This is a genomic window from Caballeronia sp. GACF4 (assembly GCF_023631025.1).
Taxonomy (GTDB): Bacteria; Pseudomonadota; Gammaproteobacteria; order Burkholderiales; family Burkholderiaceae; genus Caballeronia.
This window is the reverse complement of record NZ_JALQDW010000003.1, coordinates 1-54146: the sequence shown is the minus strand read 5'-3', so window position 1 is coordinate 54146 and position 54146 is coordinate 1. Positions and strand designations below refer to the sequence as shown.

Sequence of the window (54146 nt, the reverse complement as noted above, 5' to 3'; positions counted from 1 at the left end):
TATTAGGGGGCGGAGCTCTGGGGGATATTCCTAATGGATTTGCGCTGCCTGGCACAGGGCGCGGGGGAAGACTTAGAAAACAACAAAATTCAAGAACTGGTTTATTGGGCGGGCAACGCCCGCCGCCGCGCTTGCCGCGATCGTGTCGGGCGCTATCGCCTGCGTGGGTCTCAGCGGCTGCAATTCCCTCTATAGCGAAGGCGCGACGGCTGGCGCCGGTATCGCCGGTGCGGCTATCGCGGGCAAGGTGACGAGCAACGCGGCGGTCGCCACGGGTATCGGTCTTGGCGCGGTGGCGGCGGCGCGCGCGGGCGTGCAGTACTCGCAGCGCATCGTGCATACGGACACGCAGGACAAGATCGCGTCGGTCGCCGGCCCGCTCGACGTCGGCTCGGTGGCGCCGTGGATCTCGGTGCATTCGGTGCCTATCGAAGACGACGAGAAAGGCCGCGTGACAGTGAGCCGCCAGATCAGCAGCGGTACGCTCGACTGCAAGGAAATCGTCTTCTCCGTCGATCGCGACGCGACCAAGGACCGTCCCGCCGACAGCGCGTTCTACGTGGCATCCGTGTGCCGCGACGGCGACAAGTGGAAGTGGGCATCGGCCGAGCCGGCGACGCCGCGTTGGGGCTCGCTGCAATGACGGAGCGCGTGGCGGTATCCATGACGCTGCGCCTTGGCTGCATCGCGGCTTTCGCGGCGGCGTGCGTCGCGATGAGCGGCTGCGCGTCGATTGGCGCGGCAAGCGGTGCGCTCGCGGGCGTGGCGACGGGCGCGGTGACGACCAATCCGGCTATCGGCCTGGGCGTCGGCATTGCGGTGCAGGCCGCGACCGACGAAGTCGTGAAGCGCGTGACGAAGTCTCTGCATCAGGATCAACAGGTTGCCATTGCGGTGACGGCGGGCATGTCGGACATCGGCGAGACGCGACCCTGGAAGGTCAAGCACACCTTGCCGGTGGAAAATGGCCACGGCCAGGTGCGAGTGCTGCGCGAGGTCAAGAGCGCGCTTGCGAGCTGCAAGGAATTCGCGTTCTCCGTGGCGGATGGCGACGATCCGAGTTCGCATGAAGACTGGTTCATCGCGACGGCGTGTCAGCAAACCGAGGGATGGAAGTGGGCTTCGGCGGAACCGGCGGTCGAGCGGTGGGGAAATCTACAGTAGGCGGGAGACAGCCGAACCGCTTTTTTGCTTAGAGGCTTCGAACAAGAAGCGCGGCGAGTCCGCGCTTTTTTGTTGGCTTCCATTCTGGCGATGGCTTGATGTTGGCGGGCCAGTGCAGTGCGAGCCTGCCGCGCCGTTCGTTGACCGTTGCCGTGCGCCTGCTACTTTCGAAAACGGCGTGACGAGTACTCGCTTCTCCTTGCCTCGACCTTCAGCGTTCTCACTTGCCTCCAGCACGACGTCATGATCAAAGCCCCAAAGAAAAACGCGGCGTCCTGACCGGTCACCGCGCCTTTCCCGCAAAAACCACCGCCTCAAGCCTCCACGTCTTCCAGACTCAGCATCTCCGTTTGATCGTTGTAAGAGAAGATCTCGCCATAACGACCCCAGTCGATGACCGCATCCAGCGTTTCCTGCGCGGCCTTGTCGGAGAGGAAGTCTTCCAGTTCCTGCTCGAAGCGCACGCGCGGCGCGCGATGCCCCGGCCGCTCGTTCAACACCTTCTTGATCCGCGCCGCCAGCGGCACGTGCCGCAGCAGATGCTCGGCGAACATCATCTTGCGTTCCTGCGTGCCGAATTCGGCGAACACGCGCGCCTGCGGCGTCAGGAAAATATCGCCTTCGCGCACGTCGGCGAAACCGAGATGCTGCAGCACTTCGGCTACCGGAAAGAGTTCATCGACCTCCAGATGCAGCGTGCGCGCGATTTCCGGCATGTCCGCGCGACCGTGATACGGCTCCGCCGCGAGCGTTTCGATGAGACCCGCCATCAGATTGGTCGACACCGACGGCAGCCAGCTTCCGAGCTCGAGTCCCTTCTTCTTCGATTCATCCAGTTGCCGCGCGGTCATCTTCGCGTAAATGTCGTCGACGAGACGCCGGAACGCCGGGTCCAGACGATTGCGCGGATGCTTGAACGGCACCTTGATCTCGGCCATTACGCGGCCCGGATTCGACGACAGCACCAGAATGCGGTCGCACATGAACACCGCTTCCTCGATGTTGTGCGTGACGATCAGCACCGACTTGATCGGCATGCGCCCTTGCGTCCACAAGTCGAGCAAGTCGGTACGCAAGTTCTCGGCGGTCAGCACGTCGAGCGCGGAAAATGGCTCGTCCATGAGCAGCAAAGTCGGATCGACGACGAGCGCGCGCGCAAAACCCACGCGCTGCCGCATGCCGCCCGACAATTCGCGCGGATAAGCATTCTCGAAACCGTCCAGCCCGATCAGGTCGATGGCCGCCAACGCCCGTTCGCGCCGCTCGCGCGCCGCCACGCCCTGCGCTTCCAGACCCGCTTCCACGTTTTGCATGACGGTCAGCCACGGGAACAGCGCGAACGTCTGGAACACCATCGCGACGCCCTTCGCCGGTCCGCGCAAGGGCTCGTTCAAATAAGTGACGTCGCCGGCAGTCGGCTCGATCAGTCCGGCGATGATGCGCAACAGCGTCGATTTACCCGAGCCCGAACGTCCGAGCAGACCGACGATCTCGCCTTCGCGCAGCGAGAGGTTGGCGTCGTCGAGCACGAGCAGTTCGCCCTGGGTCTTGTTGAATCCGCGGCTCACGTTCTGCACGCGCAGGATTTCCGCGCCCAGGCGCGGCGGCGTGCCGGGCACGCTGGGCGCCGGCGTGCCCGTCGTGCGCGATGCGCCCGGCGTGTTGGGGTTTTGCGTGTTCTTGGTGTTCTGCATCGGAACTCGTCCTCAATCCAGTCGAAGTCTTGCTTCGGCGTAGGCGTACAGCGGGCGCCACAACAATCGGTTGAACAGCGTGACGAAAAGCGACATCACGGCAATGCCCAGGATGATCTTCGGATAGTCGCCATCCGCAGTGGTCTGCGCGATATACGCGCCGAGCCCGTGCGCGACGACGCTCGTCTTGCCCCACGACACCGCCTCCGCGACGATGCTCGCGTTCCACGCGCCGCCCGATGCCGTGATCGCGCCGGTGATGTAGTACGGGAAGATGCCCGGCAGCATGGCCTTTTTCCACCATTGCCAACCGCGAATCTGGAAGTTGGCCGCGGCCTCGCGGTAATCGTTCGGATACGCCGATGCCCCGGCAATCACGTTGAAGAGGATATACCACTGCGTTCCGAGCACGATCAACGGCGAAAGCCAGATATCCGGGTTCAGATGCCAGCGCACGATGGCGACGACGAACACCGGAAACAGCAGGTTCGCCGGAAACGCCGCGAGAAACTGCGCGACGGGCTGCATCTTCTCGGCGAGCGCGGGGCGCAACCCGATCAGCACGCCGACCGGCACCCACACCACCGACGCAATGCCGATCAGCACGACCACGCGAATCAGCGTGATGAAGCCGAGCACGAACACGTGACCGACATCGCTCCAGCCGACGCCCGTCGACACGAACGAGACCACCTTCCACGTGACGAACGCCGTGACGAGCAGCACCGCCGCGCCCCAGGCGATATCGCCGGTGCGCGTGGACGGCACGGTGGCGCGCAACGGCAGCTTCACGCCTTGCAGCGACGGCAGACGAATCGGGAAGCGCGCGGCCTTCGCGAACAGCCATCCGGCCGGCACCAGCAACCGGTGGATCAGCCGCGTGCGGCGAATCAGATCGAGCAGCCACGATTCCGGCGCGTTGCCCGAGCTCGTGTTCTCCATGCGGAATTTGTCTGCCCACGCGACAAGCGGACGGAACATCAGTTGATCGTAGGCAAGGATAACGACGGTCATCGCCAGAATCACCCAACCGATCGCGGAGAGATTGCGCTCGCCGATCGCCGCGGCCAGATACGCGCCGATACCCGGCAGCACGATGCTCCGATTGCCCACCGTGATGGCCTCGGAGGCGACGACGAAGAACCAGCCGCCCGACATCGACATCATCATGTTCCAGATGAGGCCGGGCATGGAGAACGGCACTTCGAGCTTCCAGAAGCGCTGCCAGTTGGTGAGGTGAAAGCCGCGCGAGACTTCATCCAGATCGCGCGGCACCGTGCGCAGCGACTGGTAGAAGCTGAAGGTCATGTTCCACGCCTGGCTCGTGAAGATGGCGAAAATCGCGGCACACTCCGCGCCGATCACGCGCCCGGGAAAAAGCGCGAGAAAGAACGTGACGGTAAACGAGATGTAGCCGAGCACCGGCACCGATTGCAGGATGTCGAGCACCGGCACCAGCACGACCGACGCGCGCCGGCTCTTCGCCGCGAGCGTGCCATAAACCAGCGTGAAGATGAGCGAGGCGACCATGGCGAGCAGCATGCGCAAGGTCGTGCGCAGCGCGTATTCGGGGAGATTGCCGGGGTCGAGCGAGATCGCCTGCGTCTGCAGGGTGGAAATAGGCGCGAGCGTCTCGTGGAAACCGACAGCGGCAAGCGCGATGATGCAGATGATCATCGGGAACGCGACGAAGTCCCAGCGATTGGGCAAGATCCGCCATACCGACGCGTTCGCCGTGCGGTTCAGATTGAAACCAAATTCCATGCAACGCCCTCCCCGTAAGGCTTTGTTCCAACCGCGCAAGGCGCGGGATAGTGCTCATGACGGCAAGCCGTCGCGCGGGCAAGACGCCTTCGTGATCGATGACTGCCTGATCGTCGACTCTCGTGGAATCCGTCGCGCTACCCGCATGCTCAACGTATCTGCCCGTCCAAAAGCTGACAGACGACACAGAAAACCAGCAAATGGATAACGTCAGGCAGCCGTCACTCTTTAACCAGTGCGTACCGGCTGTGCGGAACCGAGCGACACTACACCAAGTTTCGTGACAGTCACAATCTTTCGGCGCTCAGGCACGTCATTCGTGTGATGTTTCTATTTGCTCTTCGGCGCCACGGAGGCAAAATAAAGGCTTGGCCGCCGTCGCATCCGCATTTTGAATGGTCTGGCTTTCTTTTGACTTAACCTCTGCCCCAAGCCGACGAGCAGGCCGACCAAAACCACGCCGGGAGTGCGTTTGAGCAGCGACGAAGGCAACACATAACGCAAGAACCGAACCGCCCGTGCTTACCCTGTGTTGGGTAGACGCCGTCTGTGGAGACAAGGCGCTTGCTGGGCGGCGAAAAACATCGTCCAATCGTGGCTATCACTAACAATAATGAGCGCCGATGCAATGCACTACGCCGCCCCGAAGCCGAACGCCCGTCTGCCCGGCTGTTCTCGCTTGAATCCGCGCGCGGCGTAAGCCAGCGTAGCCGAGAACGCGATGAACAAGACCCTCCTGCACCGACTGATCGCGCTCCTCGGACTCGCGCTGCTCGGCCTTGCGTGCTGGATCGCGGCCGGCTTGCTGTCGGACCGAATGGTACAGCAGGAAATGACGGGCACGGTGCGCACCGAACGACAAATGGCGGCATCCATCGTCGACAACATGGCGCAGGTCATCGCAAGCGATCTCGCGATGTCGCGCGCCATTCCCGCCACGCTCGCACAGGTCGAGCTCATGCAGCATGCGCTCGCGCAATCGCGGGATTATGCCTCGAACCCCGCGGGCTCGGAAAGCGAACGGCGCGCCGAATGGACCGCGCGCCCCAATCTCGCGAAGGTCAACCGCTTCCTCCACGACGCGCAGGGCTTCTCCGGCCTCGATTCCATCTGGCTCATCAACGATCAGGGCTACTGCATTGCATCGAGCAATTCGGCGGACGACAACAGTTTCATCGGCTACAAGATGAGCGCGCGCGGCTATGTCGCGCGGGCGCTGCTCGGCGGCTTCGTCGAGATGTACGGCGTCGGGCGGCTTTCGGGCGATCCGGGCATCTACATCGCCGCGCCGATCTACGACGACGGCATCCTCGTGGGCGCGGTGATCGCCAAGGTGAGCATCGACCGGTTGCGGCATTGGGTGTCGCGGGCCGGCACCTTCGTCACCGATGAAAACGGCGTCGTGGTGATGGCGCACGACGGCGCGCTCGAGTATCAGGCCATGCCCGATGCGCCCGTCGCCCAAATGACGCCGCGCGAGCGGCTCGAACATTACCGGCGCGAGGACTTTCCGCCGTTGCGCGTCGCGCATGTCGGCGATCAGATGCGCGCGGCCGAGCACTGGCTCGCGCCGACGCTCGCGGAAACCTTTTATGCGACCAACGGCAGCAGCGTGCCCGCGCTTTACGACGAGCGCACCGGGCTGAATTCGGGGCTGTCGGCGCACATCGTCCATCCGCTCACGAGCTGGCCTGAGATCAGCCGCAACCACAGCCGCGACCGCGTGCTGGTGTTCCTGACGATGCTCGGCGTCGTGACACTCGCTATCGTGATCGCCGTCTCGTATTCACGCGAGCGCCGTCTGCATCGCGCGACGCGCGATCTCGCCGAGCAGTTGCAATCGGCCAATACGCTCTTGTCGGCCGAAGCGCGCCACGACGCGCTCACCGGCGCCCTCTCGCGCCGCTACTTTCTCGACACGCTGCGCCACGAAGTGGAACTCGCGCGCTCGGTCGGCACGCCGTTGTCGCTCGCCATCGCGGACCTCGACCACTTCAAGCAGATCAACGACCGTTACGGACACGCGTCCGGCGACCGCGCGCTCGAACACTTCGCCGAAGTGTGCCGCGCGCAGTTGCGTCCGAGCGATGCAGTCGGCCGGCTCGGCGGCGAGGAATTCGGCATCCTGCTGCCGCAGACCGCGCTGGCGGACGCGCAGGCCGTGCTGGAGCGGCTGCGCAAGCGCTTTCATCACGAGCATTGCGCGCATCTTCCCGACGAGGCGGTGTTGTCGGTAAGCATCGGGATTACCGAACTCGCTGCCGACGATGCGCTCGAATGGATTCTCTCTCGCGCCGATCTCGCGCTCTACGAGGCGAAATCGCGTGGTCGCGACCGCAGCGAAGTGCGCCCGGCCGATGCCCCGCCGCCCGCGCGCTATCCCGAGAACTCGCTGATGGGCAAGTAAGCGCGGCATGGCTTGGGAAGGCATCTCGTCGCGCTCGACGGCGGGCAGGTATCATCGACGTTCGATATCGAATGACGCCGCCGTCACGGGAGAAATGCATGAAGGGAAATCTGGTCATCGTGTGCCGCGATCAGGACGCTGAAACGTTCGACCAATTGCTGGCCGAGTACGGCTCGTTCCAGACGCGCCTTTCTTCGACCACGTGGTTTCTGAAGATCGCGCTTGCGCCGGAAGTCATTCAGGAGGAAATTCTCGCTCGGCTTGGCAAGTACACCACGCATTACATCTTCGAGGCTTCGACGGTGACTTACAACACCGTGGATAGTGAAGCGGCCTCGGCGCTGGAAACGTTGTTTGATTGACGTGGGGCATGGATTAATGCCGCCTGGCCTTGAAACGTTGTTCCATTGACGCGGGTTTAGTAAAGACGCCTCCGGACTTTGATTCGGAGGCGATTTTGCTTTCTCGATGCAGGTTCAACGCTTCGGACGTTGAGCATCGTCTGGCCTACTTCGAGCTACACACGAACACGGCCCGACACTGAAACATCGTTCCATAGACATTGGCGCAAAACAAAACGCCTCCGTTTCGATGCGGAGGCGTTTTGTTTTCAGCGCGACGAAAGCCGACGTGCGCGGTTCAAAGAGAAGCACGCTCCTCATGCTGCGCTCCCACGCGCCTTTCGCTCGTCGGCTGCGTGGCGACATCGAACGGGAAGGTCATGACCACCTGCAACCCGCCCGCAGGCTGATTGCCGACCTCGCATTCCCCACCCGCGCGCCGTGCGAGCCGTTCGACGATAGCCAGTCCAAGGCCGCTATGTCCGCTGCCGCCGCGCGCCGGATCGAGCCGCACGAACGGCCGGCTCGCCTTGATGAGATCGTCCGGCGCGATGCCCTTGCCGTGATCCGAGACGGTTAGCACCCAGCCCTTTGCCGCGCGCCGGGTCGCAATGACGATGGGCGCCGCGCCGTAGGCATGCGCGTTATCGAGGAGATTCGACAAGAGCCGGTCGAGCGTTGCCGCGGGCAGCACGAAATTCGGCCCGGCTTCCAGGTCGAGCCGAACCGCTTCCGCGGTCGGCGACACCGCGCGATACGTCCGCGCGATCTTCTCGCACTGCTGATCGACCGAAACGGGCTCGCTGCCATCTGGCCGGTCGTGCGCGAACACCAGGAACTGATCGACGATATGCGCCATGGAATCGACATCGCGCACTACGCCATCACGCACCTTGGCGTCGTCCATCATCTCGGCGCGTAGACGCAAACGCGCGAGCGGTGTCTTCAGATCGTGCGCGACGCCTGCGAGCATCACCGCGCGATCGTTCTCGGTTTGCGAGACTTCACGCACCATCTGATTAAAGCCGTGCGTCAGTTGCCGCAGCTCACGCGGGCCGCGTTCGGGAACGGGCGGCGTCGGCTGACCGCGACCGAAACGCCCGACCGCTTGCGCCAGCGAGCGCAACGGATATTGCAACTGCCATGCGCCGAAGAGCGCGGCGAGCACGGCGGTCGAGAAAATAAGCGCGAGCCACAGCAGCATGCGGTCGCGCGAGCGCGGCGGCCGCAACGGCTGCACCGGCACGACGATCCAGCCGGCGTCCTTCGCGCCATGCACCCACACGCTGGGCGGCGCGCCGGGTTCGTTCAGGCGAACATCGGTGCCATCCGGCAGACGGTCTTTCAGGTCTTCGATGAAATGAGCGAGCGGCGGCGGCGTGTCTTCGTCGGGCGTTCGGGGCACTTCCGGGCTGTTGAGCGGAAAGATGCGCACGCGCGGCGGCAAGGGTTGATCGGGTGTGTTGGCCATGTGCTGACGCACGGCATCGACGAGAAATGCGGTTTCCTCGACGGCAAAACGCGTCTGCACGTTGTCGCGCTCGAAGCGGATGATGGCGAACCAAGCGACATGCGACAGCACCAGCATGCCGATGACGATGACGACCAGCCGCCCGAACAGCGTGTCAATTGCCCGGCGCATTTTGCTCGCCGTCCGGCACGAACACGTAGCCGCGCCCGCGCACCGTCTGAATGAAACGCGGCGCGGATGGATCGCTTTCCAGAATGCGCCGCAGACGCCACACCTGCACGTCGATACCACGGTCGGTGCCGTCGTATTCCGGCCCGTGCAGCAGTTCGAGCAGACGCTCGCGCGTCAGTGTGCGCATAGGGTTGTTGACGAAAATCTTCAGAAGCGCGAATTCGCTGCCGGACAAGGTGATCGGCCTGTCGTCCTGTTGCAGCGTGCGCGACTGGAAGTCGAGCCTGAAGCGCCCGAACGAATACGGCTCGCGCTGTTCCGGCGCGGCCGATGGAATGGTGCGGCGGCGGCGCAGCACGGCTTGCACGCGGGCAAGCAATTCGCGCGGATTGAACGGCTTGCCGAGGTAATCGTCCGCGCCGAGTTCGAGACCGACGATGCGGTCCACGTCGTCCGCGCGCGCGGTCAGCATGATGACGGGGATGTCGTCGCCCGATGCGCGCAGCTTTCTGAGCGCGGTCAGGCCGTCGACGCCCGGCATCATCAAGTCGAGCACGATCAGATCGGGGCGCTCGCGCTCCAGCCGGCGTTCCAGCGAACCGGCGTCGTGCAGCACCGAAACCTCGATGCCCTGCCGGACCAGATAGTCGCGCAGAAGGTCGCGCAGTTCGGCGTCGTCGTCGACGACAAGTATTTGCGTAGTCATGGGCTGAAGTTTAGCGCGTGAGACGTAACCGTTTGCCCGCAAGGATGCCGTAAAGGGTTACGGGGTGTTACCGCGAAAGCATCGCGTAAACCTGCGTAATAAGCAGCGACCGTGTCGTAACACGCCACGCGGCGCAAGCCTCTACGCTGTGTCTCACCGACAAGCGCAAAAGCCTGGACGACCTTCTCGGAAATACCGTCGCAAGCGGCTTCGACGTTTCGGCATCGACAATCAATCAGGGAGTCTCACAATGGGCAAGCAATATCGCATTCTTACTGCCGCCGCCACTGCAATTGCACTGACATTCGGCGCCACGGCTTATGCCGCCACCAGCGACGCGCCTCCCGCGCCGCCGCCCGGCGGTCCCGCCATGATGGGTGGCCCCGGTGGTCCTGGTGGCCCTGGCGGTCATCGCATGGAAGAGCGCATGAAGAAGCAGATGGAGCAGCTTCATAGTCAGCTCAAGCTCAACGCAGATCAGGAAAAGCTCTGGCAGACCGCGCAGGACACCATGAAGCAGAACCGTCAGGCGATGCGCGAGAGCCACCGTCAGATGCACGAGCAGATGAAGTCGCTGGAGCAGCAGCCGATTCTCGACCTGAACGCCATGAACGCGGCGCATCAGAAGATCGAGCAGCAGAACCAGCAGTTGCGCGAAGGCACCACGACCGCATGGCTCAACTTCTATAACTCGCTCAACGATCAGCAGAAGACCACTGTGAGCACGGCGCTCAAGAAGCACTTTGCGAAGATGCGCGAGCACGAGCACAAGATGCACGAACGCTGGGGCAAGCGCGATGGTCAGCACGGCGGCCCGGGCGCCGGCGCGCCGGCTGGCGCTTCGGGTACGACGAAGCCCTGAGTTTCGTGGAGCGATGCCCGCCGTCGTGATACGGACGGCGGGCGCTTATGTTCAAGCTCTGCGTTCGCGCGAGCTGGCAGCATCATGCTGCTCTTAGCTTGAGACGCGGTGTTGCACGTTGAAAAAAAACCGCGAGGCGCTTTGGGCGCTTCGCGGCTTTGCGTTGCATGGATCTTCTGCTCTACGGCTCTCCGGCACTCAACGTCCGCGCGAAGCATCTGCAGCGCCCGATCACCCTTCTTCGACCTCACGCCAGATCGAACAACAGCACTTCCGCGCCTTCACCGCCTTCGACCGTGACTTTCGACACATCCTCGATCTTCGCGGCATCGCCTGCTTTCAGCGCTTCGCCGTTCACCAAAACCGCGCCGCGCGCCACGTGCACGTACACGCGCCGGCCAGCGGGAACATCGAAGTCCACGCGCTCGGCGCCGTCGAAAAGGCCCGCGAAGATGCGCGCATCAGCGCCGATTTTTACGGAGCCTTCATCGCCTTGCGGCGAGGCGATCACACGCAGACGGCCGCGCTTTTCCTCATCGCCGAAACGCTTTTCTTCGTAGCCCGGTGCGTTGCCTTGTGCATCCGGAATGATCCAGATTTGCAGAAAGTGGGCCGTCTCGCTGGGCGAACCGTTGTACTCGCTATGCCGCACGCCCGTTCCCGCACTCATGCGTTGCACGTCGCCCGGGCGGATGGTCGAACCGTTGCCCATGCTGTCGCGGTGCGCCAGCGCGCCTTCCAGCACGTAGCTCACGATCTCCATATCCCGATGCCCGTGCGTCCCGAAACCCTGTCCGCCCGCGACGCGATCTTCGTTGATCACGCGCAACGCGCCGAAGTGGACGTGCTCCGGATCGTGGTAGTCGGCAAAGGAGAAGCTGTGGTACGAGTCGAGCCAGCCGTGGTTGGCGTGACCGCGTTCACTGCTGCGGCGAATCTCGAACATGATGTGTGCTCCCGTTGAATACGTTGAAATGCGATGGACAGAATGTAAGGGTGTCCACCCCGTCAAACAACGGGCACGCGGGCACTACACCGTCTCGCGCATGAGGGTAATCGGATGCCTCCGCTTCTCACCCGCGCATCTTCCGGCTTCGGGTAAAATACCGCGCTTTTCAGGCGGCCCTGTGGCCAGAGCCGGTCGGGAAAGCCCGTGAAGGCGCGTCTTTCGGCGTCCGCCAACGGCGACCGCCAATTTTGGCCACCTAGAATACGCGCACCAAAGGCGTCATCTCCCGGAGCCCGAACCCCGCGCGCGGCGCGCGTCACGTTCGCAGTTTCCGGCACGTCGGGCACCTTTACAAGGAACCACCATGTTGCAAGGCTACGGTCCGCTGATCCTCGCGGGCACCTGGCAGACCGTCAAGCTGGCGGTGTTGTCGCTCGCGTTCGCCTTCGTGATCGGGCTGATCGGCGCGGCGGCGAAGCTGTCGAAGAATCGAATCGCCTCGGGCGTCGGCACCGTCTACACGACCTTGATTCGCGGCGTGCCCGATCTCGTGCTCATGCTGCTGCTCTTCTACAGCATCCAGATCTGGCTGAATCTGCTGACGGATGCCCTCGGTTGGGATCAAATCGATATCGATCCATTCCTGGCCGGCATTCTCGTGCTCGGGTTCATCTACGGCGCGTATTTCACGGAGACGTTTCGCGGCGCGTTTCTCTCGGTGCCGCGCGGCCAGCTCGAAGCGGGTGCGGCTTACGGTATGACGCCCTGGCAGACGTTCACGCGCATCATGTTTCCGCAGATGATGCGCTTCGCCCTGCCCGGCATCGGCAATAACTGGCAGGTGATGGTCAAGGCGACTGCGCTCGTGTCGATCATCGGTCTCGCGGATGTCGTCAAGGCCTCGCAGGACGCCGGCAAGGGCACGATGCGTTTCTTCTTCTTCACGCTGCTCGCCGGCGCGATCTACTTGGCCATCACCACGATCTCCAATTTCGTGCTGATCTGGCTCGAACGGCGCTATTCCATCGGCGTGCGCAAGGCTGACCTCTGATAGAGCCTGTCGGTTAAAAAAGAACGGCGGAATCCATGATCCAAATCATCCAGGAATACTGGAAGAACTACCTCTTCACAGACGGCTACCGCATCACCGGTCTCGCGATCACGATGTGGCTGCTGGTCATCTCCATCGGCCTCGGCTTTTGTCTTTCGATACCGCTGTCGGTTGCGCGCGTCTCGAAGAACAAATTGCTCTCGCGTTCGGTGTGGCTGTATACGTACGTGTTTCGCGGCACGCCGCTCTATGTGCAGTTGCTGCTCTGCTACACGGGCCTATACAGCCTGCAGGTCGTGCGCGATCACATGCTGCTCGCCGACTTTTTCAAGAGCGGCATGAACTGCACGCTGCTCGCCTTCACGCTCAATACCTGCGCGTACACCACGGAAATTTTCGCCGGCGCGATCAAGGCGACGCCCTACGGTGAGATCGAGGCCGCGCGCGCGTATGGCATGTCGTCGTTCACGCTGTATCGGCGAGTGATCTTGCCTTCGGCGCTGCGCCGCGCGCTGCCGTACTACAGCAACGAGGTGATCCTCATGCTGCACGCGACCACCGTCGCGTTCACGGCGACCGTGCCGGACATTCTCAAGATTGCCCGCGATGTGAACTCGGCGACGTATCAGTCGTTCGAGGCGTTCGGCATTGCGGCCCTGCTCTATCTCGTCATTTCGTTCGCGCTCGTGTGGCTCTTTCGCCGCGCCGAGTATCGCTGGCTCGCGTACCTGCGGCCTCAAGGCAAATAAGTGGGCTGTTGAGCCGCAAGGACCCGTTCATGAATTCCAAGATGCACAAGCTTTTCGTCGACGACATCCACAAGCAGTACGGCAGCAATGAAGTGCTCAAAGGCGTTTCCCTCAAGGCGAATGCGGGCGATGTCATCAGCATCATCGGCTCGTCGGGTTCCGGCAAAAGCACGATGCTGCGCTGTATCAACTTCCTTGAACAGCCTAATCAGGGGCGCATTTTCGTCGATGGCGCCGAGCTGCGCACGCTGAAGGACAAGCACGGCGCGCTGAAGGTAGCCGACCAGAATCAGTTGCGCGAAATGCGCTCCAAGCTTTCGATGGTGTTTCAGCACTTCAACCTGTGGTCGCACATGAACGTGCTCGAGAACGTCATGGAAGCGCCGGTGCACGTGCTCGGGCTCACGAAGAAGGAAGCGGAGGATCGCGCGCGGACTTATCTGGAGAAGGTCGGCCTCGCGCCGCGCGTGGAGAAGCAGTATCCGTCGCATTTGTCGGGCGGCCAGCAGCAGCGTGTGGCGATTGCGCGGGCGCTTGCCATGCATCCCGATGTCATGCTCTTCGACGAACCCACTTCCGCGCTCGATCCGGAACTCGTAGGCGAAGTGTTGAAGGTGATGCAGACGCTTGCCGAGGAAGGCCGCACGATGGTCGTCGTAACGCACGAAATGGCTTTCGCGCGCAATGTGTCGAATCACGTGGTGTTTCTGCATCAAGGGCGCATCGAGGAGGAAGGCCAGCCGGATATCGTGTTCGGCAGCCCGAAGAGCGAGCGGCTCAAGCAGTTTCTATCTGGCAGTCTCAAGTAAGTCCTTTCCCCTTCCCTTTCTTTCTAAAAGCGCCCGCGAGGCGCTTTTTTTTCGCCCTCGCCAAGCGGGTCATGCCTTATCGGTAAGCTTTTCTCGCACTAGCGCTGCCGTCCACGTCCGTCAATAGGCGTGAAACCCGACTCCAGACGCGCTCCACAACTGAAGCCTTATGCCACAAGGCTTTGCGGGCGATTTCCCAAGCTATGGGTAGTACACCTACCACATTGGCATTGCGTTTTTGACACAATCCTTTGCAGATCGTCAATTTTCTTTGGCGCTCATGACGTATTTTGATAGATTGCTACTCAAAGTAACAAAACGAACCGCAAAAAAAGTAGTTTTACTTCAAAAGATAAGAAAACGGAGGCAGACGCCCATCGACGGATCGGCGTCGGCATCGCGCACACGAAGCGCGACTCGCCCACGAGGATCATCGCCCTTGCGTGTCCTTCCTCCAAAAACGATTTCCGGTTGGATGCGCTCGCATCGAACCACACGGCAGCACTTGGGTTCCATTTATTGACAGGGTTGGAGGAGATGATGAAGAAAGCTTTGCTCGCGGCAGCAGCACTGCTGACGTTCAGCGCGGTGGCTCAGGCTCAAAGCAGCGTGACGCTGTATGGTCGCCTGGACGCAGGGCTTGAATATATGAACGGCGTGCCGACAGGCACAGGTCCCGGAGGCCAGGCCACCGGTTCCACCCACCGTTTCCGCGCGGAAAGCGGCGACTGGGGCACGAGCTTGTGGGGTATGAAGGGCGTCGAAGATCTGGGTGGCGGCTATCGCGCCGTGTTCCAGTTGGAAGGCAGCTTCAACACCATGACGGGTCAGGGCCCGGGCAACAACGGCATCTTCAATCGCTGGGCAACCGTCGGTGTCGCCAACAACCAGTTCGGTACGCTCTTGCTGGGCCGCGAACTGTTCATCGCGAACGGCGTGTGGGACTTCGATCCGTTCGGCCAGTCGAACTGGTCGTCGGCATCGCTGGTGCGTGGTCGTAACTGGCCGCAATCGAGCAACAACATTTCGTACCAATCGCCGAAGTTCGCGGGCTTTGACTTCTACGGTCAGTACGCGCTGTCGAACGCGACGAACTTCAACGGTAACGGCACGACGCCGCAAGGCCGCGAAGGTGGTGCTTACATCACCTACACGACGCCTCTGTTCCAGATTCGCGGTATGTACGATGAAATCCGCAACCCGGGCAACGGTCTGCTGGGCGGCGCGTACAACGCGGTCAACGGCGGCGCGGCAAACGCGGATCAGAGCAACGGCAACGGCGTCTACGCTTACTCGCGCGAGTACACGGCGATGTTCAACGTGTTCCTCGGTCAGTTCAAGATCCAGGGCGCTTACCAGGCTATCCGCTCGTCCGGCATGACGGGACAGTTGCCCGGCCAGCCGACCACGCTCGACCACGAATGGGGTGGTGTGACGTGGCAAGCCACGCCGGCCGCAGCCCTTATCGCGGCGGTGTATCACGTGAACGGCAACAACGGCGCCGGCAACGCGAACATCTACACGATCGGCGGCTCGTACAACCTGTCCAAGCGCACCTTGCTGGACATCCAGGTGGCAACGGCGCAAAACAGCAAGGCCGCGAATTACGGTCTGAATGCCAACAACTACGGCACGGGAACGGCAACGGACAATCCGCTGCCGGGACACAGCCAGACTGGCGTGTATGCAGGCATCCAGCACTCGTTCTAAGCAACGAGGCTGAACAAAGAAAAAAGCTTCATCGAGTTTTCACGCTGCTGCGAGAGGCGCGTATCGGTGCGGTGCCCGAAAGGGTATCGCACCGTTTTTTATTGGGGCGATGAATGCGCTCGCCTTCGCGACATTAAGTATCAGATTGACAAACAAAACGACAAAAAGCTGGATTCGAAAAAAGTAGTTCTCCTTCAAAATTCAAACATCTGACGATTGATCTTCATGCAACAGGTGAGGATCGGTTGCTCGGTTCTGTAGTTTGAATTCAAAAAGGAGTGTTGGGGGATGATGAAGAAGTCTTTGATCGCGGCTGCCGCCTTGTTGTCATTCAGCGCCGTGAGTTTCGCGCAGAGCAGTGTCACGCTGTTTGGCCGTCTGGACGCGGGCCTCGAATATATGAACGGCGTGCAAAACGCCGCCGGAACGGGATCGGCCAATCGCTTCAGGGCCGAAAGCGGCGACTGGGGCACGAGCCTGTGGGGTATGAAGGGCGCAGAGGATCTCGGCGGCGGCAATCGCGCCGTGTTCCATCTGGAAGGCAGCTTCAACACCATGAACGGGTCGGGTTCGACCGCCGGCATCTTTAATCGCTGGGCGACTGTCGGCGTCGAGAACGATCGATACGGCACCTTCCTGCTCGGCCGCGAACTGTTCATCTCGAACAGCGTGTGGGACTTCGATCCGTTCGGCCAGTCGAACTGGTCGTCGGCATCGTTGGTGCGCAGTCGCAACTGGCCGCAATCGAGCAACAACGTTTCGTATCAGTCGCCGAAGATCGCGGGTTTCGACTTTTACGGCCAGTACGCGCTGTCGAACGCCACTAGCTGGAACGGCAACGGTTCGACGAAGCAGGGACGTGAGGCCGGTGCCGCGATCACCTATACGGCCCCGCTCTTCCAGATTCGCGGTCTGTACGATGAAATCCGCAATCCGGCTAACGGCACGCTTGGCGGAAGTTACGCGGACAGCAACGGCGTCTACTCCTACTCGCGCGAGTACACGGCGATGGTCAACGTGTTCCTCGGCCAGTTCAAGATTCAGGGCGCGTATCAGGCAATCCGTTCGTCGGGCATGACGGGCCAGTTGCCCGGTCAGCCGACCACGCTCGATCACGAATGGGGCGGTGTGACGTGGCAAGCCACGCCAGCCGCGGCGTTGATCGGGGCGGTGTATCACGTGAACGGCAACAACGGTGCGGGCAATGCGACCATGTATTCGCTGGGCGGCTCGTATAGCTTGTCCAAACGCACGTTGCTCGATCTGCAAGTGGCCACCGTGCGCAACAGTAAAACAGCGAACTACGGATTGAATGCCAACGACTTCGGGTCGTCGCCTGGAACGGACAACCCGCTGCCCGGGCGCAGTCAAACTGGCGTGTATGCGGGAATTCAGCACTCGTTTTGAGTGAAAAGCTGAGATGCGGTGCCGTAAAAAAGCATCGCATCGTCCTGGAGAGGCGAGCTAGCCTTACATCGTCTTGTATGTGACACCGCGTTGCGAGCGCTTCGGCTAGCCTCGCGACGCTTTTGAAAATGGAGTTCGCAGCGTCAAGCCGACAAAGCCGCATACGAAAAAGCGCCTCCATGAAAAACACCCCAAAGGCTGGATCGATGTCCAACTTTTGGGGTGCAGTTCATTCTTCGGCGCCTTTTTTCAATCGAACAAGACGCACCCTACTCCCGCGCCGCGCCCGATGCCCCGTGGCTCAACCAATCCAGCACGGCCGCCGCATCGTCCTCACTCGATTCACGCGCCTTCGCCACCGTCTCGCTCAGTGTCGCGCCCGGTTGCGGCGCGGCACGGCGAATAGCCACGCCGACAGCGAGAATATCGATGATCACCAGGTGCAGAATGCGCGAGATCATCGAGAGTTGCGACTCGCGTATCTCGATGTGATCCGTCTCCAGCGCCACCGTCGCGCGCTTGGCGAGCGGCGTGTTGCTCGACGTGATCGCAATGACCGTCGCGCCTTGCTGCATCGCCACTTCCAGCACGCGCAGCAGTTCGGGCGCGCGGCCCGATTTCGACACCGCCACGATCACATCGCCCTTGCCGAGCAATGCAGCCGACGCCGCCTGCATGTACAGATCGCCATAAGCGATAGTCGGGATGCCGAAACGGAAAAACTTGTAGTGCGCGTCCTGCGCGACGATATTCGAATTGCCGAGCCCGTAGAACTCGATACGCCGCGCGCCGTTCAGAATCTCGATTGCGCGCTCCACGTTCTCGAAGTTCAGATGCTCGCGCAGCTGCAAAATGGCCGACACGGTGTTGTCGAGCACCTTCGCGCCGAAATCGGTGGCGGTGTCGCCGAGATGCACCTGGCTGTGGCTCATCGGAATGGTGCCAGTCAGCCCGGTCGCAAGCTTGAGCTTGAAATCCGACAGCCCCTGGCAGCCGAGCGAGCGGCAAAAACGAATCACCGTGGGCTGGCTCACGTCCGCCTTGCGCGCGATATCGATGATCGGATCGCTGATGATCGAACGCGGATGGTTCAGCGCGAGATCCGCCACGCGCCGCTCGGCCGGCGTGAGCGCGTCGCGCATCTGGCGGATGCGCTCGAACACCGCCGACGAACCGCTATTCGCACGATTCGACAACTGCTCGGACAAAATAGCCGAGACGCCGAGAAACGCCGGATATTCCGCCGTGATGATGTAAGTCGGAATGCTCGACAGATACTGCGAGAAACGTCCTTTCGACTCGAAGCGCGCGCGAAACGGCGACTTGTGAAAGAGTTCGCCGAGTTTGAGCACCACGCCGCCGCCAATATAGATGCCGCCGAGCGCGCCCAACGTCACCGCGATATTGCCCGAGAACGTGCCGAGAATGCTGCAAAAGCAGTTGACCGCTTCGAGCGCGAGCGCTTCGCCGGCATGCGCGCGATTCGTGACTTCGGCGCTCGTGAAATCCTCGGCGACATCTATCTCATCGCGCTCCGCGAACGCGCGGTAAATAAGCTCCAGCCCCGGCCCCGCCGACACGCGCTCGAACGAGACATGCGCAAACTTGCGGCGCGCATAGCGCATGACGAGATCTTCGTTCTCGTCGAACGGAGAAAACGTGGCGTGACCGCCTTCGCTGCCGAGCGCGATCCAGCGGTCATCGGCGGGAATGAGGCCCGACACGCCCAAGCCCGTGCCCGGCCCGAGCAGACCGATCACGCTGTTTTGCCGGCGCGAACCGCCGCCGACCTGTTCGCGCTGCGCATCGGTGAGACCGGGCAGCGCCATGGCCAGCGCGGTGAAGTCGTTCACGACGAGCAAGGTATCGAAACCGAGCGCGCGGCGCGTCGCTTCGATCGAAAAGCTCCAGTCGTGATTGGTCATCTTCACGTGATCGCCGTCGACCGGATTGGCGATCGCAATCGCCGCGTGATTCACGCGTGCGACCTTCGTGTCCTTCAGATACTGCTGCATCACTTCCGCGATGCCCGGGTAATCCGCGCCCGGATACACGCGAATCTGCCCGATCTCGCCGGGGCCCGTCTCCAGCGCGAAGCGCGCGTTGGTGCCACCGATGTCGGCGAGCAATCTCGGTCCGTCGGCGTGCTGGTTCGCGGCGGGCGCGGCCTTGCTATGCACACCAGTAGACATCGAGCTTCACTCCTTCTGCGTTGGCCAGGGTCGAGATGGCGTTCTTTTGCGGCGCGGCAAGCGCCGCGTTCAAGACGTCGAGTTTTTTCTGGCCGGAGATGAACAGATACAACTGCTTCACCTGCTTGAGCGCGGACATCGACAGGCTCACGCGCGCGTGCGGCGCCTTGCCCGGATGCACCGCGACGAAGCGGTCCTGCGTCGAAATGGCGAAGTCCCATTCGGGCGCGTCGGCGAAGATGGATGCCGTGTGGCCGTCCTCGCCCATGCCGAGCACGACGACATCGGGCAGATGGCGGCGCGGGTCGGCGTTGAGTTCGGCGACATGCGCTTCGAGCGGCTTCGAGACATCCACGAGCGGCAGAAAATGCGCCGCCGCGGCCGCGTTCTGCAGCACCGTTTCGTGCGCGAAGCGCGAATTGCTGTCGGGATCGGTGTCGGGCACCCAGCGGTCGTCGACGAGCGTCACGTCGATATGCGCCCAGTCGAGCGGCTCGTGCGAAAGCGCCGCGAGAAACGGGCGCGGGCTCGAACCGCCGGAAACGGCGAGCGTTGCGTGAGGGGTTTGCGTGGCCGCGGTTGCCGCGAGCGTTGCCTTCAGCGCGTCGCTGACGGCGTTCGCCAGCGCGTCCGAATGGGCGCGCGGATCGTCGAAAGTGCGAAGCTCGATCACTGCTCCTCCTGCTTGTCTGGTTTGTCGACCGCTCTTTTTCGATGCCCCGAGCGGTTGCTTATAGCTTGCTTATGTTGTTTCGCGCTGCCGCCAGGCGACCGCGCGACGCCATCAATTCTCTTCTTCGAGCCAGCACGTGCCATGTTGCGCCAGCATCGCGCTCGATGCCGCCGGTCCCCACGTGCCAGCCGCGTAAGGCTTTGGCTTGCTCATCGGCTGGGCCCACGCGTTCAGGATCGGTTCGACCCAGCGCCACGCCGCTTCCTGCTCGTCGCGCCGCACGAAGAGCGCGAGGCGACCGTGGATCACATCGAGCAAAAGACGCTGATACGCCTCCATCTGCCCTTCCTTGAAGAACTGATCGAACGCGAGGTCGAGGTGAACGCTCGCGAGATTCATGCCTTCGCCGGGCTGCTTGGCAAGGCAATATAGTCTGATGGTTTCGTTCGGCTGCAAGCGGATGACGAGACGGTTCGCGCCCGCGCGTAAGGCGTTCGCGCCGAGCGCCGAATGCGGCACCGCGCGAAAGTTGACGACGATTTCCGCGACGCGGTCCGCGAGCCGCTTGCCCGTGCGCAGGAAGAACGGCACGCCTGCCCAGCGCCAGTTCTCAATTTCAACTTTCAGCGCGACGAAGGTCTCCGTCGTGCTGTCCGGGCGCACACCCTTTTCCGTTGCATACGCCGGCACGGCAGCACCGCGTATCACGCCCGCGTGATACTGACCGCGCACCGCGACGCGGCTGATGTCGCGTTCATCCACGGGCTTGAGTGCGCGCAGCACACGCAGCTTTTCGTCGCGCACGGAGTCGGAATCCATCGAGTGCGGCGGTTCCATCGTCACGATGGAAAGCAGTTGCAGCAAGTGGTTCTGCACCATGTCGCGCAGCGCGCCGGTGTTGTCGTAGAAGTCGCCGCGCGCCTCCACGCCCAGTTCTTCCGCAATGGTGATCTGAATGCTTTCGACCCATTCGCGCCGCCACAGCGGCTCGAAGAGCGCATTGCCGAAGCGCAGCGCGAGCAGATTCTGCACCGGTTCCTTGCCGAGGTAGTGGTCGATCCGGTAGATCTGCTCTTCCTGGAAGATTTCGCCGACGGCGTCGTTGATTGCGTTCGACGACTCGAGGTCGTAGCCAAGCGGCTTTTCGAGCACGATGCGCGCGTTCTGGTTCAGGCCGACGTCCGCGAGCGCGCGGCAGATCGGCACGAACAGCGACGGTCCGGTGGCCAGATAAAACACGCGCGTGCCTTCGTACTGGGCCATGACATCGCGCAATACGACGAAGTCTTCCGCGCGCCCGAGGTCGAGCTGCACGTATTGAATGCGCTCGAGAAAACTGCGCCACGCGGCTTCGTCCAGACCGTTCTTCGATACATGCGGCTTCACGTGCTCTTCGACCCAGGCGAGATATTCGCCCGGTTCCTGCGCGCCGCGCGCCACCGCGACGATTCTGCCGGCGGGCGCAAGCATGTTCGCGCGATGCGCCTCGAAGAGCGCGGGGAGAATCTTGCGCATCGACAAGTCGCCGGTCCCGCCGAAGAGAACGAAAGTGAAATTCGAGTCGCTTTGCATGAGTCTCCAGGCCGGTCACTGATGTCGGTGAGGAAGCGCACGAAGGCGCCCGTAGTCCGATAAAATTTTTTTTGACACTGAATTGTAGTTTAACTACAATTCAAATCAAGAGGAAATGTCATCCGGGAAAAAAATGGCTTGTCAATCAGAAGATGAGTGTTTTCCCTAGGGCGTCTCTGAGCGCATGTTAACGGACTCCGCGCATCGCTGCTTTCAATGGCCCGAGCGCGTTTTGTCTGTCAGCAAAAATCAAAAGAGGAGACTGTCGTTGCGATTCAACCCACTCGTCTCTTGAGAGCCGTGCGGCCGTCAATCGGTACCGCCGGCTTTCGCGCGTCCTCGTTCACCGCTGCACGCGCGTTCTTCTGCGACACCGCCGATTCCCCGGTCATCCACGTTTTGCCCGTTTTTCCAACCGCGCTTCCTGGCGACATCAGGAGCCAATCGTTTCTTGTTAGGTGTCTGGAGGAGATAAACAATGAAAGTCCGTAAGCTCATGGGCGCGCTGTGCGCCGCAGGTCTTCTGTGCGGCGCGACGGCGTCGGCGGTTCAAGCTGCCGAAGCGGTTTCCGTGCTGCACTGGTGGACGTCGGGCGGCGAATCCAAGGCAGTCGGCGTGCTCAAGGACGACATGACGAAGCAGGGTTACACCTGGAAGGACTTCGCCGTCGCAGGCGGCGCGGGCGCTGCCGCGATGACCGCGCTCAAGACTCAGGTGATCTCGGGCAACGCGCCGTCGGCGGCACAGATCAAGGGTCCGTTGATCCAGGAATGGTCGGAGCAAGGCGTGCTCGTGCCGATCGATTCCATCGCCGGCGACTGGAAGAAGAACCTGCCGCCTGAAATCGACAAGATCATCCACGCAGACGGCCACTATGTCGCCGCGCCCTTCTCGGTGCACCGCGTGAACTGGCTCTACATCAACAAGGCTGCGCTGGACAAGGCGGGCGGCAAGGTGCCGACCACCTGGGCCGAGTTCTTCCAGGTCGCCGACAAGATGAAGGCCGCGGGCATCATGCCGATCGCCATGGGCGGTCAGCCGTGGCAAGACCTGACCTTGTGGGAAGACGTCGTGCTGTCGCAAGGCTCGGACTTCTACAAGAAGGCCATCGTCGATCTGGATCAGAAGACGCTGACCTCGGACAAGATGGTTCAGGTGTTCGACACCGTGCGCAAGATTCAGGGTTACTTCGATAACGGCCGCACCGGCCGCGACTGGAACCTCGCCACGGCCATGGTCATCAACGGCAAGGCGGGCATGCAGTTCATGGGCGACTGGGCGAAGGGCGAATTCGCCGGCGCCAACAAGAAGTCGGGTACGGACTACATCTGCGCCGCGGTGCCGGGCACGGAGAAGGCCTACACCTTCAACGTCGACTCGTTCGTGTTCTTCCAGCAGAAGGGCCAGAAGACCGCGACGCCGGGCCAGCTCGCGCTCGCGAAGACCATCATGACGCCGGAGTTCCAGGAACAGTTCAGCCTGAACAAGGGTTCCATTCCGGTTCGTCTCGGCGTGAACATGGACAAATTCGACGACTGCGCGAAGAAGTCGTACTCGGATGAACAAGCGGCGATCAAGGGTGGCGGCTACGTGCCGTCGCTGGCTCACGGCATGGCTCAGGGCGATGCCACCGCCGGCGCCATCACCGACGTCGTCACGAAGTTCATGAACTCGTCGCAAGACTCGAAGAGCGCGGTGCAAGCGCTTTCGAACGCAGCGAAGACGAAGTAAGCAAGCCGTAACGGCGGCCCGTGGCGCACCTGCGCGCGGGCCGCTTCAAGCATTCGAACGCGCTCAAACGCCATACGAAGCAAAGCCATTGGCTCACGCGCACAAACAAGCGTATCCAAACGCCGGCGCATTACCAGGAGTCGAGTTGTGACTGCCTCCCTAAGCGGTACCGCGGAAAAACGTCCGCATCAGCCTCGCCGCGCGTCCGCGACGGCGGCGCTTGCCGATCGATGGATTCCGAAGCTGGTGCTTGCTCCCAGCATCTTGATCGCGCTGATCTTCGTGTACGGGTTCATCCTCATCACGGGCTATCTGTCGCTCACGAATTCGCGGCTCATGCCGCGCTACGAGTTCTCCGGCCTCGACCGATACCGGCAACTCTTCGACAACGACGTCTGGTGGACGTCCGCCGCCAATCTCGGCTGGTTCGGCATTCCGTTCATCGCAATCTGCGTCGGACTCGGTCTCTTTCTGGCCATCCTGCTCGACCAGAGAATCCGCAACGAAGGCGCGCTGCGCGCGATCTTTCTCTATCCGATGGCGCTCTCGTTCATCGTGACGGGCACGGCGTGGCAGTGGATTCTCAACCCGAGCCTCGGCATCGAGAAAGTGCTGCACGACTGGGGCTGGACGAGCTTTTCGTTCGACTGGCTCGGCAATCCGGACAAGGCGATCTTTTGCGTCGTGATCGCGGCGGTGTGGCAGTCGAGCGGCTTCGTGATGGCGCTTTTCCTCGCCGGCCTGCGCGGCGTGGACAGCGAAATCTTCAAAGCTGCGCAGATGGACGGCGCGGGCTTGCCGACCATCTACCGCAAGATCGTGATTCCGAGCATGCGCCCGGTGTTCTTCTCCGTGCTGCTGATTCTCTGCCACATCACCATCAAGACGTTCGACCTGGTCGTCGCGTTGACGGCGGGCGGTCCTGGCACGTCGTCGTCGCTGCCCGCCATCTTCATGTACACGTTCTCGTTCAATCGCGGCCAGCTCGGCGTAGGCGCCGCTTCGTCGATGATGATGCTCGCCACCGTCGTCGCCGTGCTCGTGCCGCTCATGTATCTGGAATCGAGGAGCACCCGCAATGCAGCATAAGATGACGATCAGCCGCACCGTCATTTATGCGGTGCTGATTCTGTTTGCGCTTTACTTCCTGTTCCCGATCTACGTCATGCTCTCGACGTCCTTCAAGGACCTCGATCAGCTTCGTACCGGCAATCTGCTCACGCCGCCCACGCACTTCACCTTCGCGCCGTGGGTCAAGGCGTGGCAGGAAGCTTGTACCGGCGTGCGTTGTGACGGCATGCAGCCGTTCTTCATGAACTCGGTGCGCATGGTGATTCCGGCCGTGCTGCTCTCGTCGATCATCGGCGCGTTCAACGGCTACGTGCTCACGCACTGGCGTTTCCGTGGCGCGGATGCGTTCTTCACCATGCTGCTCGTGGGCTGCTTCATTCCGTTCCAGGCCATTCTTCTGCCGATGGCGCGGCTGCAAGGCATGCTCGGCCTCTCGAACACGACCTCGGGCCTCGTGCTCGTGCACGTGATCTACGGCATTGCGTTCACGACCATGTTCTTCCGCAACTTCTACGTCAGCATTCCGGCTGAACTGGTGAAGGCGGCGCGCATCGACGGCGCGGGTTTCTTCACCATCTTCACGAAGATCCTGCTGCCGGTGTCGTTGCCCATTTTCATGGTGTGCCTGATCTGGCAATTCACGCAGATCTGGAACGACTTCCTGTTCGGCATCGTGTTTTCGGGCGTCGATTCGATGCCGATCACGGTGGCGCTCAACAACCTCGTGAACACATCCACGGGCGTGAAGGAATACAACGTCGACATGGCGGGCGCGATCATCGCGGCATTGCCGACGATTCTCGTCTACATGATCGCGGGACGCTATTTCGTGCGCGGCCTGACAGCCGGCGCGGTGAAGGGTTGATCGCCATTTGCGCGATCCCTTTCCGGCCAAGACAAACATAGAGGATTCACATGGCAAGCCTTTCCATCCGTGACGTGTACAAGACCTACCCGAACGGGGTGCCGGTTCTCAAGGGCGTCAACATCGACATCGAGGACGGACAGTTCCTGATTCTCGTCGGCGGCTCGGGTTGCGGCAAATCGACCTTGCTCAACATGATCGCGGGTCTCGAAACCGTGACGCGCGGCGACATCATGATCGACGGCAAGACGGTCAACAATCTCTCGCCGAAGGACCGCGACATCGCGATGGTGTTCCAGTCCTACGCGCTCTACCCTTCCATGAGCGTGCGCGAGAACATCTCGTTCGGCCTCAATATCCGCAAGGTGCCGAAGGACGAGCAGAAGAAGATCGTCGACCGCGTGTCGGAGACGCTGCAGATCGGTCATCTGCTCGACCGCAAGCCCGGTCAGTTGTCGGGCGGTCAGCGTCAGCGCGTGGCAATGGGCCGTGCGCTCGCACGCGATCCCGTCATGTTCCTGTTCGACGAGCCGCTGTCCAACCTCGACGCGAAGCTGCGTATCGAGATGCGCTCGGAAATCAAGCTGCTGCATCAGCGTCTGGGCACGACCATCGTCTACGTCACGCACGATCAGATCGAAGCGATGACGCTTGGCGACCGTATCGCGGTGATGAAGGACGGCATCGTGCAGCAGTTCGGCGCGCCGCAGGAAATCTACGACTCGCCCTCGAACCTGTTCGTCGCGGGCTTTATCGGCGCTCCTCCGATGAACTTCATCACCGGCAAACTGGTGGAAGCGGGTTCGGGCGTCGGCCTGCAGATCGACACGGGCGTGACGAAGAAGGTGCTGAACCTGCCGTTCGAAGCGAGCCGTTTGCGCGGCAAGGTCGGCCAGGACGTGATTCTTGGGCTGCGCCCGGAGCGTATCACCGACGCGCGTAACGCCCACAACGCGGACGACGCGCGCATGCAGCCCATCGACGTGCTGGTGGACGTGATCGAGCCGACCGGTCCGGACACGCTGCTCTTCGCGCAAGTGAACGGCAAGCGTATCGTGGCGCGCGTGCACCCGGCGTCGAACCCGCAACCGGCTTCGAACATGACTTTGCTGTTCGATGTGTCGAAGGCTGTGTTGTTCGACCCGCAGACGGAAGACCGGCTGGCCTGAGTTTCAGGCTTCGTCTGCGTTCGTGGAGAGCCGCGCGACATGCGCGGCTTTTTTGTTTTTGCTGATTTTTCAGCCCGATTTCCATGGGCGATGCCAGAAGCAGGCACAATCGGCATATGAAAACCTCTCTGCACCGTACATGAGTCTGCTTTCGTCGCAACCCGCTCTCGCCTGGCCTTCGGGTCAGCAATCCGATCCGTTCATCGGCCTCGAATCGCTCGACGATCCCAAGGTGCAAATCTGGGTCGATGCCCAGAACCGCCGCACCGAAGCCGCATTCGGCAACACGCCCGAGGCGCGCGCCCTCGCCTCGCAGCTCGAAAAGTCCTACACCTCGAAGGACCGCATCGTCACATGCTCGCGCTATGGCGAGTGGGGCTACAACACGTGGCAGGACGAAGCGCATCCGCTTGGCATCGTGCGGCGCACGCCGTGGAGCGCGTGGCTCGCGGGCACGCCCGAGTGGCAGATCATCCTCGACGTCGATGCGCTCGATCTCAATACCGACGAAACCGACGACACGCGCTGGGCGCTCGCCGACTTCGACATGCTCTACCCGACTTACGACCGCGCGCTCGTCAGCTTGTCGCCCGGCGGCTCGGACGCGTGCATGGTCCGCGAGTTCGATATCGAAGCACGCAGCTTTATCGACGATGGCTTCGTGCTGCCGGATGTCGGCAAGCACGACATTTCGTGGATCGATCACGATACCTGCTACGTCGGCTGGGACGACAGCAAGCACAACAAGAAACCCGCGTTGACGACATCGGGTTTTCCGCGCCAGGCGCGTCGCTGGAAGCGCGGCACGCCGCTCGCGGATGCACCCGTGGTGTTCGAGGGCCAGCGTCGCGATGTCTCGGCGGGCGCGGATTACGATCCGCTCGAAAAGCTGCATCTCGCCTCGCGCGCGGTGACGTTCTACGACACACTGCACTTCTGGCTCGATGAAACCGCCAACGCGTGGCGTCAATACGATCTGCCGTCGCACGTCGAAGTCGAGCACTGGAACGGCTGGCTGTTCGTCACGCCGCGCGAAGCGTGGAAGACAGGCGGCGTGCGTCACGAAGGCGGGACCTTGCTCGTCATCCGCCGTGACGCGTTTCTCGAAGGCGCGCGCGATTTCACGGTGCTGTTCAAGCCGTCGGACAGGCGCGTGCTCGCGGGCATCGACTTCACAAAGCATTGGCTGATCGCAAGCCAAATGGACGACGGCACGCCGCGCGTCACGCTCCTCGCGCCGCCCGCCGATTACAAGACGGCGTGGAACGCGCGCGATTTCGCGCTGCCTGAAGCGAGCCAGTCTTACGTCGATTCCATCGACAGCGAACGGGACGACACGGTGCTCATTCACGTCGAGCATTTTCTGATGCCGCCGTCGCTCTACTTCGCGGATCTTGCGAGCGATGCGCCCTGGCAACTGCTCGCACGTTTGCCCGCGCAGTTCGACGCGAGCGGCATGTCGGCGGTGCGTCATCACGCGATCGCGAAAGATGGCGAGCGCATTCCGTACTGGCTGATCGGCCGTGGCGCGGATGTGTCGACCGATGCGCGGCCTTGCCTGCTCTACGGCTATGGCGGCTTCGAAGTCGCGCTCGATCCGCATTACGATTCGACCACTGGCATTGCGTGGCTCGCGCGCGGCGGGCTGTTGGCCATCGCGAACATTCGCGGCGGCGGCGAGTTCGGGCCGCAATGGCATCAGGCGGCGCTGCGCGAAAAGCGGCAAGTCTCGTTCGACGACTTCATCGCGGTGGCTAAAGCGCTGATCGCGAGCGGCGTGACCACGGCCAGGCAGCTCGGCATTCGCGGCGGCAGTAACGGCGGTTTGCTCACCGGCGCGTGCATGGTGCAGCGGCCCGAGCTTTTCGGCGCGGTGCTGTCGGAAGTGCCGCTGCTCGACATGGCGCGTTTTCATTTGCTGCTGCAAGGCGCATCGTGGATCGACGAATACGGCGACCCCGACGATGCCGACGACCTGCGTCATTTGCTGGCGTATTCGCCGTATCAGAACGTAAAGGCGGATGTCGATTATCCGGCGTCGTTGTTCACGTCATCGACGGCGGACGACCGCGTGCATCCCGGTCACGCGCGCAAGATGGCCGCGAAGATGCAGGCGCAAGGGCACGAAAACGTCTGGTATCAGGAAACCGGCGAAGGCGGACACGGCGCGGGCGTGGAGCCGGAAGCCGTGGCGCAGGCGGAAGCGGCGGCATTTACGTTCCTGGCGATGAAGCTTGGGCCGCTCGGGTGACAGGTCGAACCGTTGACGCGAGAACGAAGTCCGAAAACCTCGCCAGGCGGCGAGGTTTTTTAATCGCGCAATGCGCCTCAAACCTTGACCGGCGCGGCATGCGAACGAAGCACCAACGTACGCCCGAGAAAAGTCAGCACGCCGCAAACCCCGATTACGATGCCCATGCCATGCGGCGATACATCGTGGAACAACCCGACCGCAAGACTCGATAGCGCGCCGAGCGCAAGCTGCATCGCACCGAAGACAGCGGCGGCCGCGCCCGCGTTGCGCGGATAGCGGTGCATCAGTTCCGTCGTGCAGTTCGCCGCGAGCAGGCCAACCACGCCGACCACGAAGAACAGACACACGACGATCGACCACAGCCCGCCCCAACCCGTCAGCGAAACGAGCGCGACGGCGAGCGCCGCGATCACGCTGACGAAGGCCGCGCCGGAGATCATCTTCATCGCGCCGAGGCGGCCGACGAGCTTCGTATTCAACACGTTCCCGCCAATGATGCCGACGATATTCAGCCCGAACAGCAGCCCGTAATACTGCGGCTTCACATGGAAATAGTCGATGTAGACGAAGGGCGTCGCCGTGATGTACGCGAACATCGACGCGAACGCCATGCCGCCGCACATCATGTGGCCCCAGGTGACGGGGTCGCGCAACAAGTGCCCGTAAGCCGCGAACGAAGCGCCGAGCGCGGAGCCCGCGCGCTTTTCCTTCGGCCAGGTTTCGGGTACGCGCAGAAAAGCGGTGATGGAGCACGCCACGCCGAAGAGCGTGAGCGCGGCAAAGACCACGCGCCAGCCGCCCAACAGCAGCAATTGCCCGCCGATCAACGGGGCGAGCAGCGGACCAATGGACGTGACGATGGACAGCATCGACAGCACGCGGGCGGCATCGGCGGGCGCGTGGGCATCGCGGGCGATGGCGCGCGCGAGCACGGAAGCCGCGCCCGCACCGAGCGCCTGCAGGAAGCGCACGAAAACGAGGGCGTCGATGGACCACGCCACCGCGCACGCGACGCTCGCAAGCGCGTACAGCGCAATGCCGCCGAGCAACACCGGCCGGCGGCCATAGGCGTCGGAAAGCGGGCCATAGAGCAACATGCCGAACGAGAAGCCGAACATGAAACTCGTGAGCGTGCTTTGCGCGGCGGCAGGCGTCGTGCCGAACGCGGCGGCGAGCGACGGCAGACTCGGCAGATACATGTCGATCGACAAGGGACCGCAGGCGGCGAGCGCGCCGAGCAACAGAATCAGCCGGCCATCGGGCCGGCGGGCAGTGGTGTCAGGCATTGGACTCGGAAAAGACGAAGGTGCAGAGCGGATGCCGCGCGCGTGCTGCATCGGCGCCGGGCGAGGCCATTGTACGCGTCGATCCGCTAAGCTCCGGCTTTAAGCCATCCACTTATTCTCGTCAGACCCATGACCGCGTTTCTCCTGATCTGGAGCCCGAAGAAATGGCCGTGGCCCGAACTGCCCGACTGTGCGCGACGCGTGGCCGCAGGCGAAGCCGTCGCCGACGTCTGGGGCTGCGGCACCGCGCGCGGCCTCTTGCCGGGTGACCGCGTGTTCGTGCATCGCGTGACGCAGCAGCCGAAGGGCGTGTTCGCATCGGGCTACGTGACGCGCGCGCCCTACGAAGTGCCGGATGCGCACTCGAAGCGCGGATACCGTCTGTGCATCGATTTCGTGTACGACTGGCTCGTCGATGCGAACGAGCAAGTCGTCGTCACGCGCGACGAACTGCGCGCGCATCCGCTTTCCGTGCAGACGTGGGACGCGCAGAGTTCCGGCACGATCATCAAGCCGATGGCGGAAGGCGCGCTCGAAAAGCTGTGGACTGCGCGCACCGGGCGACGCGGGCGGCCGAACCCGCTCGAATATGACGACTCCGGTACAATTTGAAGCATGTTTTTCGCACCGGACCGCGCGTCGGCATCAACCGCGCGCCGCGCTCTTGCCGCTTTGAACGGAGCGTCGAGTCCCTTGCGTATTTCGCATCCACAACCGTGCAGGCCTCATCCATGTCCAAGAATCAAGCCCTCTTCGAACGCGCTCAGCAAACCATTCCCGGCGGCGTGAATTCGCCGGTGCGCGCGTTCCGCTCGGTCGGCGGCACGCCGCGCTTCATCGAGCGCGCGGAAGGCCCATACTTCTGGGACGCCGAGGGCAAGCGCTATATCGACTACATCGGCTCGTGGGGCCCGATGATTCTCGGCCACGTGCACCCCGAAGTGCTCGACGCCGTGCAGCGCGTGCTCGCCCACGGCTTCTCCTTCGGCGCGCCGACCGAGGCGGAGATCGAGATCGCCGAGGAAATCTGCAAGCTCGTGCCGTCGGTCGAACAGGTGCGCATGGTGTCGAGCGGCACCGAAGCGACCATGAGCGCGCTGCGTCTCGCGCGCGGCTTCACGGACCGCAGCCGCATCGTCAAGTTCGAGGGTTGCTATCACGGTCACGCGGACAGTTTGCTCGTGAAGGCGGGTTCGGGCCTGCTCACGTTCGGCAATCCGACTTCGGCGGGCGTGCCCGCGGATATCGCGAAGCACACCACCGTGCTCGAGTACAACAATGTCGAGCAACTGAACGAAGCCTTCGCGGCGTTCGGCGCGGAGATCGCCTCGGTGATCGTGGAGCCGGTCGCGGGCAACATGAATCTCGTGCGCGCGACGCCCGAGTTCCTGAACGCACTGCGCGCGCGTTGCGACGAGTACGGCTCGGTCCTGATTTTCGACGAAGTGATGTGCGGCTTTCGCGTCGCGCTCGGCGGCGCGCAGCAGGTCTATGGCATCAAGCCCGACCTGACCTGTCTCGGCAAGGTGATCGGCGGCGGCATGCCGGCCGCGGCCTTCGGCGGACGCCGGGACATCATGGCGCATCTCGCGCCGCTCGGCGGTGTGTATCAGGCAGGCACGCTGTCCGGCAATCCCATCGCGGTCGCGGCCGGGCTCAAGACCTTGCAGCTGATCCAGCGCCCCGGCTTCTACGACGACCTCGCGAAGCAGACGCGCAAGCTCGTCGATGGCCTGAGCGCCGCCGCGCGCGATGCCAAGGTGCCCTTCTCGGCCGACTCCATCGGCGGCATGTTCGGCCTTTACTTCGCCGAGCAGGTGCCGGTGAGCTTTGCCGAAGTCACGCAGGGCGACACGCGGCGCTTCAACACGTTCTTCCACGCCATGCTCGATGCCGGCGTGTACTTCGCGCCATCGGCATTCGAAGCCGGTTTCGTCTCCAGCGCGCACGACGACGCCGTGATCGACGCAACCCTCGAAGCGGCGCGCGGCGCATTCGCGTCGCTCGCGGCTTAAACCTCGGGCGCGGCGACCGCGATGTTTTCGCAAACCGACTTCACGCACATGGAGCGCGCGCTCGCGCTCGCCTCGCGCGGCATGTACACGACGACGCCCAATCCGCGCGTCGGCTGCGTGCTGGTCAAGAACGGCGAAGTAATCGGCACGGGCTTCACGCAGCCGGCCGGTCTGGATCACGCCGAAGTCCGCGCGCTCAAGGACGCGCGATCGCGCGGCAAGGACCCGCGTGGCGCAACCGCTTACGTCACGCTCGAACCGTGCAGCCATTTCGGGCGCACGCCGCCGTGCGCGCAGGCGCTCATCGACGCGCGCGTGGAAAAAGTGATCGCCGCGATGGAAGATCCGAACCCGACCGTCTCCGGGCGCGGTCTCGTGATGTTGCGCGATGCGGGCATCGACGTGCGCTGCGGTCTGCTCGCGCACGAGGCGCACGAGATGAACATCGGCTTCGTGTCGCGCATGACGCGGCGGCGGCCGTGGGTGCGCATGAAAGTGGCCGCGACGCTCGATGGCCGCACGGGTTTGCCCTCGGGCGAAAGCCAGTGGATCACGGGTGAGGACGCGCGTGCCGACGGCCACGCATGGCGCGCACGCGCCTGCGCCATCCTCACGGGCATAGGCACGGTGCGCGAGGACAACCCGCAACTGACCGTGCGCGCGGTCGAAACGCCGCGCCAGCCGCAGCGCGTTCTGATCGACAGCCGTCTGGACGTTCCGCTCGATGCACGCATGCTGGAAGGCCCGCCAGCGTGGATCTTCCATTCGGCCAACGCCGATCCCGCGCGCGTCGCGGCGTTGCGTGCGAAGGGCGCGGAGCTGATCGAACTGCCCAACGAACAGGGCAAGGTCGATCTGCCCGCCGTGCTCATCGCGCTTGCGGATCGCGGCATCAACGAATTGCACGTCGAAGCCGGGCACAAGCTCAATGGCTCGCTATTGCGCGAAGGCTGTGTCGATGAACTGCTGGTGTATCTCGCGCCAAGCCTTCTCGGCAGCGCGCCCGGCATGTTCGACTTCGCGCCGCCCGCCACGCTGGATGCGCGCGCGCATCTCAAGTTTCATCGTATAGACCGGCTCGGCGACGACTTGCGCATTCTTGCGCGTTTCGCCGAGGCAAATGTCACCACCGACGCGTGCTGATCCGCGTGGGTCCGGCCAAGTCAGCTCGTCAAGTTAAAGGAAGCAGTCGATGTTCACAGGAATTGTCAGCGCGGTAGGCCGTATCGACCAAGTCACGCCGCTTGGCGCGGAGCCGGAAGCGGGCGTGCGCCTGACGGTCACGGCAGGCGGGCTCGATCTCGCGGATGTCGAACTGGGCGACAGCATCGCCATTCAGGGCGCGTGCATGACGGTCATCGAAAAGACCGCGAATGCCTTCGATGTCGATGTCTCGCGCGAAAGCCTCAACAAGACGGTCGGACTCGGCCACGCGGGCGACGAAGTGAATCTGGAAAAGGCGTTGCGCGCGCATGACCGGCTGGGCGGTCACTTGGTTTCGGGCCATGTGGATGGCCTTGGCGAAGTGTCGCGCTTCGAACGCGTGGGCGAATCGCACGAATTGCGCGTCGTCGCGCCGAAGGAGATCGGCAAGTACCTGGCCTACAAGGGTTCGGTGACGGTAAATGGCGTGAGCCTCACGGTCAACTCGGTCAGCGACCGCGCCGATGGCTGCGAATTCTCCATCAACCTCATTCCGCATACCGTCGAAGTCACGACGCTCAAAGCGCTCAAGCCGGGCGTGAAGGTCAATTTGGAGATCGACCTGATCGCGCGCTATGTCGAGCGGATGATGAACGCGTCGTGATGCTTTCCGGTCTTGGCGCTTTGGCGCGGCGCGGCTCAGCGCTCGGGGCCCCAGATGTGATCGAAGTCGAAGGAGACTTCCTTGGTGTGGCGAATGGACGTGAGCAGCACCGTGTCGCCAATCAGAAGGTACAGAAGCACGTAGTCTTCGAACACGTGTTCGCGTAGTTCGGCGCGCTTCTTGGCTTCCTCGGTTTCTTCGATAAGTTCTTCGCAGGCCAGTATTGCCTGATAGGTATCGGGGTCGGTGTTGAGGAAGACTCGGCCAATTGCCGGAAAGCGCTCGAGCAGAGGCTTTGCCTTTGTCTCCAGCGCTTCGAACATTCGCTCGAAGCTCTCAGGCAGGTCCAAACGAATCCAGTAGCGTTCGATATCCGCGATTCGAGTCTTGAATTTGCTCGAGATGCGGACCGTCGCACGCCTGCGTCCATCATTTGGCATCGGCATTGCTCCCTTGCTGCGCTTTTCTTTCGCGTTCCTCGCGCTCCGCGCGCAAGCGCGCCCGAGTGCGTGCGAAATACTCGCCCGCATCCTCCGTCGGCTCCCCTGCCTTCCACGCCGCGATCGCTTCCTTGGCGTCTTCCAGCAACAGCAAATGAATCCGCGCCCGCTCCGCGCGATAGTAGTGCTCCAGCTTCTCCGTGCTGATCAACGCGACGCTTGCTTCGCCGTTCTTCGTGATGATCTTGTCCGTGCCCTTCTGCACTTCGTCGATGAGCTCCGACAAATTCGCACGCGCCTGCGAAAGGGAGATGACGTCTTTGGGGGTAAAAGCCATTTTAGGCTCCGTGCTATTTAACGTACTCAACATGGTACAGAATTCACACTCGCAAAGGATAAGGAATTCGTATCATCTCAGGCCGCATGAGGCCGCGCCAGTCGTCCAGAAGGAATAGGAAAAATCGCCTGTGCAGGCGACGCCGCGATTTCACCGACTGTCCATCATCGGTGGCGTAAAATACGCCCTTTCCCAATCCGGACCCCTTCGGGACGCCATCATGCCGATCGCCACCACTCCAGAGATCATCGCTGAACTGAAAGCCGGGCGGATGGTGATCCTCGTCGACGAGGAAGACCGCGAAAACGAAGGCGACCTCCTCGTCGCAGCCGATTTCGTCACGCCAGAAGCGATCAATTTCATGGCGAAGCACGGTCGCGGCCTGATCTGCCTGACGCTCACGCAAGAGCGCTGCAAGCAACTGAATCTGCCGCTCATGACCCACCGCAACGGCACGCAGTACGGCACCGCGTTCACGGTCAGCATCGAGGCGGCCGAAGGCGTGACCACCGGCATTTCGGCTTCCGACCGCGCGCGCACGGTCGCGGCGGCGGTCGCGCACGACGCGCGCGCCGAGCACATCGTGCAGCCGGGCCACGTGTTCCCGATCATGGCGCAGCCAGGCGGCGTGCTCGTGCGTGCCGGCCACACGGAAGCCGGCTGCGATCTCACCGCGCTAGCGGGCCTCACGCCCGCATCCGTCATCTGCGAAATCATCAAGGACGACGGCGAGATGGCGCGGCTGCCCGACCTCATGGAATTCGCGGATCAGCACGGGCTCAAGATCGGCACCATCGCCGACCTGATCCACTACCGCAGCCGGACGGAATCCATCATCGAAAAGGTCGGCGAGCGCATCATGCAGACCGCTCACGGTTCGTTTCGCGCGGTGCTCTATCGCGACGAGCCGACGCGTTCGCCGCATATCGCGCTCGTGCGCGGCACGCCCTCGCCCGACCGCGAAACGCCGGTGCGCGTGCACGAGCCGCTTTCGGTGCTCGACTTGCTCGAGATCGATTCTTCCACGCATTCATGGACCATCGACGCGGCCATGAAGGAAATCGCCGCGCGCGATCTCGGCGCCATCGTCATGCTCAATTGCGGCGACACCAAGGAACAACTCGTGGACGTGTTCCGCGCGTTCGACGAGAAGGACAAGGCGCTCGAACTGAAGCGCCGTCCCATCGACTTCAAGACTTATGGCATCGGCGCGCAGATCTTGCGCGACCTGGGCGTCGGCAAGATGCAGGTGCTCGCGAATCCGCGCAAGCTCGGCAGCATGTCGGGCTACGGGCTCGAAGTGACCGGCTTCATCGCCATGCCCGGCTGCCCCGCGACCGCCGCGCCCGCGGACACGCCGGTCTCGCATCTGCGCTCTGCCTGAACGCATCAACTCATTCCAAACCAACGGAACTCATTCATGGAAATCGGACAATACCAGCCGAATCTCGACGGTGACGGTCTGCGCATCGGCATCGTGCAGTCGCGCTTCAACGAACCCGTGTGCAATGGCCTTGCCGATGCGTGCATCGAAGAGCTGGAACGCCTCGGCGTGATCGGCGAAGACGTGCTGCTCGTCACCGTGCCGGGCGCGCTCGAAATTCCGCTGGCGCTGCAAAAACTCGCGGAATCCGGCCAGTTCGACGCGCTGATCGCGCTCGGCGCCGTGGTGCGCGGCGAGACGTATCACTTCGAACTGGTTTCGAACGAAAGCGGCTCGGGCATTTCGCGCATTGCGCTCGACTTCGGCGTGCCGGTGGCGAACGCCGTGCTGACGACCGAAAACGACGAACAAGCCGTCGCGCGCATGACGGAAAAAGGCCGCGATGCGGCACGCGTGGCAGTTGAAATGGCGAATCTTTCCGTCGCGCTGGAACAGCTCGGCGGCGACGACGAAGAAGACGAAGACGAGGACCGCGCATGAAGAGCGCTCGACGCCGCTCGCGTGAACTCGCGACGCAAGGGCTTTATCAATGGCTGCTGTCGGGTGCGCCCGGCGGCGAGATCGACGCGCAGTTGCGCAATGCGCAGGGCTTCGACAAGGCCGACCATGAGCATCTGGATGCCATTCTGCACGGCGTGATCAAGGAAGCCGACGTGCTCTCCGAGCAGTTGCAGCCGTGTCTCGACCGGCCGATCGAGCAACTGTCGCCGGTGGAGCGCGCGGTTCTGCTGGTCGCCGCGTTCGAATTCAAGCATCACCTGGACATTCCGTATCGCGTGGTGATTAACGAGGCGGTCGAGCTGACCAAGACGTTCGGCGGTTCGGATGGCTACAAGTACGTGAACGGCGTGCTCGACAAGCTCGCGGTCGCCTTGCGTCCGACCGAGGCGCAGGCGCGCAGATGAACACCGCCACCGAGCCGCTGGTGCGGCTTGCGTCACGGGTCGACGCGATCGAGCCGTTCTACGTGATGGAGTTGATGAAGGACGCGCAGGCGCTGGAACGCGCGGGGCGCGACATCATCCATATGGGTATCGGCGAGCCGGATTTCACGGCGCCCGAACCGGTCACGCGCGCCGCCGCGGATGCCTTGCAGCGCGGCGTCACGCAATACACGAATGCGCTCGGCGTGACCGCGCTGCGCGAGGCGATCTCTCAGCACTATCGCGATGCGTTCGGCCTCACGGTCGACCCGCAGCGCATCGTGGTGACGGCGGGTGCATCGGCGGCGCTGTTGCTCGCGTGCATGACGCTCGTCGATCACGGCGACGAAGTGCTGATGCCCGACCCGTGCTATCCGTGCAACCGGCATTTCGTGTCGGCGGCGGACGGCAAGCCCGTGCTGATCCCAAGCGGTCCGGCCGAGCGCTTTCAGTTGACGGCGGCTCACGTCGAGGAATACTGGCGGCCGCAAACGCGCGGCGTATTGCTGGCGTCGCCGTCGAACCCGACGGGCACGTCCATCGCGCCGGATGAACTGAAGCGCATCGTGAATGCGGTGCGTGCGCGCGGCGGCTTCACGATCGTCGACGAGATCTATCAGGGCTTGAGTTACGACGCGAAGCCCATCTCGGCGCTCTCCTTCGGCGACGATGTCGTCACCGTAAACAGCTTTTCGAAATATTTCAGCATGACCGGCTGGCGGCTCGGCTGGCTGGTCGTGCCGCACGCAATGGTTCCGGCAGTCGAGAAGCTCTCGCAGAACCTTTTCATCTGCGCATCGGCGCTGGCGCAGCACGCGGCGCTCGCCTGCTTCGAGCCGGAGACAATCGCGATCTACGAAGCGCGCCGCCTCGAATTCAAGCGCCGGCGCGATTACATCGTGCCGGCGTTGCGTTCGCTGGGCTTTGGCGTGCCGGTCACGCCCGACGGCGCCTTCTACGTCTATGCGGACACGATGAGCGTCGCGCACCCCGCAGCCGGCCACAGTGGCACGCTTACGCAATCGATGCTTCACGATGCAGGCGTCGTGCTCGTACCAGGCGCCGATTTCGGCTTTCATGCGCCCGAGCGCTATATCCGGGTTTCATACGCGACGGCGCACGCAAAGCTGGAGGAAGCGGCTCACCGCCTGGGCTCGCTTTTCAGCCGATAAATTTGCAGCGAAGAAAAGCAAAAGGGCACCCGAGGGTGCCCTTTTTTACGACTCGACGAAAAAAACTCAGGCGCCGAACTCGGCCGAAGCAACATGCTTCGCTTCACTATCGGTTTCGTCCTGCGATTCCGCTTTCTTCTGATTGTCGATGGTCGCATGCACGCGCTTGCTGCCATCCGCCGTGGCGGCCGACGTAGAAGCGAGAACCTGCTTCGGCGCCGCCTGCACGGGCGCTTGCGGCGAGTTGATCGGCACATTGCGGCCACGCGCGACATCGCGCAGACGCGATCGCTCGGCCAGCACCTTCGCGCCGTACCCGCCATCGTCCTGCGTCGACGAACCCACGTAATAACGCAGACCGCCCGCGACCGAACCACCACGCGCGATACAGTCCTTCAGCACCAGCGCGCCGACCTTGATATTCGCGAGCGGATCGAGCGCCGCGTGCGAACCGCCGAAGTACTGGAACTTGTCGGAATGAACCTTCGACATCACCTGCATCAGACCCTGCGCACCCACGCCGCTTTCCGCATACGGATTGAAGCCGGACTCGATCGCCATTACCGAAAGCAACAGCAACGGATCGAGGCCCACTTCGCGGCCGGTATCGAAGGCCGCGCGCACGAGCTCGCTGACCGGGTCCTGCGCCACGCGATATCGCCGCGCGATGAAGCTGGCGACGAGTTGCTGCTCACGCGTCGAGATGAGGACGCGGTCGTCGCGGGCATCGGCGACGACGCGTTGGGCGGGAATCAGACTCGCGAGCATGCCGACGGAGGGCATGGTGCGCGGATCGAGCCCGTTAGGCGATACGGCGAGGCTGATGCCGCCCGTAAGCTGGCGGGCGCTGGCGTCGTCGTAGGTCGCGGCGCCGAGCGACGGAGCGGCGGTTGCGGGCACTTCGCGCGCATCCGCGGCCCGTGCTTTCGACACGAGATTGACAGCCAGATTCGACTCGACCGGCGGCCGATGCACCGCCGCGAACGGCGGCAGCGGCTGCCCCGCGAGCAAGCGAGCCGGACCGGCCTGCACGGCCGCCGAAACGAACGGCATGATTCGTGCGGCGAAGGTCGTACGCCAGGAAGGCAGGAGCCAAAGTGCGAAAGCCGTGATGACGGCGGCGCCGCCGACGAGGCTGAAGAGATGCTGACTCAAACGGCGTCCGCGACGCAGCGCAATGCGCACGATCTGCGCTGCGCGGGTGTCGGAACCCCAGAAAACCGAAGCGTTCATCTATGCTCCCAATGTTGCTTGATTCAACGCAGATGAATACGAATAAAACGCGAATTCAATGCGTAAATCAGACACCGCTCGCTCTCGGCAAGCACAAACGGCATCGGGGAAACGGCATGGAGCCGTCTGGAAAGCCGCCGGTTAAAAAGTTGACCGGAGTGCGCGGCACGAACTGCATGCCATGAATGCGCAGAGGCTTTCCACGCGAAAAACCGGCGCTGGTAACGCCGGCCGTGACAACCAACAGCCATGAATCGCCGGGCAGGTTCGGCGCAGGCGACGCATGTGCGTCTAAAAGACCTGAGGCAGCGGTAAAAAGTTTCAAAACCCGCAAAGGATGGCAAAGGATTCTAGCAGGCTTTAATCATCCGTCAATGCTATAGACTTCCGTTTCAATTACTTGAAGTAATAACGAACAGTGTTCAGTTGCCGAAAACCGCGCCAGTTGGGGCATTGGAAGCGGAATTTGCTGAATGTCTCCGAACGCACCGACGCGAGCGCATGTAAAATCGACAATCGTCTGGCGCGCAGCCGTCCCGCCCTTCTGGGCCGTCCTCGAGTCCCTTTCTGATCATCGATGAAATACAAAGATCTGCGCGACTTCACCGCCCGCCTCGAAGCGCTAGGTGAACTGCGCCGTGTTCGGCAGCCCGTTTCCCCCGTTCTCGAAATCACCGAAATTTCCGATCGCGTATTGCGCGCGGGCGGCCCTGCCCTGTTGTTCGAAACGCCAACGGGACATTCCATGCCCGTGCTTGCGAACCTCTTCGGCACGACGCGCCGGGTGGCGCTCGGAATGGGTATCGAAACGCAAGCGCAGAGCGGCGACGATACGGCCCTCGGCAGCGACACCGCCGCGCTCGGCTCGCTGCGCGATGTTGGCCGGCTACTCTCGGCGCTCAAGGAGCCCGAGCCGCCCAAGGGTTTAAAGGACGCGGGCAAGCTGTTGTCGCTTGCCAAGGCCGTTTGGGACATGGCGCCGAAGTCGGTGAATTCGCCGCCTTGCCAGGAAATAGTTTGGGAAGGCAACGATGTCGATCTCGCGCGCTTGCCGATCCAAACCTGCTGGCCCGGCGACGCCGGCCCGCTGCTCACCTGGGGCCTCACCGTCACGCGCGGCCCCAACAAGTCGCGGCAGAATCTCGGCATTTATCGGCAACAGCTGATCGGGCGCAACAAACTCATCATGCGATGGCTCGCTCATCGCGGCGGCGCGCTCGACTTTCGCGAATTCGCGCTCGCCAATCCCGGCAAGCCGTATCCCGTGGCGGTCGTGCTCGGCGCCGATCCCGCGACGATCCTCGGCGCCGTCACGCCGGTGCCCGATTCGTTGTCCGAGTATCAGTTCGCGGGGCTGCTGCGCGGCTCGCGCACTGAACTGGCGAAGTGCCTGACGCCTGGCGTCGACACGCTGCAAGTACCGGCGCGCGCGGAGATCGTGCTCGAAGGCTTCATCCATCCGCAAGACGGCGTGCCGCCGCCTGCGCCCGCGGGCGCGCCGCCGCGTCCGTCCGCGGGGGCATCCGCGAAATACGAACACGCGCTCGAAGGTCCATACGGCGATCACACCGGCTACTACAACGAACAGGAGTGGTTCCCGGTCTTCACCGTCGAAAAGATCACCATGCGGCGCGACGCCCTCTTCCATTCGACCTATACCGGCAAGCCGCCCGACGAACCGGCCGTGCTCGGCGTCGCGCTCAACGAAGTCTTCGTGCCACTCCTCCAAAAGCAGTTCACCGAGATCACGGACTTCTATCTGCCGCCAGAAGGCTGCAGTTATCGCATGGCCATCGTGCAGATGAAGAAGAGCTATCCCGGCCACGCCAAGCGCGTGATGTTCGGCGTATGGAGTTTCCTGCGGCAGTTCATGTACACGAAGTTCATCGTCGTGGTCGACGAAGACGTGAACGTGCGCGACTGGAAGGAAGTCATCTGGGCGATCACGACGCGAGTGGACCCCGTGCGCGATACCGTGCTCGCGGACAACACGCCGATCGACTATCTCGACTTCGCGTCGCCCATGGCGGGGCTCGGCTCGAAGATGGGACTCGACGCGACCAACAAATGGCCCGGCGAGACCACGCGCGAATGGGGCCGCCCGATTGTCATGGACGAAGCCGTCAAGCGCCGCGTCGATACGTTGTGGAGCGAACTCGGCCTCGACACGTCGTCATCGGCGAGAAAAGCATGATCGGGGCGACGGTTTTTCGTGGCGATGTCATCGAGAACACGCATGCGGCGCATGTCGCGGTGGTCGATGCATCCGGGCGCGTGCTGCATTCGTTCGGCGATCCATATCGCGTGACCTTGCCGCGCTCGGCGGCGAAACCCGCGCAGGCGTTGGCCGTGCTCGAAACCGGCGCGCTCGAACGCTTCGGCTTCAGCGAAGAAGATCTGGCGTTGATGTGCGCGTCGCATAACAGCGAGCCGCGTCATATCGAGCGCGCGCGGGCGATGCTCGCGAAAGCCGAAGCAAGCGAAGCCGATCTTCGCTGCGGCGGCCATCCGCCCATTTCCGATGCCGTCTTCCGCGACTGGATCAAACGCGATTTCACGCCGACGCCCGTGTGCAGCAATTGTTCCGGCAAGCACGCCGGCATGCTGGCCGGCGCGCGCGCCATGAATGCGCCGCTCGACGGTTATCATCTGCCCGCGCATCCGCTGCAGGCGTGGGTCAAGCGGACGATGGCGCGCGTCGTTGATCTCGCCGACGACGAAGTGCAATGGGCCATCGACGGCTGCAATCTGCCAACGCCCGCCTTCCCGCTCGATCGCCTCGCGCGGCTCTTCGCAAAAATCGCCGATGCGCCGGACGGTACGCCGCTCGCGCGTATCCACGAGGCGATGACGGCGCATCCCGAACTCGTCGCCGGCGAAGGCCGCTTCTGTACGCTGCTGATGCAAACCTTCGGCGGCACGCTCGTCGGCAAGACCGGCGCGGACGCGTGCTACGCCATTGGCGTGCGGCGCCCCGAAGGCACACTCGGCATCGCGGTGAAGGTGGAAGACGGCAACACCGGCGTGCTCAACGCGGTCGTCGTGCATGTACTCGAACGGCTTGGCATAGGCACGGACGAGCAGCTTGGCGCGCTCGCACGCTTTCGCCACCCGCCAATGCGCAACACGGTCGGCGTACCGACCGGCCGCCTCGACATCCACTTCGCGCTACGCGATCACTAAAAAAAAGACGATGCACTCGTGGTCCCTGCTGTCCGACGGCTTCTTTTTGTCGTTGTCGCTGTGTCTGGATATCGGCATTGCCAATGTCGCGATCATTTCGCTCGTGCTGTCGCACGGCTTCAAACCAGGATTCGTGCTCGGCCTCGGGACCTGTTTCGGCGATCTCTTCTACGCGGCGCTCGCGCTGGCCGGCATGTCGGCGCTTCTGCAATTCGCGGCCGTGCGATGGGTCGTGTGGATCGGCGGGGCGATCGTGCTTCTGTTCCTCACGTGGAAGATGGCGCGCGAGGCGCTGAATCCCGCATCCGCGCCGCCTGTCGAAGGCGAAGCTGACGACCGTCTGCCACGCCAAAGTCATGCGAAGAGTTTCGTGCGTGGCTGTTTGCTCGCGGTGTCGTCGCCAAGTGCGATTCTCTGGTTCGCGGCCGTGGGCGGCGCGTTGATCGCCAAGGCCGGCGCGACCAGCGCGATGAGCGCGTCCGTGTTCCTGATCGGCTTCTTTTGCGGCGGACTCGGCTGGACGCTCTTCGTCTGCACGCTGGCGAGCCACGGCCGCAAGCGCGCGGGCACGAGCCTGCTGCGCGCGTGTCATGTGCTTTCGGCCGTGCTATTCGCTTATTTCGCGTACAGCGTGACCGTCAATGGTTACCGCGATCTGATCGTGCACGCGCCGGTTTGAGCGGCGCGTGCCTTTCGCGCGATGAGCGAGCCCACGTCAGGCGACGAACTCCGCCAGACGCGCCAGATCGACGTTGCCGCCGCTCACGATCACACCCACGCGCTTGCCTTCCACCGGCACCACTTTCTGCAGCACGGCCGCGGCGGCCAGACAGCCGGTCGGCTCGACGACCATCTTCATGCGTTGCGCGAAAAAGCGCAGCGTGTCGATCAACTGGGCGTCGCTCACGGTGACGATGCTGTCCACATGACGCTGGATGATCGGGAAGTTGTATTCGCCGACATGCGTGGAAGCGGCGCCATCGGCGATCGTGCGCGGCACTTCGATATGCACGATCTCGCCGCGCGCGAGTGACTGCTGCGCGTCGTTGCCCGCTTCCGGCTCAACGCCGATCACCTTGCACGACGGGCTGAGCGCGGCAGCGGCGAGAGCGCATCCGCCGATCAGCCCGCCGCCGCCGAGGCAGACGAACAGGTAATCCAGCGGTCCGGTTTCTTCGATCAATTCCTTTGCCGCCGTGCCCTGCCCCGCGATCACATGTGGATGATCGTATGGCGGGATCAGGGTCATGCCGCGTTCCTCTGCGAGCGCGCGGCCGATTTCCTCGCGGTTCTGCGTATAGCGATCGTAGGTGATCACTTCGCCGCCATAGCCGCGCGTCGCGGCCATCTTCGCGGCAGGCGCGTCTTCGGGCATGACGATGGTCGCGCGGATGCCCGCGAGCTTCGCCGACAACGCGATGGCCTGCGCATGATTGCCCGACGAGTACGTGATAACGCCGGCTTTGCGCTGGGCATCGTCGAAATGGGACAACGCGTTATAGGCGCCGCGAAACTTGAACGCGCCCATGCGCTGGAAGTTTTCGCATTTGAAGAAGAGCGACGCGCCCGACATGGCGTCGGCCGTAGTGGACGTGAGAACCGGCGTGCGATGCGCGACGCCTTCGATGCGGCGAGCGGCATCGGCGACGTCTTCGAAGGTAGGTGCGGGAAGTGAGGACATGGGACGAGGACGAGGGGTGAGGAGAGCCGTCATTGTCCCAGTTATGACGCGCTTCTGAAAAGCGATGCCGCAATGAAATAAGCGATGCAGGTCCGCTTGGGGACATGCATCGCCAGGAGATTCGACAGCCGAATTGTCGATCAGCGGTGCCAGTAGCCCGGACCGCCCCGATAGTAGCCGGGACCGCCCCGGTAGTAGCCGTGATGATAGTAAGGGCGACCGTAGTAGCCGTAACCATAGCTTCCGACGACGACCGGAGGCGGCGGCGCATAGACCACGGGCGGCGGCGGCGCAACATACACCGGCTGCTGCGGCGCTACGTACACCGGCGCGGGCGGCGCGACATAAACCGGCGGCGGCGGCGCCTGATAAACCGGATACGCGGGAACCCCGATCCCGATGCCCACCGAAACATGCGCCTGTGCAGCGCCAACAATGCCGACACCCAGCGCCCCTGCAACCATCCAATAAGCGAGCCTATTCACCTTCGTTCTCCTCGCCGCCTGCTGCCGATCCGTACGGCACGACAAACGACGGTATGGCTTCAATCTATCGAAAAAGGCCAAACGCCGCTGGAACCATATGTTGCAAATTGCAAGTTTTCTTACGCTTCTGGAAAGGCTAGAACGTGCGCGCCCACGCGAGTCGGCCGTCCGGCGTGCCTTTCGATCAGCAAAAGTCCTGCGACCGGACTTTCGCTGCCCAGCAAGTAACGACATTTACAAATGCAAAGAAAAACCCCGCCGGGCAGTCGATCAGGCGGGGCTTTGCAAACACAAAGTTCGAATAGTGACGACGCTTCAACCCACCTTCACATAAGCGAATTCGCGCGAGACATTCGGCGGCACGTATGCCCCGCTGATGACCACCCGAGGCGTTAGACGCTTTTTCTGATCCCACCAGCGACGCCGCTGGGCCTGGCTCAAGAATCGCAAATGTTTTCGATAAGAGAAAATGCTCACAGCGACCTCCGAACGTAGCGATTAAACCTCACGGAAAACCGTGCGCTTTCTCGCGCCACCGTTTTCCCTGTTGATCCGTCTTTTCTTTAGTATTCGCGCCCTGTCCGTGCATCAATGTGCGGGATAGAACCCAAGCCTTTCGATCGGTGTGTGTTGAACCACATCCGGCGTTAAGACTCGCGGGCTTTCAGACAAAAGCGGGAAATGGTTCCGAAGGCCTCGGCTGCTTGTGCTTTTCCGGCCAGCTTTACGCCTCGTTGCCAGAAGAATCCCCAGCTTTTCTATGTAACCCGTTTCGCTTTTCGTTGCCCTATCCTGCCAGTTCTACGTAAAACGCGCCTTTTGCGATCGTCTCGAATTGACAACACTAGGGTTTTCCGTCGCGAGAATCTCTTTCCTACAGGTTCGCGAACGCTCCTTGCATGCGCCTTTCAAGCCGCGAAACCTCAAACGGCCGCGCCTTGTGCGACAACGCGCCCAAGCCGCCGTCAAGCCATGTTAAGGTGACGTCCGGCGCCCCACCGAGCTTATCCGGTGGGCGGGGAAGCACGGCGCAGAAAAGCCGCCGTGTCCGCAGGACGAGTCAGTCGAGAACGAACGACGATCAAGGTCGGCATCGAAGCTTCGCTTGTTGGCGGGTTATCGCGCGGCGCAAGACTTATCGATTACGCACCTGCGCATCTTTTCGCGGCGAGTGGCCCGGCCGTCGCCTTCCCTTAGCTTCGCTCACCCTATCCAGCGCAGGTTCGAACCCTGTGCGGCTTCATCGAGGAACCGAGATGTTCGGCGAGATCGCCCGTTTTCTGCTCAATACCGTCTTCACTCTGTTCGGCGCGGCGCTGTTGCTGCGCGCATGGATGCAGGTCGTGCGCATGCCGCCCTATAACCCGGTCTCGAACGGCGTGATGCAGGCAACCAACTGGATCGTGTTGCCGCTGCGCAAGATCCTGCCCGGCGGCAAGATCGACTGGGCGAGCATTCTCGCCGCGTTCATCGCCTCGCTCGTCTATGTGACGTTGATGGTCGTGCTGGCCAACGTCGATCCGACGCTCATGATGCCGATGATCCTGCTCGTCGCCCTCCTCACCGTCGTGAAGTGGGCGCTGAACCTCATCATCTGGATGACGATTCTGATGGCGCTGCTTTCGTGGCTCAATCCGCAATCGCCGGCCATGCCGCTTTTGTTTCAGATCACCGCGCCGTTTCTCGATCCCCTGCGACGCATTTTGCCGCGCTTGGGCGGCATCGATTTGTCACCAATCCTGCTGTTCGTCATCGTGCAGGTATTGTTGATGGTGGTCACGCGTCTCGCCGTTTCGATGACCTTGTTTGGCATCTGAACGAGTTCCGCATGGTGGCCGGCGCCGGGGCAGCAATTGCGCTGCGCCGCGCCGCCGCTTAAAATAGCGGGCTCACGCGGGCGTCGTATAATGGCCATTACCGTAGCTTCCCAAGCTACAGACGTGGGTTCGATTCCCATCGCCCGCTCCAGCATCGCCGAGAAAGCCGCCTGTCGTTGTCCGGGCGGCTTTTTAGTTTCCACGCTCTGCACGCGTGCGGATTCGCCAGCCGCGCCGCGTTAGTCACGCACTCTGCTCTCGCCATGAATCACGATTCCCAGGACGACGCCACGTCGTCTAGCGCTCCCGCCGACGAAACCTCCACGCTGCGCCATCGCCGTATCCGCAGCTTCGTGACGCGCGCGGGTCGCGTTTCGCCGGGCCAGCAGCGCGCCATCGATCAACTCGGACCACGTTACATCGTGCCGTATGACGCGCAAGTCGCCGACTGGTCAGCCGTGTTCGGACGCGAAGCGCCGCGCGTGCTGGAAATCGGCTTCGGCATGGGCGGGACAACAGCGGAAATCGCGGCCAAGCGTCCGGGCGACGACTTCATCGGCGTGGAAGTGCACGAGCCGGGCGTGGGCGCCTTGCTGAAGCTGATTGGCGAACAAGGGCTCGGCAACCTGCGAATTCTTCAGCACGACGCCGTGGAAGTGCTCGAACACATGATCGCGCCGGCTAGTCTGGATGGCGTACACATTTATTTCCCCGATCCGTGGCACAAGGCGCGGCATCACAAGCGGCGGCTGATTCAACCGAAGTTCGTGGCTTTGCTCGTGTCGCGCGTGAAACCGGGCGGTTATGTGCATCTTGCGACCGACTGGCAAAACTATGCCGAACAAATGCTCGAAGTGCTGTCCGCCGAACCCGCGCTTCAAAATACCGCCGATGGTTATGCGCCGCGCCCGGATTATCGTCCGGTGACCAAGTTCGAGAAACGCGGATTAAATCTCGGTCATGGCGTTTGGGACTTGCTGTTCCGCCGCGTTTGAAGACGATCAATCTGCCTTTGAATCGAGACGCGGACATTTAGTCACGTCCAAAAAACAAAACCCCACGCTTCGAAAAGACGTGGGGTTCAACTCCCGCCAGAAAGCGTGCGTGACTTTCAGTCAGCCCAACTCAAACCGCCGCTATAACCGACAATCAGAATCAACAAGCCAAAGCCGATGCGATACCACGCGAACGCCGAAAAATCGTGCGAGGCGACGTAACGCAGCAGCCATCGAATACAGATAAACGCGCTCACGAACGCCGCCACTAGCCCGATTGCAAAGAGCCCGAGATCGTTCACGGTCAGCGTGCGCCAGTACTTCGCCATTTCGTAGAGCGTTGCGCCGAAGATGATCGGAATCGCCAGAAAGAATGAGAACTCCGTGGCCACGCGGCGTTCGAGTCCGAACAGCATGCCGCCGATGATCGTCGCTCCCGAGCGCGACGTGCCCGGAATCAGCGCGAAACATTGCGCTAATCCGACCTTGAGGGCGTCGGAGTAAGAGAGGTCGTCGATGGAAGTCACGCGCGGCGCGGCGGCGCGGTCACGCTGACGCGCTTCCGCCCACAATATGACGATGCCGCCCACAATCAGCGCCACCGAAACCGGCACCGGCGAGAACAACACCGCCTTGATGCTTTTCTCGAACAAAAGACCGAGGGCGATGGCCGGAATGGTCGCGATGATCACGTTGAGCGTGAAGCGCCGCGCGTCCGGCCGTGACGGCAAACCGGTGACTACCGAGCCGATTTTTTTGCGATATTCCCAGCAGATGGCGAGAATCGCGCCGAACTGAATGACGACATCGAAGGTTTTAGCCTGCGCGTCGGTGAAATTCAGGAGACTGCCTGCGACGATCAGATGTCCGGTGCTCGAGACCGGCAGAAATTCGGTCAACCCTTCCACGACGCCCAGAACGAGCGCCTTCACCATCAATATCCAGTCCATCCGTCAGCCCTTTTTCGCTGTTATCGCCGTTCGTGTGGAGCACCCCGCGCCAAGATTTCGACTTATTTTTCGACGATCTGAACACGTATGCCGTTTGTAAGGACTGTGATTGTACCGGGTTCGTAAGAAACGCCGGCGAACTGCAATTCTTCGGGCTTGAAGGTGTGGATGGGATACCGTTCGAGCAATTGCGCCGCGAGCATGGCGCCGGCGGCTGCGATCTGCTGGTTGTATTGCGCGGCGTCCCCTGAGAACTGCGAATCATCGACGCTCGGCGAGACGAGGATCACCGAGCGGCTTTGCGCGTCATAGCCGAGTTGCGTCGAGAGCGTGAATGCGCCGTTGACGGGGTTGGGCATGAAGGGCGTGGTGAAGCGCGCATCGACATGCACGGTTACGCGATTACGATCAGGCGCCATGCCGATGACGGGATTGCTCAACACGACATCGACAATCTGCGAGATCGTGCGTTGCAAGGGAAACTTGCGCGCGACGGCTTCCTGGACTTGCTGCTGAGAGAACGTGTAGTGATCCGGAATGAACGGGAAGATGGAATTCGAAGCTGCTTGCGTCACCGATGACGCGTCAAGCGCCGGCAAGGCGATGAGCGTGGCAAGCAGGAACCGGCGCCGGGTTAGCGCGACGGGGTTGGACATGCGGGAGTCTCCGGGGCTGAACTGTGAAATGCGGTGAGGCTAAAAACCGGTCATTGGACCACTGAACTTCAATGCGGTTGCGTGGCGACTTCAAGTTTGGCGATCCACGCGAGCGCAAACTCCCGCGTCTCCCCACACATCTCGGCCGAAGCCTGCAACCCGCCGCAACAAGCCGGTCTGCGCGAATCACCGAAAATCGCGCAACGCAGATCATCGCCGAGTTGCACGCAACGTTCGCCGGCCGGCTTGCCGTTTGGCATCCCCGGAATCGGACTCGTGATGGAAGGCGCGATGCAGCATGCACCGCACCCTTCGCGGCACGCATGCGGCGCGCTCGAAGCAGTCGACATGACATTGGCTCAAAAGCGTAAAACCGCATTGTCCCACGCCTGAAGTTTGCGTTCCGTCAAACCCGGGAAGCCGTACTGCGACCTTATCTCGCAATTGCCGCGCGCCTCGCGCTTTTACACTCGTGCGCAAGCCCAAGGTCCGTTATGACATCCTCGAATACCTTCTTCCGCCCCGATCTCCTCGAACGTTACGACGCGCACGGTCCGCGCTACACGTCCTATCCGACCGCCGTCCAGTTCATCGATTCCTTCGACCCGAAGCATTACTGCCAGGCGGCAATGAAAGCCGATCCGGCCGCCGATCTATCGCTCTACTTCCACATTCCGTTTTGCGACACCGTCTGCTTCTATTGCGGCTGCAACAAGGTCGCGACGAAGAATCGCGCGCACGCGCGGCCGTATCTCGACCGCATGAAGCGCGAACTTGCGATGCACGCCGCGCTTGTCGATACCCGCCGTCCCGTGACGCAACTGCATTGGGGCGGCGGCACGCCCACGTTTCTCTCGCACGCCGAGATGACGGAGTTGATGGCCGCGACCGCCGAGCACTTCAACCTCGTATCCGACGATCGCGCCGAGTATTCGATCGAAGTCGATCCGCGCGAGGCATCGGCGGAAACGATCGGTATGTTGCGTGGGCTTGGCTTTAATCGGCTGAGTCTAGGCGTGCAGGATTTCGACGAACGCGTGCAGCGGGCGATCAACCGCGTGCAGCCTTATGCGATGACCGAAGGCGTCATGCAGGCGGCGCGGCGAAATGGCTTCAAGTCGATTAGCGTCGATTTGATTTATGGCTTGCCTCATCAGAGCGTCGAGAGTTTTGCGCGCACGCTCGATGCGATGATCGCGCTCGCGCCGGATCGTGTCTCGGTGTTTGGTTATGCGCATATGCCGGCGCTGTTCAAGATGCAGCGGCAGATGGATGAATCCGCGCTGCCCTCGCCTGCCGTGCGGCTTGCGATTCTCGAGTGCGTGATCGAGCGCATGAGTGACGCGGGGTATGTTTATATCGGCATGGATCATTTTGCGTTACCCGGTGATGAACTTTCTCTCGCGCTCGCGGACGGGACGCTTCAGCGGAATTTTCAGGGATATAGCACGCGTGGGGATTGTGATTTGATTGGGATCGGGGCTTCGGCGATTGGAAGGATCGGCGATGTCTACGCACAGAATGCGCGTGGTGTGGATGAGTATGCGGCTGCTATCGACGATGGACGGCTTGCCATTGCGCGTGGGGTGCGGCTGTCGGCCGATGATCTTCTGCGGCGTGATGTCATCATGCGGTTGATGTGCGGTGGTGGGCTGTGGTTCGATGAGATCGAGCGGGTGCATGGCATTGCGTTTGAGAGCACTTTCGCCGATGAACTCGCGCGGCTTGAGGCTATGGTCGATGATGAGCTTGTTGAGATTGGACGCGACGGCATTCGGGTGTTGCCTGCGGGACGCATGCTGGTGCGGAACGTGGCTTCTGTGTTTGATGCTTATCTCGGGCAGGCGAGGGTGAAGCGGTTTTCGCGGATGGTTTGAGTGGGCATTATCGGCAATCGAAAACGAGAATCCAGAACAAGCAATTCAGGCAAACGGCCGTGTTCTTGCGAACCTCGCATATTTGAAACTCCCGTTTGACCGTGCGGGATCGACAGGATGATTTAGCGGGAATGGCTGCGATCGGCCACGACCTGTCGTTCAGCGAGCGGGAAGCCTGCCAGTTGAACGGCTACAGTACTCCCAGAACTTGACGGACGCGCTACGAGTGCGATTCGGCCTTTGCGCACCTTCAGAGTTACTCCTTCCTGAGACGATCCCCAATGCTGCAGAGAATAAGGGGCCGAGGGCCCCTTATCTTATTGCACCCTTGCGGGCTGACCAATGCTTTTCAGCAAAGCATTGTATTGGTCAGGATCAGTTGCGTAGATCCTATCTAGGACGAAGTTAGCCACCTTTGCGATCTCTGGAATTTCAACTGGCTTGAATCCTCGATCCGGGATCGACTCAAGGTGTGAGAACTCGTTGTTGAGGCGGTTCAACAGTGCGATTGCTGTCGCATCCTCTTCGCCAAAGAATTTCTTGATGCGTTCAAAAGCATCATTCTTGTCGTCATGATGCGGGAATTTGTAAAACAAAAACGCTTCCAGGAACTTGCGAAGGTTGTTCCCGAAGCCGTAGAACGGTTCATGTGCACTTTGCGCTGCATCCTGATTCCTACATTTGTAAATCTGGTGGAAAAGGTAGTTAAATTCAGTGATGTAGTCCCGCAGATACGACGGCATCATAGAAATTTTGCTCGAACCACCATTTCTCTCAATGATGAAATGCTGGTTTCCACCGTGGTTCTTTTCGGCGGGCAGTGAAATGTTTTTCAGATACTTTAAGAAGTCTAGATTGTGGGTAGAGATGAAAAGTTGCTTATAGCGGTAGCCGTTCGATCCGTCTTCGTTCTTGATTGGCTTCGCAATTAAGCTTTCGATCAAGCTGAACATAAAAAAAATGTGGTTGCCGTCCAGGCTGGAAATCGGATCGTCTATGTAAATGATCAAATCTCTGCCCTTGCTGTTGGGCTCTTCCAGCTTGGCAATGAAGTAGCAGAACGCAATGAGACTACATTCGCCTTCACTGAGGTTGTAAGCCGACTTGCCGTCGCGGGTGACTTCAAAACGAACGGCGGTCTTCTTGGCATTGTCTTTCGCTTCTAGCTTGATTCCGTCATGACCGAAGAAGTGATTCAAGAGTGAATTGACTCTCTCAGCACCTTTGCGCTCATCATTCTGCTGGCCCTGTAAGGTAACGACCTCGGCTTCTAACTTGACGATCTCGGTGTTGGCGTCGGTGTGAGCGGTGTTGGCGTTGCCTGCCGCTGCTTCAAGTTCAGCCATACGGATTTTTTCCGCGTCGTAGGTAATGTCGGTAATGAACGAAGCTATATCGGTAAGCCGAAGTGCTTCGCGTGCAGAAATCTTGTCCTTTTCAAGAGAACTCGTTCTGCTATTGCTCTTAGTTATCAGGGAATTGATGTCATCCACACAACCTCGGATAGCGGCAGAGTCGTAGTCTGGCGATGGCATAGCAACCCGCTCGAAGAGGTTGTTTTTTCGTGTGTGTAGTGCAGCTTTCAGTGCTTCTAGATCCTGCTTGTAGATCTTCAGGCAATCGGCAAGCGACTTCTGTCTTGCTTCAAACAGGACTTTTTCTTCTGCATAGAATTTATCGCCGGTCAACGTCATGAAGCCCGGAATGCGATTGATTTCAGAGTCAACGGAGGCAATACATGAATCCAGTGCGGATTCAAAGTTCGCAGACTCTTGACTGAAGTGGGAGTCCAGGCGTTGCCAAATGTTGTGCGGCAAGCTTTGACGGCAGAAAGCACAGGTGTCGCGCTTGTCTTTGTGTAGCGGGATACCCTGTTTCACCCAGAGTTGGAGAACAGTATCGCTAAGTAGCTCCCCAATCGCCTGCGTCGGCTTGATCTGTTTGCCCAGTAACTCTTGTGCAACGCTTGCGATTGTCTCGATTTTCAGGGCGATAGACGCCGTGTCTGTAATGTCGGGCAGGGCTTCTTGCTTGAGCAGGTTGACCTTGGCGGCTTGTTCGTCAGTCGTGAGCTGGACGAATCCCACCTTTTTGACTGCAGCGATGTCTTTCTTGATGCTCTCTATGTTGTAGACAGCAGGGCCATACGTGCGGTTCTGCTTGATCCTGTCGTTGGCATGAGTTCGCAGCTTTCCTTCCAGAGAATCAAAGGCGGTCTTGTAGTTGCCTTTTGTCCTGTCCCGCTCCTTGCGCTTTTCTTCGAGGTCATGGCGAAGACCGGTCTTGTTCTCGACACTGCCGAGTTTGACGCCGATGGCAGCAATAGCGTCTTCAATCTCCTTGTTCTTCTCACCGACAATAGCGAAGGTTTTGATCTCGCCGTCATTGGTTTGATTGACAAGGAAGCTGAGATTGTCGCTTACAAAATCACGGTTATAGACTCGAACGTCGTAGGCATGAGTGCCGATAGTGAGCTGAGTAACGTCACCCTTGTCGCCGTGAACGGTGAATGACGAGTCTGTATAGTTTTGCGGAAGGCGTCCGGTTTCCAAAGCCCGAAAGATTCGCGAGAGGGTGGTCTTCCCCGAGTAGTTACGACCATACAGGATATTCAAGCGTTTGAAATGCTGTGGGTTGTCTCCAGCATCCCGAACCCGTCTTTTCCAATTCAAGCCCGCAAAGCTACCGAAGCTAGTAATGTCGAGTCCAGTGATCATTTTGTATGTCTCTCGCATATTGTTCGTTTTCTTGATGAGAGTTTACTCTTGGGCACGATGTTCTTCTAGGCTTTGAGTGCAGCTTGCGTTTTATGCGTTGCTGGCCGTCTCCCAAGACCCAGCCCACTTCGAGAGGCTCCCTCTCAAAAATCGCTGTCAACGCCGATTAAATTCTTTCCCCCGGTGGTAAGTTTTACATCGGCGCTAACACACGAGGATTGATCCGGACCTATCCGTAATTCTGTGGGCGAGGCATATTATGAGAGGTGAGGTAAAAGTCATGGATATGCCGATGAAGAAGAAACGCACCGTCGCTTCTCAGGCAGCGGCCCGAGGGCCGCTGCC

The 54146-nt window shown here is 61.7% G+C and carries 47 protein-coding genes and 1 tRNA gene; 30 read left to right on the top strand and 18 right to left on the bottom strand.

The features are described 5' to 3' along the window. Positions 1-139: 139 nt before the first annotated feature. Positions 140-643 carry a hypothetical protein gene (locus tag NCR40_RS03880; protein ID WP_250508770.1) on the top strand — a complete coding sequence of 168 codons (504 nt, stop codon included), beginning with the start codon at positions 140-142 and terminating at the stop codon, positions 641-643. Beyond that, entirely contained in the window at positions 640-1164 is a 525-nt protein-coding gene (locus NCR40_RS03875; protein ID WP_244827446.1) for a hypothetical protein, read from the top strand. The genes NCR40_RS03880 and NCR40_RS03875 overlap by 4 nt, the downstream gene beginning before the upstream one ends. A 314-nt stretch (positions 1165-1478) precedes the next feature. On the opposite strand, the gene NCR40_RS03870 is transcribed toward NCR40_RS03875, so the two are convergent. Together NCR40_RS03870 and NCR40_RS03865 are read right to left on the bottom strand one after the other, a co-directional pair. Continuing rightward, entirely contained in the window at positions 1479-2858 is a 1380-nt protein-coding gene (locus tag NCR40_RS03870) for an ABC transporter ATP-binding protein (RefSeq protein WP_244827445.1), read from the bottom strand. Positions 2859-2870: 12 nt separating this feature from the next. Further along, positions 2871-4622 carry an ABC transporter permease gene (locus tag NCR40_RS03865; RefSeq protein WP_244827444.1) on the bottom strand — a complete coding sequence of 584 codons (1752 nt, stop codon included), beginning with the start codon at positions 4620-4622 and terminating at the stop codon, positions 2871-2873. Positions 4623-5343: 721 nt separating this feature from the next. Here NCR40_RS03865 and NCR40_RS03860 point away from each other — a divergent pair. Further along, positions 5344-7029 (top strand): sensor domain-containing diguanylate cyclase, encoded by a 1686-nt coding sequence (locus tag NCR40_RS03860; protein WP_250508768.1) that lies wholly within the window; start codon positions 5344-5346, stop codon positions 7027-7029. Positions 7030-7127: 98 nt separating this feature from the next. Continuing rightward, entirely contained in the window at positions 7128-7391 is a 264-nt protein-coding gene (locus NCR40_RS03855; protein WP_244827442.1) for a double-stranded DNA-specific endonuclease, read from the top strand. A 277-nt stretch (positions 7392-7668) separates the two neighbouring features. On the opposite strand, the gene NCR40_RS03850 is transcribed toward NCR40_RS03855, so the two are convergent. Together NCR40_RS03850 and NCR40_RS03845 are read right to left on the bottom strand one after the other, a co-directional pair. Further along, positions 7669-9012 carry an ATP-binding protein gene (locus NCR40_RS03850; RefSeq protein WP_250508767.1) on the bottom strand — a complete coding sequence of 448 codons (1344 nt, stop codon included), beginning with the start codon at positions 9010-9012 and terminating at the stop codon, positions 7669-7671. After that, positions 8996-9718: a response regulator gene (locus NCR40_RS03845; protein WP_244827440.1), complete on the bottom strand. Its 723-nt coding sequence runs from the start codon at positions 9716-9718 to the stop codon at positions 8996-8998. Before NCR40_RS03845 ends, NCR40_RS03850 begins: the two co-directional genes overlap by 17 nt. 250 nt (positions 9719-9968) lie before the next feature. On the opposite strand from NCR40_RS03845, the gene NCR40_RS03840 reads away from it, so the two are divergent. After that, positions 9969-10580 carry a Spy/CpxP family protein refolding chaperone gene (locus NCR40_RS03840; RefSeq protein WP_244827439.1) on the top strand — a complete coding sequence of 204 codons (612 nt, stop codon included), beginning with the start codon at positions 9969-9971 and terminating at the stop codon, positions 10578-10580. Between the two features lie 247 nt (positions 10581-10827). Here NCR40_RS03840 and NCR40_RS03835 read toward each other — a convergent pair whose 3' ends face one another. After that, on the bottom strand, positions 10828-11526 hold the full coding sequence (locus NCR40_RS03835; protein WP_250508766.1) for a pirin family protein: 699 nt from the start codon (positions 11524-11526) through the stop codon (positions 10828-10830). 367 nt (positions 11527-11893) lie between these two features. Here NCR40_RS03835 and NCR40_RS03830 point away from each other — a divergent pair, with 367 nt between their 5' ends. From NCR40_RS03830 to NCR40_RS03810, 5 genes are all read left to right on the top strand, one after another. Continuing rightward, positions 11894-12580: an ABC transporter permease gene (locus NCR40_RS03830; protein ID WP_244827437.1), complete on the top strand. Its 687-nt coding sequence runs from the start codon at positions 11894-11896 to the stop codon at positions 12578-12580. A gap of 35 nt (positions 12581-12615) precedes the next feature. Next, entirely contained in the window at positions 12616-13329 is a 714-nt protein-coding gene (locus tag NCR40_RS03825) for an ABC transporter permease (protein ID WP_244827436.1), read from the top strand. Between the two features lie 29 nt (positions 13330-13358). After that, positions 13359-14138 carry an ABC transporter ATP-binding protein gene (locus NCR40_RS03820; protein WP_284503036.1) on the top strand — a complete coding sequence of 260 codons (780 nt, stop codon included), beginning with the start codon at positions 13359-13361 and terminating at the stop codon, positions 14136-14138. Between the two features lie 540 nt (positions 14139-14678). Then, a complete protein-coding gene (locus tag NCR40_RS03815) occupies positions 14679-15848 on the top strand; it encodes a porin (RefSeq protein ID WP_244827992.1) in 1170 nt (389 codons plus the stop codon). A gap of 291 nt (positions 15849-16139) precedes the next feature. After that, the gene (locus tag NCR40_RS03810; protein WP_250508769.1) at positions 16140-17255 is read left to right on the top strand and encodes a porin; all 1116 of its coding nucleotides are present in this window, start codon (positions 16140-16142) and stop codon (positions 17253-17255) included. Positions 17256-17524: 269 nt separating this feature from the next. Here the strand turns inward: NCR40_RS03810 and NCR40_RS03805 are convergent, their stop codons facing one another. The 3 genes from NCR40_RS03805 to zwf all read right to left on the bottom strand — a co-directional run bounded on the left by NCR40_RS03805 (position 17525) and on the right by zwf (position 21692). Further along, on the bottom strand, positions 17525-19447 hold the full coding sequence (locus NCR40_RS03805; RefSeq protein WP_250508765.1) for a bifunctional transcriptional regulator/glucokinase: 1923 nt from the start codon (positions 19445-19447) through the stop codon (positions 17525-17527). After that, positions 19428-20120 carry a 6-phosphogluconolactonase gene (gene pgl, locus NCR40_RS03800; RefSeq protein WP_250508764.1) on the bottom strand — a complete coding sequence of 231 codons (693 nt, stop codon included), beginning with the start codon at positions 20118-20120 and terminating at the stop codon, positions 19428-19430. The genes NCR40_RS03805 and pgl overlap by 20 nt, the downstream gene beginning before the upstream one ends. Before the next feature lie 111 nt (positions 20121-20231). Next, a complete protein-coding gene (gene zwf, locus NCR40_RS03795; protein ID WP_250508763.1) occupies positions 20232-21692 on the bottom strand; it encodes a glucose-6-phosphate dehydrogenase in 1461 nt (486 codons plus the stop codon). Positions 21693-22170: 478 nt separating this feature from the next. On the opposite strand from zwf, the gene NCR40_RS03790 reads away from it, so the two are divergent. The 5 genes from NCR40_RS03790 to NCR40_RS03770 all read left to right on the top strand — a co-directional run bounded on the left by NCR40_RS03790 (position 22171) and on the right by NCR40_RS03770 (position 28780). Then, positions 22171-23424, top strand: coding sequence for an ABC transporter substrate-binding protein (locus NCR40_RS03790; protein ID WP_250463964.1), 1254 nt, complete (start codon positions 22171-22173; stop codon positions 23422-23424). Between the two features lie 147 nt (positions 23425-23571). After that, positions 23572-24513, top strand: coding sequence for a carbohydrate ABC transporter permease (locus NCR40_RS03785; protein WP_370652092.1), 942 nt, complete (start codon positions 23572-23574; stop codon positions 24511-24513). Continuing rightward, positions 24503-25360, top strand: coding sequence for a carbohydrate ABC transporter permease (locus NCR40_RS03780; RefSeq protein ID WP_250508762.1), 858 nt, complete (start codon positions 24503-24505; stop codon positions 25358-25360). The genes NCR40_RS03785 and NCR40_RS03780 overlap by 11 nt, the downstream gene beginning before the upstream one ends. A gap of 50 nt (positions 25361-25410) precedes the next feature. Beyond that, positions 25411-26529, top strand: coding sequence for an ABC transporter ATP-binding protein (locus NCR40_RS03775; RefSeq protein ID WP_244827430.1), 1119 nt, complete (start codon positions 25411-25413; stop codon positions 26527-26529). 139 nt (positions 26530-26668) lie between these two features. Then, entirely contained in the window at positions 26669-28780 is a 2112-nt protein-coding gene (locus NCR40_RS03770; RefSeq protein WP_250508761.1) for a prolyl oligopeptidase family serine peptidase, read from the top strand. Positions 28781-28857: 77 nt separating this feature from the next. Here NCR40_RS03770 and NCR40_RS03765 read toward each other — a convergent pair whose 3' ends face one another. After that, a complete protein-coding gene (locus NCR40_RS03765) occupies positions 28858-30069 on the bottom strand; it encodes a Bcr/CflA family multidrug efflux MFS transporter (protein ID WP_250463959.1) in 1212 nt (403 codons plus the stop codon). Positions 30070-30198: 129 nt separating this feature from the next. Here NCR40_RS03765 and NCR40_RS03760 point away from each other — a divergent pair, with 129 nt between their 5' ends. The 4 genes from NCR40_RS03760 to NCR40_RS03745 all read left to right on the top strand — a co-directional run bounded on the left by NCR40_RS03760 (position 30199) and on the right by NCR40_RS03745 (position 33891). After that, on the top strand, positions 30199-30681 hold the full coding sequence (locus NCR40_RS03760; protein ID WP_244827427.1) for a hypothetical protein: 483 nt from the start codon (positions 30199-30201) through the stop codon (positions 30679-30681). Positions 30682-30800: 119 nt separating this feature from the next. After that, a complete protein-coding gene (gene hemL, locus NCR40_RS03755) occupies positions 30801-32084 on the top strand; it encodes a glutamate-1-semialdehyde 2,1-aminomutase (RefSeq protein ID WP_250508760.1) in 1284 nt (427 codons plus the stop codon). A 21-nt stretch (positions 32085-32105) separates the two neighbouring features. Then, positions 32106-33227, top strand: a complete 1122-nt coding sequence (gene ribD, locus NCR40_RS03750; protein WP_244827425.1) for a bifunctional diaminohydroxyphosphoribosylaminopyrimidine deaminase/5-amino-6-(5-phosphoribosylamino)uracil reductase RibD — start codon at positions 32106-32108, stop codon at positions 33225-33227. 49 nt (positions 33228-33276) lie between these two features. Continuing rightward, complete coding sequence (locus NCR40_RS03745) at positions 33277-33891, top strand: riboflavin synthase (RefSeq protein WP_244827424.1); 615 nt, start codon at positions 33277-33279, stop codon at positions 33889-33891. A gap of 35 nt (positions 33892-33926) precedes the next feature. On the opposite strand, the gene NCR40_RS03740 is transcribed toward NCR40_RS03745, so the two are convergent. Further along, a complete protein-coding gene (locus NCR40_RS03740; protein WP_250492032.1) occupies positions 33927-34331 on the bottom strand; it encodes a hypothetical protein in 405 nt (134 codons plus the stop codon). Beyond that, a complete protein-coding gene (locus tag NCR40_RS03735; protein WP_250508759.1) occupies positions 34321-34668 on the bottom strand; it encodes a type II toxin-antitoxin system Phd/YefM family antitoxin in 348 nt (115 codons plus the stop codon). Before NCR40_RS03735 ends, NCR40_RS03740 begins: the two co-directional genes overlap by 11 nt. 220 nt (positions 34669-34888) lie before the next feature. Between NCR40_RS03735 and ribBA the strand changes: the two genes are divergently transcribed. From ribBA to NCR40_RS03715, 4 genes are read left to right on the top strand one after another with little or no spacing between them, the layout of a single operon-like run. Next, positions 34889-36052 (top strand): bifunctional 3,4-dihydroxy-2-butanone-4-phosphate synthase/GTP cyclohydrolase II, encoded by a 1164-nt coding sequence (gene ribBA / locus NCR40_RS03730; RefSeq protein WP_244827421.1) that lies wholly within the window; start codon positions 34889-34891, stop codon positions 36050-36052. 36 nt (positions 36053-36088) lie between these two features. Further along, positions 36089-36592, top strand: a complete 504-nt coding sequence (gene ribH, locus NCR40_RS03725; protein WP_244827420.1) for a 6,7-dimethyl-8-ribityllumazine synthase — start codon at positions 36089-36091, stop codon at positions 36590-36592. Further along, positions 36589-37017, top strand: a complete 429-nt coding sequence (gene nusB, locus NCR40_RS03720; RefSeq protein ID WP_244827419.1) for a transcription antitermination factor NusB — start codon at positions 36589-36591, stop codon at positions 37015-37017. The genes ribH and nusB overlap by 4 nt, the downstream gene beginning before the upstream one ends. Then, entirely contained in the window at positions 37014-38207 is a 1194-nt protein-coding gene (locus tag NCR40_RS03715) for a pyridoxal phosphate-dependent aminotransferase (RefSeq protein ID WP_250508758.1), read from the top strand. The genes nusB and NCR40_RS03715 overlap by 4 nt, the downstream gene beginning before the upstream one ends. Before the next feature lie 66 nt (positions 38208-38273). On the opposite strand, the gene NCR40_RS03710 is transcribed toward NCR40_RS03715, so the two are convergent. Continuing rightward, complete coding sequence (locus tag NCR40_RS03710) at positions 38274-39440, bottom strand: lytic transglycosylase domain-containing protein (protein WP_250463949.1); 1167 nt, start codon at positions 39438-39440, stop codon at positions 38274-38276. A gap of 577 nt (positions 39441-40017) precedes the next feature. On the opposite strand from NCR40_RS03710, the gene NCR40_RS03705 reads away from it, so the two are divergent. The 3 genes from NCR40_RS03705 to NCR40_RS03695 are packed head-to-tail and all read left to right on the top strand — an operon-like array spanning position 40018 to position 43302. Continuing rightward, complete coding sequence (locus tag NCR40_RS03705; protein ID WP_250508757.1) at positions 40018-41634, top strand: UbiD family decarboxylase; 1617 nt, start codon at positions 40018-40020, stop codon at positions 41632-41634. Beyond that, on the top strand, positions 41631-42623 hold the full coding sequence (locus tag NCR40_RS03700; RefSeq protein WP_250508756.1) for an asparaginase: 993 nt from the start codon (positions 41631-41633) through the stop codon (positions 42621-42623). Before NCR40_RS03705 ends, NCR40_RS03700 begins: the two co-directional genes overlap by 4 nt. Positions 42624-42633: 10 nt before the next feature. Beyond that, positions 42634-43302 carry a LysE family translocator gene (locus tag NCR40_RS03695; RefSeq protein WP_250463942.1) on the top strand — a complete coding sequence of 223 codons (669 nt, stop codon included), beginning with the start codon at positions 42634-42636 and terminating at the stop codon, positions 43300-43302. 36 nt (positions 43303-43338) lie between these two features. On the opposite strand, the gene NCR40_RS03690 is transcribed toward NCR40_RS03695, so the two are convergent. Together NCR40_RS03690 and NCR40_RS03685 are read right to left on the bottom strand one after the other, a co-directional pair. Further along, positions 43339-44304 (bottom strand): threo-3-hydroxy-L-aspartate ammonia-lyase, encoded by a 966-nt coding sequence (locus NCR40_RS03690; protein WP_250463940.1) that lies wholly within the window; start codon positions 44302-44304, stop codon positions 43339-43341. A gap of 140 nt (positions 44305-44444) precedes the next feature. After that, complete coding sequence (locus tag NCR40_RS03685) at positions 44445-44768, bottom strand: hypothetical protein (protein ID WP_284507700.1); 324 nt, start codon at positions 44766-44768, stop codon at positions 44445-44447. 1277 nt (positions 44769-46045) lie between these two features. Between NCR40_RS03685 and NCR40_RS03680 the strand changes: the two genes are divergently transcribed. The 3 genes from NCR40_RS03680 (at position 46046) to trmB (ending at position 47601) form a co-directional block, all read left to right on the top strand. Then, a complete protein-coding gene (locus NCR40_RS03680; protein ID WP_244827411.1) occupies positions 46046-46606 on the top strand; it encodes a YggT family protein in 561 nt (186 codons plus the stop codon). 76 nt (positions 46607-46682) lie between these two features. Next, a tRNA-Gly gene (locus NCR40_RS03675) sits at positions 46683-46757 on the top strand. A 112-nt stretch (positions 46758-46869) separates the two neighbouring features. Further along, on the top strand, positions 46870-47601 hold the full coding sequence (gene trmB / locus NCR40_RS03670) for a tRNA (guanosine(46)-N7)-methyltransferase TrmB (RefSeq protein WP_244827410.1): 732 nt from the start codon (positions 46870-46872) through the stop codon (positions 47599-47601). Between the two features lie 116 nt (positions 47602-47717). On the opposite strand, the gene NCR40_RS03665 is transcribed toward trmB, so the two are convergent. From NCR40_RS03665 to NCR40_RS03655, 3 genes are all read right to left on the bottom strand, one after another. Continuing rightward, positions 47718-48551 (bottom strand): undecaprenyl-diphosphate phosphatase, encoded by an 834-nt coding sequence (locus tag NCR40_RS03665; protein ID WP_244827409.1) that lies wholly within the window; start codon positions 48549-48551, stop codon positions 47718-47720. A 62-nt stretch (positions 48552-48613) separates the two neighbouring features. Continuing rightward, positions 48614-49207 (bottom strand): DUF1439 domain-containing protein, encoded by a 594-nt coding sequence (locus NCR40_RS03660; protein WP_250508755.1) that lies wholly within the window; start codon positions 49205-49207, stop codon positions 48614-48616. Between the two features lie 68 nt (positions 49208-49275). Next, positions 49276-49557, bottom strand: a complete 282-nt coding sequence (locus NCR40_RS03655; protein ID WP_250508754.1) for a YkgJ family cysteine cluster protein — start codon at positions 49555-49557, stop codon at positions 49276-49278. A gap of 144 nt (positions 49558-49701) precedes the next feature. On the opposite strand from NCR40_RS03655, the gene hemN reads away from it, so the two are divergent. Beyond that, positions 49702-51084 carry an oxygen-independent coproporphyrinogen III oxidase gene (gene hemN, locus NCR40_RS03650; protein WP_250508753.1) on the top strand — a complete coding sequence of 461 codons (1383 nt, stop codon included), beginning with the start codon at positions 49702-49704 and terminating at the stop codon, positions 51082-51084. A 317-nt stretch (positions 51085-51401) separates the two neighbouring features. Here the strand turns inward: hemN and NCR40_RS03645 are convergent, their stop codons facing one another. Further along, positions 51402-53801, bottom strand: a complete 2400-nt coding sequence (locus NCR40_RS03645) for an AAA family ATPase (RefSeq protein ID WP_250508752.1) — start codon at positions 53799-53801, stop codon at positions 51402-51404. Positions 53802-54146: the final 345 nt, after the last annotated feature.

Coding starts and splice junctions, on each gene's coding strand:
- NCR40_RS03765 (WP_250463959.1), bottom strand. CDS start 30,069: ATGCCTGACACCACTGCCCGCCGGCCCGATGGCCGGCTGATTCTGTTG.
- NCR40_RS03860 (WP_250508768.1), top strand. CDS start 5,344: ATGAACAAGACCCTCCTGCACCGACTGATCGCGCTCCTCGGACTCGCG.
- NCR40_RS03845 (WP_244827440.1), bottom strand. CDS start 9,718: ATGACTACGCAAATACTTGTCGTCGACGACGACGCCGAACTGCGCGAC.
- zwf (WP_250508763.1), bottom strand. CDS start 21,692: ATGCAAAGCGACTCGAATTTCACTTTCGTTCTCTTCGGCGGGACCGGC.
- NCR40_RS03780 (WP_250508762.1), top strand. CDS start 24,503: ATGCAGCATAAGATGACGATCAGCCGCACCGTCATTTATGCGGTGCTG.
- NCR40_RS03820 (WP_284503036.1), top strand. CDS start 13,359: ATGAATTCCAAGATGCACAAGCTTTTCGTCGACGACATCCACAAGCAG.
- hemN (WP_250508753.1), top strand. CDS start 49,702: ATGACATCCTCGAATACCTTCTTCCGCCCCGATCTCCTCGAACGTTAC.
- NCR40_RS03680 (WP_244827411.1), top strand. CDS start 46,046: ATGTTCGGCGAGATCGCCCGTTTTCTGCTCAATACCGTCTTCACTCTG.
- NCR40_RS03865 (WP_244827444.1), bottom strand. CDS start 4,622: ATGGAATTTGGTTTCAATCTGAACCGCACGGCGAACGCGTCGGTATGG.
- NCR40_RS03660 (WP_250508755.1), bottom strand. CDS start 49,207: ATGTCCAACCCCGTCGCGCTAACCCGGCGCCGGTTCCTGCTTGCCACG.
- hemL (WP_250508760.1), top strand. CDS start 30,801: ATGTCCAAGAATCAAGCCCTCTTCGAACGCGCTCAGCAAACCATTCCC.
- NCR40_RS03690 (WP_250463940.1), bottom strand. CDS start 44,304: ATGTCCTCACTTCCCGCACCTACCTTCGAAGACGTCGCCGATGCCGCT.
- NCR40_RS03770 (WP_250508761.1), top strand. CDS start 26,669: ATGAGTCTGCTTTCGTCGCAACCCGCTCTCGCCTGGCCTTCGGGTCAG.
- NCR40_RS03840 (WP_244827439.1), top strand. CDS start 9,969: ATGGGCAAGCAATATCGCATTCTTACTGCCGCCGCCACTGCAATTGCA.
- ribBA (WP_244827421.1), top strand. CDS start 34,889: ATGCCGATCGCCACCACTCCAGAGATCATCGCTGAACTGAAAGCCGGG.
- NCR40_RS03710 (WP_250463949.1), bottom strand. CDS start 39,440: ATGAACGCTTCGGTTTTCTGGGGTTCCGACACCCGCGCAGCGCAGATC.
- NCR40_RS03760 (WP_244827427.1), top strand. CDS start 30,199: ATGACCGCGTTTCTCCTGATCTGGAGCCCGAAGAAATGGCCGTGGCCC.
- trmB (WP_244827410.1), top strand. CDS start 46,870: ATGAATCACGATTCCCAGGACGACGCCACGTCGTCTAGCGCTCCCGCC.
- NCR40_RS03830 (WP_244827437.1), top strand. CDS start 11,894: ATGTTGCAAGGCTACGGTCCGCTGATCCTCGCGGGCACCTGGCAGACC.
- NCR40_RS03695 (WP_250463942.1), top strand. CDS start 42,634: ATGCACTCGTGGTCCCTGCTGTCCGACGGCTTCTTTTTGTCGTTGTCG.
- ribH (WP_244827420.1), top strand. CDS start 36,089: ATGGAAATCGGACAATACCAGCCGAATCTCGACGGTGACGGTCTGCGC.
- NCR40_RS03870 (WP_244827445.1), bottom strand. CDS start 2,858: ATGCAGAACACCAAGAACACGCAAAACCCCAACACGCCGGGCGCATCG.
- NCR40_RS03735 (WP_250508759.1), bottom strand. CDS start 34,668: ATGGCTTTTACCCCCAAAGACGTCATCTCCCTTTCGCAGGCGCGTGCG.
- NCR40_RS03825 (WP_244827436.1), top strand. CDS start 12,616: ATGATCCAAATCATCCAGGAATACTGGAAGAACTACCTCTTCACAGAC.
- NCR40_RS03740 (WP_250492032.1), bottom strand. CDS start 34,331: ATGCCAAATGATGGACGCAGGCGTGCGACGGTCCGCATCTCGAGCAAA.
- nusB (WP_244827419.1), top strand. CDS start 36,589: ATGAAGAGCGCTCGACGCCGCTCGCGTGAACTCGCGACGCAAGGGCTT.
- NCR40_RS03835 (WP_250508766.1), bottom strand. CDS start 11,526: ATGTTCGAGATTCGCCGCAGCAGTGAACGCGGTCACGCCAACCACGGC.
- NCR40_RS03715 (WP_250508758.1), top strand. CDS start 37,014: ATGAACACCGCCACCGAGCCGCTGGTGCGGCTTGCGTCACGGGTCGAC.
- NCR40_RS03855 (WP_244827442.1), top strand. CDS start 7,128: ATGAAGGGAAATCTGGTCATCGTGTGCCGCGATCAGGACGCTGAAACG.
- ribD (WP_244827425.1), top strand. CDS start 32,106: ATGTTTTCGCAAACCGACTTCACGCACATGGAGCGCGCGCTCGCGCTC.
- NCR40_RS03790 (WP_250463964.1), top strand. CDS start 22,171: ATGAAAGTCCGTAAGCTCATGGGCGCGCTGTGCGCCGCAGGTCTTCTG.
- NCR40_RS03850 (WP_250508767.1), bottom strand. CDS start 9,012: ATGCGCCGGGCAATTGACACGCTGTTCGGGCGGCTGGTCGTCATCGTC.
- NCR40_RS03805 (WP_250508765.1), bottom strand. CDS start 19,447: ATGTCTACTGGTGTGCATAGCAAGGCCGCGCCCGCCGCGAACCAGCAC.
- NCR40_RS03705 (WP_250508757.1), top strand. CDS start 40,018: ATGAAATACAAAGATCTGCGCGACTTCACCGCCCGCCTCGAAGCGCTA.
- NCR40_RS03685 (WP_284507700.1), bottom strand. CDS start 44,768: ATGGTTGCAGGGGCGCTGGGTGTCGGCATTGTTGGCGCTGCACAGGCG.
- NCR40_RS03655 (WP_250508754.1), bottom strand. CDS start 49,557: ATGTCGACTGCTTCGAGCGCGCCGCATGCGTGCCGCGAAGGGTGCGGT.
- NCR40_RS03700 (WP_250508756.1), top strand. CDS start 41,631: ATGATCGGGGCGACGGTTTTTCGTGGCGATGTCATCGAGAACACGCAT.
- NCR40_RS03775 (WP_244827430.1), top strand. CDS start 25,411: ATGGCAAGCCTTTCCATCCGTGACGTGTACAAGACCTACCCGAACGGG.
- NCR40_RS03745 (WP_244827424.1), top strand. CDS start 33,277: ATGTTCACAGGAATTGTCAGCGCGGTAGGCCGTATCGACCAAGTCACG.
- NCR40_RS03815 (WP_244827992.1), top strand. CDS start 14,679: ATGAAGAAAGCTTTGCTCGCGGCAGCAGCACTGCTGACGTTCAGCGCG.
- NCR40_RS03810 (WP_250508769.1), top strand. CDS start 16,140: ATGAAGAAGTCTTTGATCGCGGCTGCCGCCTTGTTGTCATTCAGCGCC.
- NCR40_RS03875 (WP_244827446.1), top strand. CDS start 640: ATGACGGAGCGCGTGGCGGTATCCATGACGCTGCGCCTTGGCTGCATC.
- NCR40_RS03665 (WP_244827409.1), bottom strand. CDS start 48,551: ATGGACTGGATATTGATGGTGAAGGCGCTCGTTCTGGGCGTCGTGGAA.
- NCR40_RS03645 (WP_250508752.1), bottom strand. CDS start 53,801: ATGATCACTGGACTCGACATTACTAGCTTCGGTAGCTTTGCGGGCTTG.